The organism is Nereida sp. (genome assembly GCF_965655635.1).
Lineage (GTDB): Bacteria > Pseudomonadota > Alphaproteobacteria > Rhodobacterales > Rhodobacteraceae > Nereida.
Genome location: NZ_CBFHHE010000003.1, coordinates 1 through 56270, shown reverse-complemented (window position 1 = coordinate 56270; position 56270 = coordinate 1). Strand labels below are relative to the sequence as shown.

Genomic DNA, 56270 nt, shown 5'->3' with positions numbered 1-56270 from the left:
CAATAAGCTGAACATCGGCCACATCGCGCCCAAACTGCTCACACGTTTTCGCGATCCGCTCGTTAATCCCATTCAGTGACATCTATACCTCGTTTTTCCAAAGCCTTTAGCAAGGGCATAACCCCATCGCCATAACGCTGCCATGCCTTTTGCGACGACTTGTAGATGGCTGACGGACCTGCGTCAGAGATAGCGTTTTGACCGCGCCTGTCGATCTATGAAACTCTAGACACTGATCCTGCCACTCCAGACCACACGCCGCAATAAGCGCACGGGCCTTGTCTTCGGGGTCACGAACCAACCCATCATAATCGGCGATGTAAATATCATCCGGCATCTGCTGTTTCCAAAACGACACCATATCCCGAAAAGCCAAATAATGATCCGCAAGGTTTTCAAAATCATAGGCGTATCTGTGAGTGCCCGCTTGGAACAGATTGCGATAGATCGACAACAAATTATCACGTGGGTCCCGTTGAACAATCACAAACTTTGCGTTGGGTATGATCGATATGATCGCCCCAAGATAGAGATACGTTTGAATGGATTTATCAACGGTCTGCTTTGCAGCGGGATAACGGGCAGCCACATCCGCAAGGTACTTATCCGCCACGTCACTGCGCAACCTATCCGCTACATCACTAACGGGTTTATAAGTATTGCCATCGCGCAAAAGCCGCTCAACCGCGCCAAAGGCAAAACCCGTTTCGCCCATGCTTGTCACATTAGAATGCGCCGCGATAATCTGTTCAATCAACGTGGTTCCCGACCGCGGCATGCCGGTCACAAAAATTGGCGCGTCTTTGATATGATCCGGATGAGGTGCCGCAGGATCAAGGCCAGACTGCGCGCTTTGCAGCTGCGCCACTTGATCACGCCATGTTTGGGGGTACCCATTGTTGACCCTATTCGTATCGCGCCGCAGGCCCCAAAAGAAAAGAGCGCACCCGAAGATGCGCTCTCTCTATAGTCGATACTAATCGTTAGATTAGAATGCGAGTGCTGTACCTACGAACCAAGCGCCTGACTCGTTTGTCGCGCCTTTGATGCTCATGCCGCCACCGAGGTCATAAGACGCTGTTACGTCCATCTCTGTGTCGCCTGCACCATCGTTTTCAGCTGCAACTACGCTAAATGACATTGCGCCAGCTGTGTAGCCGAGGCCAACTTCCCATGCATCATCATCGTCGTCAGCCCATGCTAGGTGAGCAGATACGCCGTCATTAGCATATGCTACTTTGACGATTGTTTCAGCGTCTGTTTGGCCATCTGTGTCATAGTTTACGGACGCAGTGATCATGTCGTTAACAGCGTAGGCGATTGTCGTGTCTGACTCGCTGCCATCATCCGTTGCGAAAGTGAATGTGAGTGCATCCATAGTGTAGCCGACTTTCGCCGCCCACTGTTCGCCGTCTGCATAATCAGCATCGTTGTTGTCGATGTCAGCAGTTACTGTGAGTGACAAACCGCCACCTGAGTATGCGTATGAAACGTCGTGATCGCCGAAGTCATCGTTGTGCACGTTGTCGATGCCGTCGCGGTCAAATGTGAGTTTGCCCCACTCGCCTGACACATAGATGCTGCCGAAGCTGATGTCTGACAGTGCATCCATTGTACCATCGTTAGCAGTGTCATCAAGAGCATCACCAGTCGAGTCACCATCATCGTTGTTGCCAAGATCACCTACGTCGAGGTCAACATCGTCGCCTGAGCGCATTGTCAAAGTAGCACCGAAAGTCAGACCACCGTCTGTTTCGCCAGCGCCAGTCGCTGTGATGCTGATGTTTTGGTACATCATGTCTTGTGCGCCATCTGTGCCGTTGTTGATGATACCAACGTTAGCTGAACCAGAAAGGCTCACGTCTGCGGATGCGATGCCAGCGGTTGCTACAAGCGCTGTCGTTGCGAAGAGAATGTTTTTCATCTCGTATTTCCTTCGTTTAAAGAATGGCCCCAACACGAACGCCGTGGAGGGTATGGATGGTGTGTCGCTTGAGGGCGCTCGCAATGCAAGAAACGCGAAACCGCTGTGCGCAACTATGCAAAACGTGATGCAACTTTGTCACAACCGGTCAGCGGCGGAAATTTGTGGTGCAGGATTGCTGGTTAGCGACCCGCGCTCACAGCACGGCAATTTACCTTGTGACCGCATACTGCGTTATATAGACAAGTATTAATGATGTGGAATTAACGGCAGGTAGAGCAGAACATGCGTGGATTTTCAGTTAGAAACATATACCTCAGCCTAGTGGTATGCGGATTGTTGGCGGCCTGCGCGGATCGTGACGCCACACCACAAGATGCTGCCGCCGTTGAGGAAACCCGCACCAGCACAATCTGGGATCTGTTCGCCAATACCGATGATCCCAACACCAAGCTTGAGGTGAACAAATACATCTGGAATGCCTCGCTTGATATGCTGAACTTTCTGCCGGTTGAAACTGCTGATCCGTTTTCGGGCGTTATTGCCACGGGATTCGGCACACCCCCCGGCGGCCGCGCCGCCTACCGCGCCACGATCTATGTGCGCGACCCCGCTCTTGATGCGCGCAGCCTGACTGTGGCCTTGCAAACCCGCAGTGGCCCCGCCGATGTGGATACTGTCCGCGCCATTGAGGACGCCATCCTAACCCGCGCGCGACAATTGCGGATTGCGGACAGCAAACTCTGAAGCTGCACAGGCTGGCCTTTTGCGCCCAAGCATTTTACTTACCACGCCAAGCCATAAACCGGCTTGGCGTTTGCATTTAGAAGGACCCCGACATGGACCGCTATACCCCCGCACAGATCGAGGCCAAATGGCAGGCTGAATGGAACACCGCAGACGTGTTCAAGGCCAAAACAGATACGTCAAAGCCAAAGTATTATGTGCTTGAGATGTTTCCCTACCCGTCTGGCAATCTACACATGGGGCACGTGCGCAACTACACCATGGGGGATGTGATTGCGCGTTATAAGATGTCGACAGGTCACAACGTGCTGCACCCGATGGGCTGGGACGCCTTTGGCATGCCCGCCGAGAATGCCGCGATGGCCAGCGGCGGTCATCCAAAAGACTGGACCTATGCAAATATTGCGCACATGCGCGATCAGATGAAGCCGCTTGGCCTGTCTATTGATTGGTCCCGTGAATTCGCTACGTGCGACCCAGAGTATTACGGCCAGCAGCAAGCGCTGTTCCTTGATATGCTCGCCTCCGACTTGGTCTACCGCAAAAACGCCGTGGTAAACTGGGACCCCGAAGACATGACGGTTCTGGCCAACGAACAAGTCATCGACGGAAAAGGCTGGCGCAGCGGCGCCGAGGTTGAACGCCGCGAGTTGACGCAATGGTTCTTTAAGATTTCCGATATGGCCGGTGAATTACGCGGCGCGCTTGAAAATCTGGATAACTGGCCCGCCAAAGTGCGCCTGATGCAGGAAAACTGGATCGGCCAATCACGCGGTCTGCAATTTAGCTTCTCATTGATCAACGGCCCTGATGGACGTGACAGCATTGAGGTGTACACAACCCGCCCCGACACTCTTTTGGGTGCTTCGTTTGTGGGCATTTCGCCGGACCACCCCCTTGCCAAGCAGCTGGAAAAAGACAACGCCGATCTGGCTGCTTTCAACGCTGAATGCCGCAAGGGTTCTACAACCGAAGAAGCTTTGGAAAAAGCAGACAAGATGGGCTTTGATACGGGCCTGCGCGTGCGTCACCCATTTGATACCTCTTGGGAGTTGCCCGTGTATGTGGCCAACTTCATCTTGATGGACTATGGCACCGGTGCGATTTTTGGCTGTCCTGCGCATGACCAGCGCGACTTTGACTTTGCGACCAAATATGACCTGCCGATCACGCCTGTTTATCTGCCCGATGTAAATAGCACGACTGATCTGACCGAAGCGTATGTGCCCGCGAAAACCGATGTGGTGACCTACGTTAAAGGTTTCGCTGGCGAGGCCCAACAAACAGGCGCAGCCGCAGTTGATGCAGCAATTGCGTTTTGTGAGGGCAAAGGCGTTGGGCAAGGCAAAACACAATATCGCCTGCGCGACTGGGGTCTATCACGGCAACGCTATTGGGGTTGCCCAATTCCGGTTGCCCACTGTGATGCTTGTGGCGTTGTGCCCGAGCGCAAAGAAAACCTGCCGATCCGCCTGCCTGACGATGTTTCATTCGATATTCCAGGTAACCCGCTGGACCGTCACCCGACGTGGCGCGATTGCGATTGCCCATCGTGCGGTAAGCCAGCGCAGCGTGAAACAGACACTATGGATACATTCGTAGACAGTTCGTGGTATTACAGCCGCTTCACAAGCCCTAATGCGACCACTCCGATTGACAGTGACGAGGCTGCTTATTGGATGAATGTCGATCAATACATTGGCGGTATTGAACACGCGATTTTGCATCTTCTCTATTCACGATTTTTCGCACGCGCGATGCACATCACGGGTCATCTACCTGCAAGTGCGGTTGAGCCGTTTGACGCACTGTTCACACAGGGAATGGTCACGCATGAGATTTACCAAACCCGCGACGCCAAAGGCCGCCCAGTTTATCACCTGCCCGAGGATGTGACGGACGGCAAATTGGCGGATGGAACAGAAGTAGAGATCATTCCATCGGCCAAAATGTCAAAATCAAAGCGGAACGTAGTTGATCCACAAATCATCGTGGACACATACGGCGCAGATACCGCCCGCTGGTTTGTGCTATCAGACAGCCCGCCCGAGCGCGACGTTGAATGGACCGCATCTGGCGCAGAAGCAGCGCATAAATTCTTGGGACGTGTTTGGCGTTTGGCTCAGGACATCGCCCAATCCGACGCCCCCGCCAATGGCCAAGACGATGCACTGCTGCGCGATATGCACAAAGCCATTCATGATGTGACAGGAGGCGTGGAATCCTTCGGCTTTAACGCAGCGATTGCAAAAATTTACGGCTTTGTCGCGACGCTTTCAAAATCCAAAGCAGGTGCAGCTGCCAAGCAAGAAGCAATGCGCACTTTGGCCCAGCTGATCGCTCCGATGACGCCACATTTGGCCGAAGATATCTGGTCAGCCCTTGGGCAGACTGGCCTTGTTGTGACAGCACCTTGGCCTGTCGCTGACGAAAAGATGCTGGTAGATGACACCGTCACGCTGCCCATTCAGATCAATGGAAAGCGCCGCTCAGAAATTGCAGTCCCAGCAGACATGTCCAAAGACGAGATTGAAAAACTGGTGCTGGTGGACAATGCTGTGGTCAAAGCACTGGATGGCGGGGAGCCCAAAAAGCTTATCGTCGTTCCCGGACGGATTGTGAATGTTGTTATCTAGACGATCATTTTGTATCGGCGCGCCGCTCGCTCTTGGGGGGTGTGGATTTGCGCCGTTGCACAATGGCGCGGCAAAACGTGGTCAAATCGCATTTGATCCACCAAAGGACCGAGTGTCCTTTGACCTTCGAAACGCGCTTGAAGACCGGTTAGGCACAGCGCAATCCCCGTTATTCCGGCTTAGTTATAAAACTGAAATCCGTGAAGACGGCGTAGGTATCACAACGGATCAAATCACGACGCGTTTCAATGTAATTGGCCAAACTCAATATACTTTGCGACGGTTATCCGATGATAGCGTTGTGACAAGTGGCGTCGTAGACAGCTTTACCAGCTATGCCGCTACGGGCACCACAGTTGCGACGCAGACCGCACAGCTGGATGCGCAGCGCAGGTTGGTGGTGATCCTAGCGGATCAGATGACAACGCGTCTTCTTGTGTCTTTGTCATGAAGCTTTCCCCACGCGATACGGCCAGTTACTTTCGCAAACCCGACCCGCGCAAAGCGGGTGTTTTGATTTTTGGAACCGATGCTCTGCGTGTCGCGGATAAGCGGCAGCAGATCATCCCCGCTTTGGTTGGTCCAAACGCGGAAGAAGAAATGCGTATTTCGCGCATGAGTGGCGCAGACATCCGCAAAGATCCGGCGATGCTTTTAGACGCGCTCAAGGCCATCAGCTTTTTCCCCGGCCCACGTGTTGCGTTCGTCGAAGAAGCAAATGATCTCAGCGAGCGCGCTATTTTAGCTGCCTTGCAGGACTGGTCCGAAGGCGATGCGCAACTGATCGTGACCGCAGGCAATCTCAAGCCGACGTCGAAAATTCGCAAAGCTTTTGAAGCACACCCAAACGCCTATTCCGCTGCGATCTATGACAACCCGCCCACCCGCGAAGAGATTGAGCGTGATCTGGCAGATGCCGGTTTGCGCAATATTGACCGCGACAGCCTTGAGCATTTGACCGGCCTCGCAAACGAGCTTGAACCCGGTGATTTCCGTCAAACACTGACCAAACTTGTTATTTACAAATTGAACGACGACACCCCGCTTAGCCACGATGACATCGCCGCCTGTGCACCCACGTCCACCGAGGCCGCGCTTGACGATGCGCTCAATATCGTCGCGGAAGGCCGTAGCGAACAACTTGGTCCTGTTTTGCGAAAACTGCAAAGCCAAGGGGTGCAACCGGTTGGCTTGTGCATTGGCGCCACCCGACATTTCCGAACGCTGCACGCTACTGCCGTCAATCCGTCAAGCCTCTACATCAAAGGCCCTAAGGGCGATCAACTGCGCAGACAGGCCTCAAAATGGGGACGGAACAAACTTGAAGACGCGCTGCAATTGCTGATCAATACTGACCTACAGCTCAGGTCAGCTGATCAAGCGCCCCAAATGGCGTTGATGGAACGCGCCTTAATTAGACTAGCGATGATGGGAAGAAGATAAATGAAAGTTGTTGGTGCAATGGCAACCCGTGCATTTCGCGTGCTTTGGGTTTGTGAAGAACTCGGGATTGAATATGAGCACGTGCCTGCCCCCGTCCGATCTACTCAGGCGTTAGAGCTCAGCCCAACAGGCAAAATTCCTACCCTTGTTGTGGACGGCACCGCAATTACCGACAGCGTTGCGATCATGACCTACCTCACGGATAAGCACCAAGGCCTTACGTTTCCCACAGGAACAATTGAGCGCGCACAACAAGACGCGTATATGCATTTTATCATTGATGAGATCGACGGTGTTTTGTGGACGCATGCAAAACACACACACGCCCTGCCCCAGGATATGCGCATCCCAAATGTGACTGAGGCGCTGAAAGCCGAATTTGCGCAATCTCTTGACCGACTGGACGCACGGCTAACCGGCGCATTCTTGATGGGCGACACATTGACCTTACCAGATTTTCTGGCTGTTCATTGCCTGAACTGGGCCCGTGGTGTGGGCTTTCCAACGGGAAGCGACAAAGTCCAAGCATACGCCAAACGCTTGCGCGATCGGCCTTCGTTCAAAGCGGTACGTGCGCTGCCCTAAACCGCGGCAAGCGCCTCAACTGCGGCACGGCCCGCCCACCGACCTGTGGCAAGGCAGCCCGTCAATAGATACCCACCCGTTGGGGCATCCCAATCAATCATTTCGCCCGCGCAAAATGTGTTGGCCCGCGCGCGCAACATAAGATTGCTATCCAGTGCAGCCCAAGACACACCGCCGCTTGTGGAAATCGCCTCGTCAAGATCACGCGGCCCGTCGTGCCGAATTGGGACAGCCTTCAAAAGTGGCGCAAGATCATTAGGCAGAGGACGACCAAATTCTTGAAGCAACGCAAGGCGCGCGCCAGTGAGCTTGAGGCGCTTGCGAAGGTGGGAGGTCACACTGACCTTACCACGCCCACCAAGCTTTTGACGCAGCACATTAACAGACAAGTCAGGGAACAAATCAACCGTAAGCGGCGCACCATCGCGCATCGCTTTTGAGACAAGGTAAATACCGCCGCCCTCAATGCCCGCTTTTGAAATGGTAAATTCTGCCCGTTCGACCTGTCCACCCGCGTGCAAAGCAACCGCTTTAATGGGCGCACCAAAATGCGCCTCAACGTGCGAGGACCAATTAACCCGAAAGCCCATATTCATCGGCTGAAACGGGACGATATCTTCATCAGACAGTACCTCTGCCCAAGAACCGTCAGAACCAAGTTTGCGCCAACTCGCGCCACCCATCGCCAAAATAGTGACTTTCGCATTCACGTTCTGCGGGCCATCGGGAGTTTCAAAAACCGAAAACGCGCCGTCAAACCCTTTCCAACGCCAGCGGGTTTCGACGCGCGCATTTATTTCTGCCAACCACGCCCGAAGCAAGGGTGATGCTTTCATGGTTTTGGGAAACACCCGCTTGCTAGAGCCTGTAAAAAGCGGCTGACCCAATGATTGGGCCCACGCCTGAACTGCACGCGCATCAAAGTCACGCAATATTGGCGCAAGCCGATCTGCAGAGGGTCCAAAAGCCGCAAGCATCTCATCTAACGGCTCATCCTTAGTCAGGTTCAGACCAGATTTTCCCGCCATAAGAAATTTGCGTGCAACACTGGGTTTATGCTCGGCCAAGAGCACTGAGTACCCAGCCTTGCCCAACACATCCGCGGCCATCAACCCCGCGGGTCCTGCCCCTACCAAAAGTGCGTCAACGGCAGTTTCAGTCGTGCAATGGCTCACTTAACCGACCTGACACATACGCTTGATAGCATGGGCGTGCTCTTCACTGGCTTCAAGCGCATGGGCAACAAGCGCTTTGGCCTCGGCAATGGGATCTGTCGAAATGCGGTCAATCAATCCGAATTGCAGCGCGCTTTCCGCATCAATCTTCTGCCCTCCCATCAAAATCAACTTGGCGCGCGCAGGTCCCATCAATGCCACCATACGTGCGGGGTCCGCGTGTTGCGGCAAATAACCAAGCCGCATCACTGGATAGAAAAAATTCGCAGCAGGCACCGAGACACGTAAATCACAGGCCAGCGCGATGCCGAAAGCACCCCCCGCCAATGTGCCGTTCAACGCAGCAATCGTCATGCATGGCAACTTTGCAATTGCACTAGAGGCGCGGTCCCAAACATCAGATGTGGCAAGACCTTCTTTTGCGGCATCAAGATCGGCACCCGCGCTGAACACTTTACCTTCACCTGACAAAACCAGCGCGCGCGCGTCTTGGGCGCTTTCAGCGATATCCGCAATTTCGGCAAGCATATCATAAGTCAGCGCGTTGGCCTTATCAGGGCGGGCCAATGTAATGGTCCAAAGGCCGTTATCTTTGTCTAAACGTATCATATCGTGCCCTTCACGCTGTTATCACTTGCAGTCTGCGCACCGCGGACCAACATGACACTTAGCACTCCCTATTGCCAAAGAGGTACCCCGTTAATGCAACGTTTTCTTCTTAGTTCAGCTCTCCTCATTGGCACCACTGCGCCTGCTTTCGCAGATATCACGCCAGAACAACTTTGGGCGCGTTGGACTGAGGACATGAAAAGTGCCGCTGACACAGTCGTAATTAGTCAGTTCAATTTACTGGAAGACGGCATTTTGGTCGAAGGCCTAACGCTTGGCTTGGGCGCGCCTGAAGATGACGTCATGGCCAGCCTTGCGTATCCGCCACTGAAGCTGACACAGCGTTCGGGCGGCAATGTCGACATTTCCCTTGGTGGGCCAGTAGCCATTAGCGTTGTCGAAACATCTGACGATACCGGTCCAGTGAAGATCTTAGGCGAAATCGTCACGAGTGGCTTTAGCATGGTTGCCTCAGGCGACATCAACGATCTCAGCTATGTATATGATGCAGAGACTGTTGATTTTTCGGTCAATGCAATCACCGCAGAAAGTACGGACGTAGACGGTACCATTCGCGCCCAAGCGACCAATGTACGAGGCAACAGCACAGATAAAACCGGCGATCTGCGTACCGTTTTTCAAAGTATTTCTGCTGATGGGGTGGCGATTTCTGCCCGTTTTTCTGACCCAACCTCAGGCGGCGCATTTGACGTAAACGGACGCATACAAGAACCACAATTCACCGGATCAGCCACCAGCGCCGCTGGTACCTACCCACTGGCAAACCAAACGCCCTTCGCGCCGCAATCCTCGTTTGAAACCACATACAACACGGGACTGACGGATCTGGCGTTCTCGGCCCAAGATGGCACCGGATCATGGACCGGCACCGTACGACAAGCACAAAGCAGCATACGCGCTGCAAGTAGCGCAACACGCGTTGAATATAGCCAAGATGCCTCTGATATGACGTTCACGTTGGCAGGTGCGCTTCCGTTACCCATCAGCGCTACGCTTGATGAAGTCCGCGTCAAAGGCTCTGCACCGATTGCTTTTGCCCCCACTGAGCCGGAGCCAGACTATGCCATTGAAGCGGTCTTGGCAGGGCTAAAGATCAACGAAAGCGTCTGGAGCATTTTTGATCCACAGGGCGGTCTGGACAGGTCCCCCGCAACGATTTCAGTGTCTGTCTCTGGCACAGGTGAATTCACGAACGATGGGCGCGGGCCTTTTGCACCCAAAACTGCACGTCTAAACGACCTGACCCTGACAGCGCTTGGCGCCACAGCAACCGGTCAGGGCGACATGCGGTTTGTTGGCCCCGCAAACCCAATTGACCTGACGATGCCGGCGATGGCAGGCAAGACCGAGTTTACATTCAGTGGCGTCACAGAAGTCATGAGCACGATGGCCCAACTCGGCATCCTTGCACCCGAACAACTGTTTGGCGCGCAAATGATGATGGGGTTCTTCACGCGGCCTGCAGAAAACGGAACTGATTTGCAAACCACCATCGAGATGCGCGAAAATGGCGAGCAATATATCAACGGTCAGCGGGTTCGCTAAACTCGCCATTGCCTCGCACCACGCAACAACATCCGACTTGCTATTCTGGCAGGCACCACGTTACGCAACGCTGAACTTCAGACCAAGGAACACCTCATGCACGATTTGTCGCGACTAAGCCAAGCCCTGCTCGACGCTGCGAAACAGGCAGGCGCCGATGCAGCAGATGTGTTGACCGTTCAGGGCACTGCCGTTGAGATTGATGTGCGTGAAGGCAAGCTGGAACAAGCAGAACGATCCGAAGGGATTGATCTGGGCCTACGGGTTTTCATTGGTCAAAAGCAAGCATGCATCTCAAGTTCTGACAGCAGTGACCGCGCCATTTCTGAAATGGCAGAACGCGCGGTTGCGATGGCAAAAGTTGCGCCCGCCGATCCCTATGCAGGGCTTGCGGACCGCGCTCAGCTGGCGACAAACACAGATGTCGCCCACTTGGAATTGCATGACCCAAGTCCGGAGCCATCAGCCAAAACTCTGCAAGATGACGCGCAGGCCGCAGAAGAAGCGGCCCGTGCAATCAACGGCGTCGCACAAGTCCAATCCGCCTCAGCCAGCTACTCTGCACGTGACATCCATGTTGCAAACAGCCTTGGGTTCAATGCGGGTTACGCGCGCACAGACCGCTCAATCTCATGCGTGGCGATCAGCGGCACAGATCTTGAAATGGAGCGGGATTATGACTTTGACGCGCGTATTTTCCAAAACGAGCTACGCAGTGCCGCAGACATTGGCCGCGTTGCCGGTGAGCGCTGCGTTGAACGCACAGGCGCACGACAGCCTGCGACCGGAACATATCCAGTTCTGTTTGATGAGCGCATTTCATCAAGCCTGATTTCGCATCTTTTGTCCGCTGTGAACGGCGCTGGTATCGCACGCGGCTCGTCATGGCTGCGCGATGCATTGGGCCAACAGGTCTTGCCACAGCATCTATCAATCACAGAGAACCCGCACCGCGCCCGTGTGTCCGGAAGCCGTGTGTTTGATGCCGAAGGACTGCCCACAAAGCAGCGCGCTATTGTCGAGGCAGGCACCCTGACAGGCTGGACACTTGATCTGGCTACTGGGCGGCAGTTGGGGTTGGAAAGCACAGCCAACGCGATGCGCGGCACGTCATCGCCGCCGCGTCCAGGCACGACCAACATCAGCCTTACACAAGGCACACAAAGCCGCAGTGACCTAATCCGCGATATGGGCACCGGCCTTTTGGTAACATCGATGATTGGCTCAACCATCAACCCAAATACCGGCGACTATTCACGCGGGGCATCCGGCTTTTGGGTGGAGAACGGTGAGATCGCGTATCCCGTGAACGAGTGCACCATCGCGGGCAATCTCAAGGCAATGCTTGGCACGATTATCCCTGCAAATGACGCGCACGCGCATCTAAACTACGTAGTGCCATCGCTGCTTGTTGACGGGATGACATTAGCAGGTGCCTAGCGATTTAGAATTATTGGCCACCGCCGCCCGAGAGGCTGGAAAAATCGCGCGTGGTTTTTTCAAATCTGACGCACAAGTCTGGGAAAAATCTGACAACGCGGGCCCCGTCACTGAGGCGGACTTGGCCGTAAACCAAATGCTGGAAAAGACATTGCCCGCAGCGCGTCCCGATTACGGGTGGCTGTCCGAGGAAACCGAGGATGACACCTCACGACGCAATAAATCACGCGTTTTCGTAATTGACCCAATTGACGGCACACGCGCGTTTATCGCGGGCTCTGATACGTGGGCACATTCGCTAGCTGTTGTCGAAGACGGCAGGCCCGTTGCGGCGGTGGTCTATTTGCCGATGCTCGACAAAATGTACACCGCGTCCCGTGACGTGCCTACCAAATTGAACGGTCAGGAAATCAAGGTAAGCGGGCGCACCGAAATCAGCGGCGCCACTGTGCTGGCGGCCAAGCCAAACTTTGACCAACACCACTGGCGCGGTGAAGTGCCTGATGTTGAGCCTGCATTTAGATCATCACTTGCCTACCGATTGGCGCTAGTGGCGGAGGGTCGTTTTGATGCGATGCTTACTTTGCGCCCGACTTGGGAATGGGACGTAGCCGCAGGCAGCCTGTTGGTTACACAAGCAGGCGGCATTGTCACAGGCAGGCACAATGAAGAACCTGTGTTCAACAATGCGACACCACAGCTTTCTGGCATGGTTGCGGCAGGGCCAACGGTTCACAAAGAGCTTATTAAGGCACTCGCCTGATCCATCATTTACGCGCTTTGCCTGCGGCATTATGGTACGTACAACATTATCTACCCCCAAGCGGAGAAACCAATGACACAACGCCTACACCTCGTTTTCGGCGGAGAGCTTATCGACCCCACGAAGAATGCCTTCAAAGATGTAAACGATATTCACATCGTCGGAATTTTTCCAAACTATGAAGCCGCGTATAACGCATGGAAATCCGAGGCCCAGCGCACCGTAGACAATGCGCACATGCGTTACTTCATCGCGCATTTGCACCGTCTGCGTGATGAGGCAACACCCACCTCATCGACAGAAGAACTCGGGCTTTAAGGCCGACGTGATCCGCACAGCCCTCCCTTCTGGCCAACCGGGCGTAACCCGTGGCCCCAAGGATTGGCCTGCGCGACCTAGCGGAGCTCTGATACTGGCGCTGGACCCAAGCGGGCACTACAGTCAGGCAATTCACGCGCTTGAACCGTTGCTCCGTAAGGAACGAGGCGATGGCACGTTTGTGATTTTTAATCCGCACACACCGACCCATCTTGACGAAGTGCTGGATGCACGGATCGGCAAAACACTAAAACACTGGACGCCAGATTTAGTCGTGTGGGCGGGCGACGCAAGCTGCGCAACCAGTGTGCAAAAAATCAGTGCGGCGGGTATTCCACAAACGCTGTTGAACCTAAGCGAGGCCGCTGCGGAAAGACGTGGCTCACGATGGCCATTCGGGCTTCGCAAATCCGTATTTGCGCATTTTGACAAAATTTGCACCCTCAATCGTGAGGCCGCCAACGCTGTGATCAAGAACGGCGCAAATGCAGACGCAGTGCGTAAGACGGGTCAGCTCCGTCCACTATCAACGCCTCTGCCTGCCGCACCTCAAGACATTGAACGTTATGCAGCCCACCTGCACAACCGTCCAGTTTGGCTGGCTATTGATGCAGGACCACGCGATATGCAGCGCATTTCCAAAGCCCACCGCACGGCAATGGCAAACAACCATCGGTTACTTCTGATCTTAATGCCCCAGAATGATGCTGCTGAAACCGCAGCGAAATTCGCAGAAAACGGATGGAACGTGGCGCTTAGTAGCCAGATCGAGACAATATCAGAAGCCAGCCAGGTCCTAGTTGTGGATACTGACCAAGACCCGGGCATTTGGTTGAGACTGTCGCCAGTTGTCTTTATGGGTGGCAGCTTTGATGGGATGTGCTGTTCCCCCATGGACGCAGCCTCGCTCGGGGCGGCGATCATACACGGTGAAAGCACCGCGCCACATGGGGATGCCTTTCGGTCACTGGCCAAAATGCAAGCCACACATCCCGTGCGCAGTGACGCAGATTTAGAACGCGCTGTGATCGAGCTGCAGGCCCCAGACAGACAGGCGACGCTTGCACACCGTGCATGGGATGTCGCAACCCAAGCTGCACCTGTTGTTGACGGGGTACTTGCGATACTGAACGACCAACTTGATGCAATCGGGGTCTGACAGATGCGCGCGCCTTCATTTTGGTACCGGCCAACAGATATTCGTGGTGCGTTATTGTCACCTTTGGGGTCGCTGTACGCTTTGGCGACCAAGCGCCGTGTTGCACAGCCCGCCAAAACCAAACCGCAGGCCAAGACCATTTGTGTCGGCAACATTAACGCAGGTGGCACAGGCAAAACACCGACTACCATTGCACTCATTCGACAAATAACCGAGCGCGGCAACAGCGTCGCTTGCTTGTCCCGCGGCTATGGGGGCAGCCTTGAAAGGCCTATCCTAGTCACCCCCCAACATACTGCTGATCAAGTAGGCGATGAGCCTTTGTTGCTTTCTGCTTTTGCCCCAACGATTGTAGCCAAAGATCGATCAGCAGGGGCCGCTTTGGCAGATACACTTGGGGTTGATGTCATCTTGATGGATGACGGCTTTCAGAACCCTGATGTTTCCAAGGACGCAAGTATTGTTGTCGTTGACGCCGTAAAGGGCTTTGGCAATGGTCGGACAATACCTGCTGGACCGCTACGCGAACCGGTTCAAGCGGGACTGAAACGGGCGGATTTACTACTTTCTATCGGGCCACAGCCGGCACAGAAAACCTTTGAGGAGCAATGGGGGAAAACCATCCACTGCCCGCATGTCACAGGACATCTTGTCCCACTACAAACCGGTATGGTCTGGACCGATCTGCCAGTGCTGGCCTTTGCAGGTATCGGTCACCCAGAGAAGTTTTTTGCCACACTGAAAGCTACTGGCGCGGATATAAAGCGCGCCGAAGCTTTGGCCGATCACCAACCACTAACACCTACCCTGATGGCCCGTCTTGAGGCAGAGGCCCGCGCCCTGCCTGCACAATTGGTCACAACGGAAAAAGACGCCGTGCGATTGCCCGACGCCTTTAGGAGTAAAGTGTTAGCTTTGCCAGTACGACTTGCATTTCACGACAAGGCTGAAATTAACGCGTTGCTGGATCGGCTCGGACTTTAGTTCAACTTTTCATCGATGATTGACTGAAACTCAGCGAAGTTCATGTTTGAGTAGGTCCGCCCATCAATAACAAAAGACGGCGTCGATGAGATGCCGTCACGGGCGGCATTTGCCTCGTACCAAGCCACAAGCGTTTCAGCCTGCTCTGCGTCATTGAGGCAGGCGTCCAATTGATCGTTGTTCATCCCGGCTGTACGGCCAATCTTGCGCAAGGCATCCGCGATGGCGACGGGGTCTTGCAGACGCGCCCACTCAGATTGCTGTGCATAAAGTTCAGTGGTGATGCCGAAGAACTTTTGCTCGCCACCACATCGGGCCACCATTGAACCCCAAAGCCCGAAGCGATCAAAATACACTTCGCGGTAGGTGAATTTCACTTTGCCCGTATCGATGTAGTCCGTCTTCAATTGCTTGAACGGGCCTTCGTGAAAACGCGCGCAATGCGGACATGTGTAGCTGGCGTACTCAATGATCTCGACGGGTGCATCATCCGCACCAAGGGTCATCTCTTGTACCCCGTCCACCATTGCTACTGTCTCAACTGCTGCCTCGGCAGGCTCGCTTGAGCCGCCAAAATACCAACCAGCCCCCCCGGCAACCGCTACGATTACGGCTGCTATTGCCAGAAAACCTTTGTTCATCTTACTCACCTATTCTTGCGCTTTGACTTGTGCATAACATTGGCCCCAAGCGCGGCAAGCGCAAGGCGCAATCCATCATCCGCGACATCAGACACGACATTGTCAGCAGCTTTGGTAACTTCGGCGGGCGGCTGTGCCTTGGCCGTTTGTGAATCCCCGAATTGAACCCTACCCTGATTAAAGCCCGTTGGCGCGGTTTGCGTAATCCGGATTTTTGCAATGGCATTGTAGCCGTAACATGCATTAACCTTATCTTGGATTTGCGGCACTTGCATCTGCAACAGCGAAGCATGCGCGCCTGTTGTCAAAATAGTCAGCGTCCCACCAAAACCACGACCAAACTTTACTTCAATCGGCACAGCACATTGCGCAATATCTGCGCCAACGATCTCTTCCCAATTGGTCAGTAGGCGTGTTTGCGCGAACCCACGGCTTTCCGACGCATTTCTAATGCGCTTTTGCAAAAGAGAGGACGTCGTCTTGAAGCCTTTGGTTGTAGAGTATCGCCGCATGGGATTATTGTTCCGACTGAATTTGGCTCTAATTTATGGTGCAGACGCAAGATACTGCGCTCCGAATCTGTCCGATCTTACCAAAAAGGCGTCCCTTTGTGACACACCCAAACAGCGACGACCTACTGCAATGGTATGACATCAACGCCCGTGAAATGCCATGGCGCACGCCACCCGCTGCAAAGCAAGCTGGCGTAAAGCCCGATCCATACCGTGTGTGGATGTCAGAAATCATGTTGCAACAGACCACTGTTGCGACAGTCCGTGACTACTTCATCAAATTCACAAACCGCTGGCCAACAGTCGATGACCTTGCTGCTGCGCAAGACGCTGATGTCATGGCCTATTGGGCGGGTCTTGGATACTACGCCCGCGCGCGCAACTTGCTCAAATGCGCACGCGCAGTCTCCCAACTCGGTGCGTTCCCCCAAACCTATGATGAGCTGATTAAACTACCCGGCATCGGCCCCTATACTGCCGCCGCAGTATCCTCGATTGCGTTCGATGAGCCGTCACCTGTGATGGACGGCAATGTTGAGCGCGTGGTGGCACGCCTCTTTGATATTCATACGCCTCTGCCTGTCGCAAAACCTGAACTATATGCCAAAACAGCTGAGTTGACGCCACGCGCCCGTGCAGGGGACTACGCCCAAGCCGTCATGGATTTGGGCGCCACCATTTGCACCCCAAAGAACCCCGCTTGCGGCATTTGCCCATGGCGGACACCCTGCTTGGCGCGTCAAAACGGAACTGCCCCAGAACTGCCCAAGAAGACGCCCAAAAAGCCTAAACCAAGCCGCCACGGGATTGCCTATGTGGTTCGTAGCAATACAGGCGCGTTACTGCTCGAAACCCGTCCCGAAAAAGGTCTACTTGGCGGTATGCTCGGCTGGCCTACCAGTGACTGGGGCGACGAGCCATCGCCCGCACCACCGCTTGATATGACATGGACGAAAGTGAACGCACAGGCCCTGCATACCTTTACCCACTTTCATCTGCGATTGGACGTAATGGTCGCAACAGTTGAAGGTTTACCGATGGTTTCAGGCCGCCATTGGGTTGAAAAGCATGCGTTTGAACCATCGGCCCTGCCCACTGTAATGCGCAAGGTTTGGAATATCGCCCGCGAGGCATAACGCCATATTTGAGCCTAAAGCTGTTTTTAATATACTGTAGCTAAGTAAATGTTTCGGAGGGTTCTCAAATGGCATCATCATTCAGCAAAGCGCTGCCTTTTTGGCTATCGCTCGGGCTGATCCCATTGATCTGGATCGGTGCAGTATTTGGTGGCGTTTGGGTTTTCGCCTTACCAATTGCCGCGTGGGATCTCTTTTCGATCGTTGATGCTTTCGCTGGATTGAACGAGCAAAACGAGGATCCACAAACCTCAGACACATATCTGTTTTGGTACCGCTTAATCACACTGATTTGGGCGCCAGTACAGTTTTGCACGCTCTTTGGTGTGCTTTGGTTCACGCTACACTCTGGGCATCTGGCCACTTGGGAAGTGGTCTTTTTGTTTGTCGGGATGGGCGTGATTACCGGTACCGTTGGCATCAACTACAGTCATGAGCTGATGCATCAAAAGCCCAAGATTGAGCGTGTTTTGGCGGACATCTTGTTGGCCATGGCGCTCTATTCACACTTTCGGTCGGAGCACCTTTTGGTTCACCACCGCTACGTTGCTACCCCGCGTGACCCTGTTACCGCACGATATAACGAGGGGTTTCACAGATTCTTCCCACGTGTTTTGCGGGCGTGTTGGCAGTCAGCATTTAGGGCAGAAGCGGCGATGCTTGCTCGCAAATCCAAAACTTGGACGCACCCCAGCAACCCGTTTTTCAAATATTGGGCACTGCAATTGGGCATGCTTACGCTTGCCTTTGTGCTGGGTGGTTTTGTCGGGGTCGGGTTATTTGTGTTGCAAGCCGCCGTGGCCATTTGGCAGCTCGAACTGGTGAATTACATTGAACACTACGGCCTGACGCGGGCGCATATTGGTGACGGCAAATATGAGCATGTAAAGCCACATCACTCGTGGAACGCAGCGCAAAAGGCATCAAACTGGCTTCTGATAAATCTTCAACGGCACTCAGATCATCATTACAAACCTGACCGCCGGTTTCCGCTTTTACAGAATTACAGCACAGAAGAGGCCCCGCAATTGCCGTACGGTTACCCCGTGATGACAATGCTGGCCATGATCCCACCCCTTTGGCGTAGGCGCATGAACCAGCGTGTCCGGCAATGGCGCAAACAGCACTATCCACAGATCACAGATTGGCAGCCCTATAATGACGGTTCAAATCCGCCGCCCCGCTAAACAAAAAAACCCCCGTCGCTTTTGAAAAGCAGACGAGGGTAAGGTGTGCGCTGGCGTGAAAAATCGCAAGCGCTGGCGGTAACTGTTGTAAACTTAGGGGGTTTAGATGTTCTTCATCTCAGCGCGAATTTGCTGACGCAGAACATCAATTGGCATCTTTTGACCTTCGTTTTTGTAGTGCCAATAGGTCCAGCCGTTGCAGCTTGGCGCGCCCTCAATCGCGGCGCCTACTTGGTGGATAGACCCCTTCACATCGTGCGCAACCAGTGTTCCGTCAGCACGTACTTTTGCGACCTGACCACGTGGCGATGTAAGAACTTCGCCCGGACGCAACATGCCGCGCTCAACAAGCTGGCCGAACGGCACACGTGGCTCAGCACGCTTTGATTGCGTAACCTGAAGCGCATCTTTGTCAAACTTACGAACCGCAGCGATACGTTTTTCAGCAACTGCACGGTACTCAGCTTCACGCTCAATGCCGATAAACTCGCGGCCAAGCATCTTGGCAACAGCGCCCGTTGTGCCCGTGCCGAAGAATGGGTCAAGAACCACATCACCTGGATTTGTCGTCGCCACCAAAACACGGTGCAACAGGCTGTGCGGCTTTTGTGTTGGATGCGCTTTGTCGCCGTTTTCGTTCTTAATGCGCTCATGGCCCGTGCAAATTGGTAAGACCCAATCAGAGCGCATCTGAACACCTTCGTTCAACGACTTCAGCGCCTCATAGTTGAACGTATATTTGCTGGCTTCCTGCTTTGACGCCCAGATCAACGTCTCATGCGCGTTGGTCAGGCGTTTACCGCGGAAATTCGGCATTGGGTTAGACTTGCGCCACACTACATCGTTCAAAATCCAGAACCCTTGGTTCTGCAGTTCAGCGCCCATGCGGAACACGTTGTGGTAACTGCCAATCACCCAGATCGCACCATTTGGCTTGAGCAAGCGGCGTGCCGCAGCAAGCCAGTCACGTGTAAAGCGGTCATATGCTTTAAAACTGTCGAACTGATCCCAATCGTTATCAACCGCATCGACCTTAGAGTTGTCCGGCCGGTGCAACTCACCCTTCAATTGCAGGTTATAGGGTGGGTCTGCGAAAATCAGGTCTACACTGTTCTCAGGCAGTGCATTCATCCGCTCAATGCAGTCGCCGTCCAAAATAGTATTGAGGGGCAGCGCCGCCTGGGCTGCCTTTGTTTTTGTCTTTGTCATGTCTGCCTCATAGTGCCACGTTGTGTGGTCATTTGTTTCTACCAACATGAGTCAGAGACGATTCGTGGTCAATTTCTTTTTTGAATCAATATGTTAGAAAAATTTGTTGTCACAACATATTGTGTACTGGTTTGAACGAACGTCTATGGTGTGGGGTTACACCAAGATTTTGGAGCGCCTCTCGATGCGCCTTAGTCGGGTAACCTTGGTTCTTTTCCCACCCATATCCCGGGTACTGTTGCGCTAAAGACAACATGAGATGATCGCGTCGCACTTTTGCAACAATGGACGCCGCCGCAATCGACTGTGAAATGGCATCGCCTTTGACAACTGCACGGGCAGGCACCGCAAGATCGCGCGGGATTAGATTGCCATCAACCAGCGCAAAATCTGCCGGTACATTGAGACCCGCGACAGCACGCTCCATCGCAAGGTGACTGGCGCGCAAAATGTTTAACTCATCAATTTCCTCCACACTCGCCTCGCCAATAAATACATCAGCGATCTGCGGCAAAAGCTCAGCAAGGGCGTTGCGGCGTTTCAGCGGCACTTTTTTACTGTCGTTCAGCCCATCTGGAATATTGCTTGGATCAAGCCACACTGCCGCTGCAACGACCGGTCCTGCAAGAGGCCCTCTGCCCACTTCATCCACGCCGATGATGCGCGCGTGGCCTGATGTGTAAAGTTCACTTTCAAGATCGAATGTGGGGAATGTTTTCATAGTCTTCCTAAACCAAAAACGGCCGCCCGAGACCAGAGCGGATCACAGGCGGCCCAAACAGTTTGGTGGGCTTAACGAATAACGCGGTAGCCATCCGACCGTAGGCAGCGCAAATCATACCCCTTGCGCGTGTTGCCCCGCGCATTTTTGAACCGTGTCGTGCAATAACGGGGCAATGATCCTGCTGCTGCATAGTGACGCTCCAGACAGCCCCGCGCCACAACACGTCGTGTGCCTTGATTATTCTCTAAGCGGCGAACACAGCGTCCTGGAAGAGCAACCGGTTGGCGGACAACACGCGGTTTTGTGGTGTGTTGCTTTTTCTTTTCAGACTTTCTTTCGTGCTCGATCCCGACAGCGATGATCGCAAATAATGCCAAAGCACCAAGCACCTCAGCAACATCGGAGCCGCCTGCTCGTGCAGGGGTCGCGGATGCCGAAATTGATGTGGTGCCAATAGAAATTGCGGTAACAGTAGTAATCAAGAAACGTTTCATTTGGGTGCTCCATACGTTGAATTGTGCTTGGGACGGCCCGCAAGCATGATGAAGCGACCATGCTCAGCAGTCACAATGTTGCTCAATATCGCCGAGCTGTTAGGCGATAACCCGCGCGCTGTTATTGAATATCCGCGACGAGTGACGCTTTATGATAGGTATGAAAATTCTTATCGCATTGTTATTTACCGCTGTTCTTACCGTGCCTGCTCAGGCAGCCTGTTACGCAGACTATAAAGCCAAGCAGGATGATCCATTGAGGCTTCATTACGGCGTGGCACAAGTACCCGACGATAGCTGCAACGTCGCAGCCGCTGCAAAAGTGCTGGCCGCACGTCTTGAACAGAAAAACTGGACACTGCTAACGGTTCTGTCTGTTTTTAGTGAGGCGCAACTCAACACAAAAGAGGAGGCTGCTGGTGCGTTCTTCCTCCGTTACTGATGCCCGCGTTTTGGGAAGCCGCACAGTGGCAATTGGCATCACCAGTGTGATCGTCATTTTGCTGTTGGCTGCGTTCCTTTTGGTTTTTATACTGCCAGATGCCGGAATGTTCAACGCGCGTGTTGAAGCACTTTTTATTGCAAACGACGATCTAACGTCAGGCGCAGAAATCAAGCTTCTGGAAATACTCGCGGGCTCTGGCACTGCGTTCTCTGAAACCCTCGCAAGCTACCGGATGGTTATCTTGGTGCTGCTCATTTTTGCGACCGCTCTGCTTATTGCCGCACTCACTTTTTTGCTAATGCTTGTGGGCTTGAACAAACGCATGGCGACAATTGAGCGTACAGGCATGGAAGTGAACAGCCTGTTGATTAGCCGCGAGGAAAACACGGTTTACCTCAACAATATGGAATTTAAGCTTACCCCTGCGGCGATCGAAACCCTAAGTGTCTTGGCCGAAGCGCGTATGGACGGAGACATCCTGAACGGGGCCGAACTGGAGGCGATGATATCTGGGCGCCTTTCATCAGATTGCGACGAAGCGGCAGGCGCAACACGGATCAAACGCCTTCGAGATGCGCTAGGCAACCAAATGGTAAGCGAGTTACTGGTCAAAAACATCGCGCGCAAAGGCTATATGCTGTCGATCGATAGCACCGTCATCAGAATGGTATAGTTGGCGGCCCCGGCAGGATTCGAACCTGCAACCTGCCCCTTAGGAGGGGCTGCTCTATCCTGCTGAGCCACGGGGCCGTGCGAATGTGACCATCGGATAAATGCCTGCTCCATTCAACCCTTGGACTTTGTTAATGATAGCCGCTAACATTCAACAGATTGACATACTGAGGGACGACCACTGTGACGTCTAAAAGGCCACTTACCCTGCGCGATGTATCTGAAGCATCGGGCGTTTCTGAAATGACTGTTAGCCGCGTGCTACGTAACCGCGGGGATGTATCGACCTCTACCCGCGAGAAGGTTTTAGCCGCCGCCAAAGAGCTTGGTTATGTTCCCAACAAAATCGCAGGCTCACTTGCATCGCAGCGGGTCAATCTAGTTGCAGTCATCATTCCATCGATGTCCAACATGGTCTTCCCAGAAGTGATGATGGGCATTAGTGAAGTGTTGGACCAGACTGACTTACAGCCAGTTGTCGGCATCACACATTACAAGCCCGGCAAAGAAGAACAGGTCCTTTTCGAGATGCTGTCATGGCGTCCTTCGGGCGTTATCATCGCCGGCCTTGAACACTCTGATGCGTCCCGGGCCATGATGAAGGCAAGTGGCATCCCAATCGTCGAAATTATGGACGTAGATGGCACACCCGTCGACAGCTGCGTTGGGATTTCGCACAGGCGCGCTGGCCGAATGATGGCTAAGGCAATTGCGAAAGAAGGATATAAACGGATTGGTTTTCTTGGCACCAAAATGCCCATGGACCACCGCGCCCGCAAAAGGTTTGAAGGGTTCACAGAAACGCTTGCAAAGCACGGTATTGAGATCGCAGATCAGGAATTTTACGACGGCGGCTCAGCCCTTGCTAAGGGCCGCGAGATGACAGAGGCAATTCTGTCGCGTACGCCCGATTTGGATTTCCTTTATTATTCAAATGACATGATTGGTGCGGGTGGCCTCCTGCATTTGCGCGAGAAGGGCGTTGATGTTCCGTCCGATGTGGGGCTGGCGGGTTTTAACGGGGTTGAGTTGCTGCAAGGCCTACCTGCCAAGCTGGCGACGATGGATGCGTGCCGTCTTGAAATTGGTCGCAAAGCGGCAGAAATCATCGCCGCACGCTACAGCGCGGATGCACCCCAAGACCCACAGATCATTGAGCTTGAGCCGGTAATCTCAGCAGGGGACACTCTACACAGGTAATTACCGACCCGGGATGGTGCCGCGCTTTTCGCCCGCGCCGTCCCACGTCTCAATCAACTCAACAGCCTCTGCGGCGGTATCGACAAAGCGGAACAGATCCAGATCATCAGCAGCAATCGTGCCCGCATCCGCCAATGCGTCCCAATTGATAATTTTTTCCCAAAACGCGCGACCAAACAGTAAGAATGGCACGCGCTCCATCCGGCCTGTTTGAATAAGCGTCAGTGCCTCAAACAGCTCATCAAGGGTGCCAAAACCACCCGGAAACACGGTGATCGCTTTGGCGCGCATCAAAAAGTGCATCTTGCGGATCGCAAAATAATGAAAGTTATAACAAAGCTCGGGCGTCACATATTCATTCGGCGCTTGTTCAAACGGCAACACAATATTCAGACCGATTGATCGGCCGCCCGCATCAAGCGCACCGCGATTTCCGGCCTCCATGACGCCGGGGCCACCACCCGTGACGATCATGTTCTCACCATCACTGCCCTTAAGGGTCATCAGCCGGGCAAACTCGCGCGCCTCGTCATAAAACACCGATAGATCAGCGAGCGTTTTGGTACGGGCCTCAGCCTTTTTTGATGGCTCAACAATGCGCGCACCGCCAAACATCACGACCGTTGATTTGACGCCTTCTTCATCCAGACCAAGTTCGGGCTTTAGCAACTCAAGCTGAAGGCGCATGGGGCGCAACTCTTCACGGCACATAAACGCGTCATCAGCAAACGCTAGCGCATAACCAGGGCTGCGCGTTTGTGGCGTATCAGGGATATGGCTGGCGGCTTCACGGTCTTCGGTACTGCCGCGTAAAGTATGCTTGCGGTGCTTCGTCATAGAATGGCCTTCCTGATTGCGCCGATTACCCCTTGTGTCTATATCCACCGATAATCTGTGACCAGTCACCAATTGGAGAGACACATGTCAAACGCCCAACTCGAGACCGCCATTGAAGCTGCATGGGATGCACGTGATACCATCACACCGTCCACCACTGGCGAAACCCGCGATGCCATTGAAAGCACATTGGCTGCTTTGGATAGCGGCAAACTGCGTGTCGCTGAAAAGACCGATGATGGCAGCTGGCATGTGAACCAGTGGGCGAAAAAGGCCGTACTTTTGGGCTTCCGCATCAAAGACATGGAACAGCACGAAGGTGGCCCACAAGGCGCTGGCTGGTGGGATAAAGTTGACAGTAAATTCAAAGGCTGGGGCGACGCTGAGTGGAAAGACGCAGGCTTCCGCGCGGTGCCAAACTGTGTTGTGCGCAAATCAGCGTTTATCGCGCCAGGTGTTGTGTTGATGCCATCATTTGTGAACCTCGGTGCTTATGTCGACGAAGGCACCATGGTTGATACATGGGCAACTGTTGGCTCCTGCGCGCAAATCGGCAAAAACGTTCACCTGTCTGGCGGCGTTGGCATCGGCGGCGTGTTGGAGCCAATGCAGGCCGGCCCGACAATCATTGAAGACAATTGTTTCATCGGCGCGCGCTCTGAAGTTGTTGAGGGCTGCATCGTGCGCGAAGGCTCTGTTTTGGGTATGGGTGTGTTCATTGGCCAATCGACAAAGATCCTTGACCGCGAAACAGGCGATGTCTTTTACGGCGAAGTGCCCGCAGGTTCCGTTGTTGTCGCAGGCTCAATGCCGTCCAAAAACGGCGTGCACCTTTACTGTGCCGTGATCGTGAAAAAGGTGGACGCAAAAACCCGCTCAAAGACATCTATCAACGAGCTGTTGCGTGACTGATAAACCCAAAAAAGAAAAGCGTCCCCACTTCGCCTATACCTTGCTGGTCCAAGTGGGCCGCAAGGATGGCGACGGCTTGCCAGACGGGGCAACCGGCGGGGCGCTTATGCTTTATTCATCGGGCGTTGATGAGGCCGAAGCAGTACGAGAGGCCGTTGCTATCTTGAAGCAAGCAGACCTCGCCCCATTGGATGTTTCCGGCTATGGCACGCTTGAAGAACGTCTTGCTGAAGGGCACAATATTTCGGATGATGAGCGCGCCTTGATGCAGCGCGCCTTGGACGAAAACTCGGTCGTTGTGGCACAACTAACCCCATTCTTTGACGAACAGAAATAACTGGGGCCAACGTGCCTTACTGCGGGTTCGTTCCAAACCATTTTCGATAAAGGCGCGCGTAGGTTCCATCTTCGCACAAGCGCAGCAGCAGCCTGTTCACGGGCTCTGCAAGACTGCTACCCGAGGCCAGAGCAAAGCCATAGTTTTCGCGCATAAACACAGGCCCCGCCATCTGTCCGACACCCTCACCTATCATTGAGGTGTAGTAGGTCAAAACTGGACTATCGAAAACCGCAGCGTCTGCTTTGCCGCTTTCAAATGCCTCAAGCAGACCGCCCAACCCTTCATACCCAACATGGCGGATATCGCGCCCATCCAAAAACGCCGCCGCGGTCGAACCTTCAACTGTTGCAACCCGCTGCCCATAAAGATCATCCGGTCCGTTAATCGATGATGTAATCGCATTCACCGTCAAAACCGATGTAATTTTCGCCACAAAAACAGACACAAGAAACAACGATGCAACCACCAGAAATGTGCCCAAAATGCGCCCCAAAGCGGTCCGTGGTACCCGCTCCTCAAAGCCACCATTCACCACCAGATTAAGCGCCCACCAAAACGCCGGAAACGCCATCTGTTTGGCGGTGCCTTCAAAATACGGCTGCGCATTACGTTCAAGGCGCCACATGATCATGCCGCCGCCAAACAACAACGCAAACGCCCCGATGACCGCCAGCAACACATCCGTCGAAAACAGAATGGACCAGATGCTAAGGCTATTGCCACCCGCCGGCACCATGATCTGTAAACCGCTGGCAAAAATAGGGCGCGAGAAATCAAATGCTTCTTCTCGCGCAGACGTAACCGAGATGTTCGCAACTGCTAAATCCGCTCGCCCTGTCTCAACTGCGTCCAGCATATCCGCAAACTGCTCAAACCGGATAATTTTGGTTTCACGGCCAATACCCTGAGCCACTTCACTCCACAGATCGACACTAAATCCGGTCTCTTTGCCCCCTTCCACAAGTGAAAAGGGTGCACGCGTGACTGTCGCGACGACAATGGGGTCAAATGACTGGGGGGTGCCAACGGTTGGCAAAACAATCAAAGCAAGGGTAACAAAAAACTGATAAAACATGCCAAATACCTAACTCAGCAAAGCGCCATTGCAAAGGCTCAAGCGTGACACCTGTGCTTAGGTTTGCATCCGCCTACGCCCGGCGGTAGGTAAAGCTGTCTACAACAGTCAGGTGCGCTAATGTCCCCAGTCGATCCCGTTCAGCTTACCGCCGATCTTGTGCGTTGCCCCAGTGTAACGCCCACGGAAGGCGGCGCGCTTGTGTTGCTTGAAAAGCTACTTTCTGAGGCGGGGTTTGAATGTAGCCGCGTTGACCGTGGTGAGACCGCAAACCTATTCGCCCGTTGGGGAACCAAAGGCCATAGCAAAACGTTTGGCTTTAATGGTCACACGGATGTGGTTCCAATCGGCGACGCAGTCGCCTGGAAATTTGACCCTTTTGGCGCCGAGGTTGTGGACGGTACGATGTATGGCCGTGGCACAACTGACATGAAATCAGGCGTAGCAGCATTTGCAGCAGCCGCCATTGACCACGTTCGCGACACACCGCCCGACGGCTCGTTGATTTTGGCAATTACAGGCGACGAAGAAGGCCCCGCATTGGACGGAACCATCGCTTTGCTAGAGTGGATGGACGCACAGAACGAACAGATGTCCGTCTGCCTTGTTGGTGAGCCGACCTGCCCTGATGAGATGGGTGACATGATGAAAATTGGGCGTCGCGGTTCGCTCACTGCGTGGTTCACGGTGACTGGCAAACAGGGGCACGCGGCGTACCCGCATCGCGCCAACAACCCGCTTCCTGCCATTGCGCGCCTCGTTGACCGCATCGCAAGCCATGAGCTGGACCAAGGTAGCGATCACTTTGACCCATCGACCATCGCCGTCGTCACAATCGATACGGGCAACCCCGCAACAAACGTCATACCTGCCGCGGCAACAGCCGCTGTGAACATCCGGTTCAATGACCTGCACAGCGGTGAAACTGTTTCTGAATGGCTGCATGCCGAGGCCGCCGAAATAAGCAAGGCCTTCGAAATTGACGTTTCAGTAGACATCAAGATCAGCGGTGAGAGCTTCATCACGCCTCCGGGTGCACTATCCGATATGGTGGCCGCCGCTGTTCAGGCTGAGACAAACCGCGTACCGACGCTGTCCACGTCTGGCGGCACGTCCGATGCGCGCTTTGTCAAAGATCATTGCCAAGTTGTTGAATTTGGGCTGGTTGGCAAATCAATGCACCAAGTCGATGAACACGTTGAGATTGCCCATATCCACCAACTCAAAACAATCTATGCACGCATCCTTCGGGATTACTTCGCATAGCAGGACGTGATAAGCCTCGGCCTATGAGCACACTTCCTACACGCGCCGATCTGCTACAATGGATCGAAGATAACCCGACCCGATCCAACAAGCGCGATATCGCGCGTGCGTTTGGCATCAAAGGGGCTGCCCGCATCGACCTAAAGCGAATGCTCAAAGAGCTTGAAACAGAGGGTCATCTGGCCAAGCGCAAGCGCAGTTATTCTGATCCTGAAAAGTTACCGCCCGTCTCTGGGTTGCAGGTGCTTGCACCAAACGCTGATGGTGACCTTTTTGCACGTCCGCTGGAATGGCACGGCGAAGGTGTTGAGCCCATAGTTCTCATGATTTTGCGCGCAACTGATCCTGCACTTGGTGCCGGTGATCGCATTTTGGGCAAGCTGACCGAAGTAAAAGGCGGCGATCATACCTATGAGGCCCGCGTTATTCGGCGCATTGGGCAAGCGGCTGCAAAAGTTGTCGGCATCTTCAAAAAGTCCGCCGAAGATGGACGCATCAAACCAATAGACAAAAAGCAAGATCGCGAATGGACAGTGGCCTCAGATGCCACGGGTGGCGCAAAAGACGGTGAGTTGGTCGAAGGCGAAGCCGCCGGTCCCAAGGGCCGCATGGGTCTGCCACGGGCACGAATTACAGCGCGACTTGGCGACCCGACCGCACCCAAAGCGGTGTCTTTGATCGCCATCCACCAACACGCCATCCCTGACGATTTTCCCAGTGATGTGCTGGCGGAGGCAGACGCCCACAAACCCGCCCCCTTAGGCACACGTACCGATCTGCGGGATCTGCTATTGATCACTATTGATCCATCAGACGCACGCGATCACGACGACGCCTGTTTTGCCATGGCTGACCCCGATCCCGCAAACGCAGGCGGTCATATCCTTTGGGTCGCCATTGCCGATGTGGCCCACTACGTCACCTCGGGTTCGGAACTTGACCGCGAAGCACGCAAGCGGGGCAATTCAACTTACTTTCCTGACCGCGTGGTGCCGATGCTGCCTGACCGGTTGTCTGGTGACCTGTGCAGTCTGCATGAAGGCGTACCGCGCGCGTGTATCGCCGTTGAAATGGTGCTTGATGCCTCTGGCGAAAAACTGCGGCACCGGTTTGTGCGCGGGCTGATGAAATCTCACGCGTCCCTTCATTATGAAGAGGTCCAAGAGGCGATGGATGGCCGCATCAATGACCGTGTCGCGCCGTTTATGGATGACGTCATCCGCCCACTTTATGCAGCTTATGAAGCACTCGTTGAGGCACGTAAACGCCGCGGTCCGCTTGATCTTGACCTGCCCGAACGCCGCATTGAGCTGGCGGAAAACGGCGAGGTCCAGTCTGTGAATTTCAAAGATCGGCTGGACGCGCACCGCCTGATTGAAGAATGCATGGTACTGGCAAATGTCGCCGCCGCAGAAGAACTGATCGCGCGCAAACAGCCGCTTTTGTTCCGCGTTCACGAAGAGCCAAAGCCAGAAAAGCTGGAAAGCCTGCGGGAAACCGCACAATCAAGCGGGTTTAATTTGGCCAAGGGTCAGGTGCTGCAAACCCGACATCTCAACAAATTGCTGAACGATGCAGCGGGCGGCGAGCACGCGGAGCTTATCAACATTAGCACCCTGCGATCCATGCAACAGGCCTACTACTTCCCAGAGAACTTTGGGCACTTCGGCTTGGCGCTTCGCAACTACGCACACTTCACATCACCTATTCGCCGCTATGCAGATTTGATTGTGCACCGCGCGCTTGTGACAGCACACGGCTGGGACAAAGACGGCTTATCGCCGTTTGATATCGAAAACCTACAAGAAACTGCGCAACAAATCAGCGATACAGAGCGCCGCTCTATGGTTGCTGAGCGCGACACAACTGATCGCTATCTTGCCACCTATTTGACTGAACGCGTTGGTAACGAATTTTCTGGTCGGGTTAGTGGCGTAGCGCGCTTTGGCCTGTTTGTGAAGCTTGATGAAACGGGCGCAGATGGTTTGGTGCCTGTGCGCACAATTGGCTCTGAATACTTCCACCACGATGCGGATGAACAAACCCTGATGGGCAGCGACACGGGTCGTGTGATCGGCCTCGGTCAACGTGTTACCGTGCGGCTGGCCGAAGCGGTCGCTATGACTGGCGGGATTGAGCTTGAACTGCTCACAATCGATGGTGAGACAATAGCCAAAGGGCCATCAGGCAAAAAACGCTATGGCCGAGGTAAGACTGGTCCTAAAGGAAAATCTTCGGGACCAAAGGGCAGTAAATTCAAGAAGAAAGCCGCCAAAACCAAGCGCAAAGTAACGCGCACGCGCAGCTGATTAGGCCTGAACACGCAACAATTCGCCGCATCACTTGCGTTTGCCCCAAAAACGGCGACTAATCTGCTAAGAACAAGGGTACTTTATCAGGCGGGCTGAATGCTATGCGGTGCTTAAAAGTTTCGATCTTGGCGTCATTTGCACTTTCATGTGTGCTCGTTTTGCCTGCGCAAGCCAATGCGCCAACCTCGTCTTTGCGCCCGACGTTGCGCGAAATACCCCAAGCGGTGCAACTGACTGCGGCGCAAGCAACCCAACCCATCACGTTACTGCAAGGCCGATCCCTTCGGCCCAAATTGCGCAGCGCTAGCACGCAGGTTGCCCCCAAGAAGGAAGCCGTTTTGGTCCAAGCCAGCACCACACAAGACAACGCACGCTTTACCCGTTGGGTACGATCGTTCAAATCGCGCGCGCGCGCCAAAGGTATTTCACAGCTCACAATCGACAACGCGTTTGAAGGCGTCCGCTACGACGCAAAAATTATTGAACGAGATCGCAACCAATCTGAATTCACCAAAACAATTTGGGACTACCTCGATAGTGCTGCTTCTGCATCGAGGGTCACAAACGGCAAAGCCGCATTGCGCAAGTACCGAAGATCCTTTGACGCAATTGAGACGAAATACGGCGTTGAGCGAGAAATCGTTGCAGCCGTGTGGGGCCTTGAAAGCGCCTACGGCGAGTTTCGCGGAAACGAAGACATTATCGAAGCACTGGCTACTTTGGCCTTTGATGGTCGACGCGGCCGCTTCTTTGAACAGCAACTGATCGCAGCGCTTGAGATCCTTGATAACGGTGACGTCAGTCCGCGGAACATGACCGGCTCTTGGGCGGGCGCAATGGGCCACACACAGTTCATCCCAACCTCTTATCTGGCCTATGCGGTAGATTTCACAGGCGACGGCAGGCGCGATATTTGGTCTGATGATCCAACAGATGCGCTTGCATCAACAGCAGCATATTTGAAGCGCTTTGGCTGGGTCAAAGGCATGCCTTGGGGTGTTGAAGTACAGCTGCCACGTGGATTCAACTATGGACTGGCAAGCCGGAAGATCAAAAAGATGCCCTCAGACTGGGCGGCCCTTGGTGTGCGCGATATGAGCGGGGAAAGAGTGCGGGATTATGGCGCCGCCTCGCTTCTTTTGCCCGCCGGCGCGCAAGGTGCAGCCTTTATGATCTTCAAAAACTTCAACGTGATTGAGCGTTATAATACAGCGGACGCCTATGTGATCGGTGTCGGTCATCTTGGAGACCGCCTTAAAGGTGGCGGCCCGATCCGCGCTTCATGGCCACGTGGTGACCGCGCCCTGAAATTTGCAGAGCGTAAAGAATTGCAAGAACGGCTAAGCGCTGCGGGTTTTAGCACCCAAGGCGTGGACGGTAAAATAGGACCAAACACGATTAGTGCCGTCCGCGCATATCAACGAAGCGTGGGCGCAATACCGGATGGCTACCCGTCATTAAGCATACTCAAAGCCCTGCGCTAAAGGACTTAAGCCCGCTCTAAGATCAGCATCAGATACCGGTTGTTGTAACAAAACGCATCTGCATTGCGGGTTTTATGGTTCAGCCGTTGGTCAAGCCGAACACGCCGCCGCTTGCTTGAAAAAACGCCAAATGCCCGCGCGATAAGCCACCGTGTTTTTGGCTTTTTGGCCTGCAACTCTGCATCGATGCGCGTCGTAGCGAAACCGATTACGTTGAAGAGCTGCTGTTCAAGATCAACAGATGGGGCGACCGCCGCTGTGATATCTTCCTCAGACGTCACAGCAAAACCATGTCGCGGCACCGCATCTTGGAAGAGTTGAAGCGCATGCCACCCGCCAACTTTATGGTTTAAATCCTCACGGACAAAATTTTCCGAGCGGAAGCAATCGGCGATGACAATCACGCCGCCTTGCCGCAACAAGGTATTCGCTTTCGGCAAGCTTTGATCGACAGAAATATATTGAAAGCTTTCAGAAAATAGACAGACATCAAAACGATCAGCCGTTTCGAAATCTTCGAACCTCATCAAGTGTACACGGGCGGCAGGCGCGTTCTCGCGGCACCGCGTCGCCAAGAATTCTGAGGGCACGACAATATCAACATCATAGCCAAGATCGATCAACTTACGCGCCGTCTCACGTGCCCCGCCACCGATATCTAAAATACGCGCCGGTGCGGGCGGTAAAAGCTTGAAAAGTTTATCGGTATAGGCAGCCTGCGCCGCACCAAGGTTGGCGGCATTCACCTCGAGACCGGTCCATAGTCCGTAGTGAAGGTTTTCAGCGCCCGTCAGCCACGACATAAATTTCAGGCCGACATCAAGTCCGATCGCACGGGTATCAATACGTTGGTTAATCATACGTAAATTCGTGGTAGGACTTGGCGGCTTTTGCCAGCGCATTTAGCGTGTCGTGCTCGATCCACACTGGCGGCCCTTGTGACACGCAACGACAGTGCCAATATCACCTGCATTCGGATTGACGAATGTTGTGTCACCACACGGCGAAAGATGCAGGGTGTGATCCACCCCATTAGTTTGCACAAATGCAAGAGTTTGCGCACCACTTTGTAGGCTTCCACACCATGAAGCAGCGCAATCCGCCTGCAGGCCAATCGTACTGCTCCAAGGAAAGACAAAGCCAGCCTTCGTCAGATAATGGCCACTAAACCGCGCTGGCGTTTGTCGCGCGTGACGTGACTGCTGCATATCTTCTGCAGCAGTTTTCAGCGCACGCTCATCAAAAAGAAAACGCCCCAAAACCACCATGTATTGCGCATCTGAGTTTGCAGCTTTCAAATAAGTACTAGCAGCATCTGCGCGCAGGCAACTCAGCGCCTGCGCTTGTCCCGCTGTGCAAAGCATCACCGCCACTAGCGCACAGCGAAAAACGCTCATAGCTTATGCTGAAACTCTGCCAAAACGGCCTTGTAGACACCGCGCTTGAACGGCACAATCGCATCGACAATCTGCGATGCAGGCATCCATTTCCACGTTGAGAACTCAGGCTCTTCAGTGGCTATATTGATCAATGCATCATCCCCATGAAACCTCAAAAGAAACCACTTCTGCTCTTGGCCGCGATAGCGCCCTTTCCATAATTGCGGCACCAAATCATGGGGTAGATCATACTGAATCCACCCATCCGTTTCGGCCTCAACTGTCACAGCAGACGCAGGCACACCGGTCTCTTCTTCAAGCTCGCGCAGTGCGGCGACTTGAGCATCTTCACCCTCGTCGATGCCACCCTGCGGCATTTGCCATGCATCTGAGAACCGATCCAAACGTTGTGCCATAAACACAAGGCCGTCTTTATTTGCCAGCATAATGCCAACGTTAGGACGATACGGCAGCGCCGCAATTTCTTCAGGTGTCACGGTTGCTTACTCCTGCGGGCTTAGGGCACTAAGCCCTTTGAGGATATCAATCGCATAGGCCAGTTGATAATCTTCCGTGCGAAGTTCTGCGGCTGCACGCGCACGCTCGCGGTCTGCTTCAATCTGTTCAATCTCATCCTCAGTCAGGCTGTCGTTGTTCAGCGATCCGCGCAAGTCTGCCTCGGAACGTGACGCACGCGCCGGAGCATCCACATCTTCGGCGCCGGTCGGATCCAAGCGGGGCTGTTCAACAATGATGTCTGGTGACACCCCAAGAGACTGAATAGAGCGGCCTGAAGGCGTGTAGTACCGCGCTGTCGTTAGGCGGATCGCACCATCACCGCGCATCCGCATGACAGTTTGGACCGAGCCCTTACCAAAGCTTTTGGTACCAATCACAATCGCACGGCGATGATCCTGAAGGGCACCCGCAACAATTTCAGAGGCTGACGCAGAACCACCATTGATCAAAACCACCAGCGGCTTTCCGTCAATCAAGTCACCCGGTGTGGCATTGAAACGCTCGCCCTGATTGGCCTCACGGCCACGAGTAGACACGATCTCGCCCTTCTCCAGAAATGCATCTGAGACGCGGATCGATTGCGTCAAAAGCCCGCCCGGGTTGTTGCGCAAATCAAGCACAACGCCGTTGATATCATCAAGACCGCCAGCTTTTTCGATCTCCTCTTCCAAGCCGTCTTTCAAGTTTGGATAGGTCTGATCGTTGAACGTGCTGACCCGCAATACAACAGTGTCACCTTCAGTACGCGCACGCACAGCCGTTAGTTTAATCACATCGCGGGTGATTGTGACATCAAATGGCTCGTCAATATCTTCGCGCACAACTGTCAAAACAATATCCGTGCCAACCAAGCCGCGCATCATTTCAACAGCTTCATCTAGGCCCAGTCCAAGAAGGCCTTCACCGTCCACGTGAGTAATGAAGTCACCCGCAAGAATGCCCGCTTCATCCGCAGGCGTTCCGTCCATGGGCGCCACAACTTTCACGAAACCCTCTTCTTGGGTCACTTCAATGCCCAAGCCACCAAACTCGCCACGTGTTTGAACCTGCATCGCTTCTGCGTCCGCAGGCGGTAAATAACTTGAGTGTGGATCAAGCGACGTAAGCATGCCGTTAATCGCCGCTTCGATCAGTTCACCCTCATCTACTTCCTCGACGTACTGGCTACGGATGCGCTCAAAAATATCGCCGAACAGATCAAGTTGTTGATATACATTGCCGGAGGATTGGGTGTCCTGCGCCAACAGCGGAGCGGCAACTTGAGTTGTCAAAATAACGCTCGAAAGAGTGCCAACGGCGGCAGCCATCACAAGTTTTTTCATCACATTCCTCTCTGGGGCCAATATGGTTCTACGGCTCGGCCCAGCTTATTTTTACTGTGCAAACCACTCGGCGGGATCCACCGGCGTATCGTTTTCTCTTAATTCTATATAGAGCGTTTCTGAGCGTGATGCGCCACCCACCTGCGTCGTTTCGCTCAAAATTACGTCAGATCCGCCCATCAGCCCGACAACATCGCCTGCTTCAACAACCTGCCCGGCAGAGCCAAAAACCCGTTTCATACCAGCCAAAACGACCAAGACATCCGTTGCTGGCTCAAGAATGATAACGTTGCCGTAGTCCAAAAACGGGCCAAGATACCGCACAGTCGCTGCCATTGGCGTTGTAACCCGTGCCTGCGGTGCAGTCGCCATGATCCAGCCGGGCCGTACGATACCTGCTGCATCAGGCTGGCCGAAACGGCGCAATACAGCACCATCCACCGGCAACGAAAGCTGACCTTTTAGGGGGGTGATTACGTCAATGTCTGCAGCACCACGGTTCGCAAGCCCCGAGGCAAAAGCCGCCAACGTTTCACTGGCATCCAGCAACAACGCCATACGAACTGGGTCTTCAGAAAACCTTCTGGGCCGATCTGTGCGGCGTGAAATTGCCTCGCTTAGTTCTGTACGCGCGGTCTGCACACCGTCTAGCCCCGCCAGCAAATCTTCACGCGCCGCATCCTGTAAGGACCGGACAATCTGTAATTCGATCAATTGCGCTGAAAGCGATCCAGCTTGTGATTGAAGTGCAGGCACCACAGCACCCACCATCATGCCGGCCCGCGCTGTGCCTAATGCTCCTTTGGGATGAAGTGTGACTTGTGGGCCACGCGCTTGGCCAACTGTCTGCATCACCGCCAACAGCCCCGAAATTTCCGCAGATTTTTCTGATAGCTCACGGGACAGCACCCGTTCGCGAAGGGCCGCGCGCCGCACCTCTGAACGCAGCGCGCTCAAGCCGGCTTCATAGGCATCAACAACTTCGGTCAACGCGGTAATCCGGTCTGGCGCGCTTTCGGCATCCTTAAGCGCGATCGATGCACGAATCAATTCATCAGCGGCCGCGTCTGCCGCCTCTTGCGCAGTCATGCGAGCGTTTTGCGCCAGCGAAACCTGAGGCGCAAAAAATGTGCTAACCAACAAAAGACATATGAAGGCCGTTCGGATCAAAAGAGCGCGTCTCCGGTCATCTCGTCGGGCTTGGGTAGGCCCATCAATTTGAGAAGGCTTGGCGCCAAATCAGCCAAGCGACCGTTGCGCAGTTTTGCGTCATGCCCAACCAACGCCACAGGCACTGGATTCAACGTATGCGCAGTGTGTGGTCCGTTCGTTTCAGCGTCCCACATGACCTCACAGTTGCCATGATCTGCGGTCACAATCATCACCCCACCGGCGGCTTCGAGCGCTGACAGAACCTGCCCCAACCCTGCATCGACAGCTTCGCATGCAGAAGTGGCAGCGTCCAAATCACCCGTGTGTCCAACCATATCGGGGTTGGCATAGTTGGTGACGATCAAATCGTACCCCGCGCCAATCGCGTCAACGAACTTTTCTGTCACTTCGTTGCACGACATTTCAGGTTGCAAATCATAAGTCGCGACTTTGGGCGACGGCGCCATATAGCGGTCCTCACCAACTTCTGGCTGTTCTTGGCCGCCATTCAAAAAGAACGTCACATGGGGGTATTTTTCTGTCTCGGCCAAACGGAATTGGCGCTTGCCTTGCTTGGCCACCCAAGCGCCCAGAGTGTTGACAATTTTCTGCTTCGGATAAGCCACCGACATATAGCGTGAATGTGCATCAGAATAGCTGACCATACCCAAAATCGCAGCCCACTTAACAGGTGTCCCACGATCAAAGTCATCGAACGTGGGTGCAGCGATGGCGGCCATAATCTCGCGCGCACGATCAGCACGGAAATTCAGACAGAAAAAGCCGTCACCATCTTTGGCACCCTCGTAACCGTCAATAACGCTGGCGGGCAAAAACTCATCAGTAATGTCTTGTGCATAGCCCGCCTGCACGACATCGTCGCTGGCATGGGCCGCATTACCTTCAGCGCGGATCATAGCGTTATATGCAGTGCTGACGCGTTCCCAGCGGTTGTCGCGGTCCATCGCAAAGTAACGACCTGTAACACTCACGATACGGGCCTGCTCTGGTAGAGCTGCTGCCAATTCGGCCATAAAGTGATCTGCGGATTTTGGCGCAACATCGCGCCCATCGGTGATGGCGTGCACCACGCACGGCACCCCCGCGTCGCAAACGGCTTTTGCCGCTGCCGCGATGTGCAATAAGTGTCCATGCACACCACCATCGCTGACAACGCCCATCAAATGCGCCGTGCCACCACTTTGTTGAAGTGTCGAAATAAACGCCTGCAACTGGGCATTTTCAAAGAACGAACCGTCCTCAATCGCAAGATCAATTTGCCCCAAATCCATCGCGACGACGCGGCCTGCACCAATGTTTGTGTGACCAACCTCGGAGTTGCCCATCTGACCTGTTGGCAAACCGGCATCATTGCCGTGTGTCAAAAGCTGCGCAGAAGGGCCCTGCATGATGCGATCAAAGTTTGGCGTATGGGCGAGTTTTGGCGCGTTAAAATCCGCTTCCTCGCGCAATCCCCAACCGTCCAAAATACACAAAACTACAGGCTTCATCTCAGCACTCCTCAGATCCATTCCCACATTAACCGCAGCGCCAACGCCACGGAAGTCACAACCACCAACCCCTTGATCACACGCGCTCCGGCGCGCATTGCAAACCGCGCGCCCACGCTTGCACCACCAATTTGTGCGACACCCATGGCAAGGCCCGTGGCCCACCAGATGTCAGCTACCAACGCAAACATCACCAGTCCACCGATGTTACTGGCAAAATTGAGCAGTTTCGTGTGCGCCGTCGCCTTCAGCACCCCGAACCCTGCAAACATGACGAACGCCAGCATATAAAAAGACCCCGCACCCGGCCCCAAAACACCGTCATAGAACCCAACGATTGGCACACAGATCAGCCCGAACATCACCGGCGCCAGCCGCGCTTTGCGGTCTACGTTTCCAAGGTCAGGCTTAAAGGCAAAAAACAGCGCGACCCCAATCAAAACCACTGGCAAGATACCGCGGATCAATCCAATAGGCAGCGCACTTGCAACGAAAGCGCCTATCAGTGAGGCACCAAAAGCGAGCACCGCCCACCGAAACTGGCTACGCCAATTGACCAAGCCCGCGCGCGCATAACTTATCGCAGCGGTGGCCGAGCCAAAACACCCCTGAACTTTGTTGGTGCTTAGCGCCTGAAGCGGTGTTGCACCCGCCAGCAACAATACTGGCAGCGTAATCAGGCCGCCGCCGCCCGCGATGCTATCTACAAAGCCCGCAACAAAAGCGACCGCCAGCAAAAGCGCAAGAAGCTCTGGGCCGACCTCAAACAAACTGGTCTTTCGAATACCCCTGAAGATACAGCAACGCAGTCAAATCACCGTGGTTAATGCGCACACTGCACTGCTCAGCCACTGATGGTTTGGCATGAAGTGCGACGCCGGTTCCTGCGCGTGACAACATGCCCAGATCATTGGCTCCATCACCAACGGCAATCACCTCGTCAGCCTCAATCCCAAGGCGTGCCGTGATTTGTTCAAGCGCATCTACTTTGGCTTGTTGTCCCAGAATTGGGCGGCCAACCTCACCCGTCAGAACGCCAACTTCGGCGCACAGTGTGTTGGCACGATTTTCATCAAACCCAAGCTCAGCGGCAACGGCCTCTGTGAACGCCGTGAAGCCACCAGAAACAAGTGCAGCATAACCGCCGTTTGCCCGCATCGTTGCAAGCAAAGTGGCCCCACCGGGCATCATCTCAATACGCGTATCCAGCACTTTTTGAATGACTGCTTCGGGCAATCCCTTAAGCAAGCCGACCCGCTCGATAATAGCTTCCTCAAAGTCCAACTCACCTTTCATGGCGCGCGCCGTGATGGCGGCAACGCGTTCCCCAAAACCTGCCTCATCAGCCAGTTCATCGATGCACTCTTGGCGGATCATAGTGCTGTCCATGTCAGCCAAAAGCATCGCTTTTTTGCGGCCGATGGCAGGCTGTACAACCAGATCAACATGCTCACGCTGAAGATCGGCCCACACGTCCCACAAATTGGAAGGGGTATCTGCGATGGCGAACTCCGCAGCCTCACCTGGGCAAAGGTGAACCGGTTCCTGCCCGCCCCAGGCCATGCGCAACGCATCAACCAAAGCTGCATCCAAACGGGGGCCAATGAGCGAGGCAATATACATGGCGGGTCTCCTTTGGTCCTATTCACACCAGCACCCGCAAAGCCACAACCCCTCTGGCCTGTTTGCACCCCCGCAAAGCGGCGATTTTTCAGCAAAAGTTTCCAATCCGCTCAAAATACGTCGCAAAAAGTGTGCGGGCTGCCGCCACAGGCCCATTTTCAGAGTTGTTTCGCAGGTGCAGTACCCGTATGTCCGGCGGTGGGACACCCTTCCCCAACGAAGGGCACTTATCTGTAAGGATAGATATTATGACGACGACGAAACCGGCGACCAAGCCGCTTAATCCGCGATTCTCATCCGGACCATGTGCAAAACCCCCCACTTGGACACTTGATGCACTTCGTGATGCGCCCTTAGGCCGCTCGCACCGCGCAGCTGTTGGCAAAGACAAGCTGAAGGCAGCGATCGAGACCACACGTGAAATCCTCGATATTCCTGCTGATTACAAAATCGGCATTGTTCCCGCATCCGACACGGGTGCATATGAAATGGCCATGTGGTCACTGCTTGGTGAGCGTCCTGCCGAGATGGTTGCATGGGAAAGCTTTGGCGCGGGCTGGGTGACTGACGCTGTCAAACAGCTAAAAATCGAACACACTGTTCACACTGCCGAGTACGGCGAAATCGTGGACATGGCCTCTCTGAATTATGATAATGATGTCTGCTTTACGTGGAACGGCACTACGTCTGGTGTGTGTATGGCGAATGGCCATGCGATCCCGTCTGACCGCGCCGGTCTTACCCTGTGCGACGCCACATCGGCTGCTTTTGCGATGTCTTTGCCTTGGGATAAACTAGATGTAACGACGTTCTCTTGGCAAAAAGTTCTGGGCGGCGAAGCGGCCCACGGCATTTTGATCCTTAGCCCACGCGCAGTTGAGCGCCTTGAAAGCTACACGCCACCATGGCCGTTGCCAAAGATTTTCCGCCTATCGAAAGGTGGCAAATTAATCGATGGTATTTTCTCTGGTGCGACGATCAACACACCCTCAATGCTGTGCGTCGAAGACTATTTGTTTGCCCTTGAGTGGGCCAAATCGGTCGGCGGCCTCACTGGCCTCAAAGCACGCGCGCAAGCAAACGCCCAAGCGATTTGGGATTTTTGCGACAACAACGATTGGATCGACAATCTGGCCGTTGATCCCGCAACGCGCTCGTTCACGTCTGTGTGTCTAAAGTTCACAGATTCGCGCATCATAAATGGGGCCGCTTTTGCGAAAGCCGTGGCAAAACGGTTGGAAGCAGAAGGTGTTGCTCTTGATGTGGGTGCCTACCGCGATGCACCCGCCGGGCTGCGCATTTGGTGTGGCGGTACTGTGGAAACCTCGGACATTGAAGCAATGTTGCCGTGGCTACACTGGGCGTTCCACGCCGAGCTTGACGCTTAATTGATACCGCGAGGCCAACGCCTCGCGCCCACTCTCTTTCAAAATTCAGCCCCATCAGATCGCGCAAACGCATCGGGGGCACTTATTCAAAAGGACATGCACCATGGCCCCTAAAGTACTCATTTCCGACAAACTTTCAGAAGCAGCAGTTCAAATTTTCCGTGATCGCGGCATTGATGTGGACTTCATGCCAGACCTCGGCAAAGACAAAGAAGCCCTGCTGGCCGCTATCCCAAAATATGACGGTTTGGCCATTCGCTCTGCCACCAAAGCGACTGAGAAAATCATCAACGCGGCTGACAACCTGAAGGTTATTGGCCGTGCAGGCATTGGTACAGACAACATCGACAAAGACGCCGCCTCAAAAAAGGGTATCATCGTGATGAACACCCCTTTCGGCAATATGACCACAACCGCCGAACATGCGATTGCGATGATGTTTGCTGTGGCACGCCAAATCCCCGAAGCAAGCGCCTCCACGCATGCGGGCAAATGGGAAAAGTCCAAATTCATGGGTGTTGAGCTCACGGGTAAAACACTTGGCGTAATCGGTGCAGGTAACATCGGTGGAATCGTTTGTGACCGCGCCAAAGGCCTTAAAATGAAAGTGTTGGCCTTTGATCCGTTCTTGTCTGAAGAAAAAGCCGACAAAATGGGCGTCACCAAAGTTGAGCTGGATGAGCTGTTCGAAAAGGCTGATTTCATTACGCTGCACGTTCCAAAGACCGAACAAACCGCAAATATGATCACCGCAGAACGTCTGGCCCAGATGAAAAAGGGCGTCCGCATTATCAACTGTGCGCGTGGTGGATTGGTTGATGAGGATGCGCTGGCTGCAGCCTTGAAATCTGGTCATGTGGCTGGTGCGGCGTTCGATGTTTTCGCCGTGGAGCCCGCAACCGAAAGCCCTCTGTTCAACTTGCCAAACGTTGTCGTCACCCCGCACTTGGGCGCCGCCACAACTGAAGCACAAGAAAACGTAGCGCTGCAAGTTGCCGATCAAATGGCCAACTACCTGCTGACCGGCGCGGTTGAGAACGCGCTTAACACGCCATCCATTACGGCCGAAGAAGCCAAGGTCATGGGCCCTTGGGTTGAGCTGGCGTCACACTTGGGCAACTTCACGGGTCAGATGACCGACGAGCCGATCAAAGCGATCAACATTCTGTATGATGGCACCGTGGCACAAATGAACCTCGAAGCGCTGAACTGTGCTGTTGTGGCTGGCATCATGAAAAAGGCCAACCCAGATGTGAACGTCGTATCTGCACCAGTTATTGCCAAAGACAAAGGCATCCAAATCAGCACCACAAACCAAGACAAAACCGGTGCGTTTGACGGCTATATCAAAGTGACCGTTGTTACCGAAAAGCGTGAGCGCTCTGTGGCCGGTACGGTCTTTAGCGATGGCAAGCCACGCTTCATCCAGATCAAAGGCATCAACATTGATGCGGAGATCGGTCAAAATATGCTCTACACCACAAACGAAGACGTGCCGGGCATTATCGGGTTGTTGGGTAACGCAATGGGCAAAAACGGCGTGAACATCGCCAACTTTACGTTGGGCCGAGCGGCAGTTGGTGGTGAGGCAATCGCGCTTCTATACATCGATCACCCGATTCCAGATGACGTGATCACTGCCTTGAATACTACCGGTATGTTCAAACAAGTACGGCCACTTGCGTTCGACGTAAAATAGTAGCCACCTCACAATTTCACGACGAAGGCCCGCGCTTAATCTCGCGGGCCTTTTTGTGTCCATAGTTTCCAACCAGCCCAAACCGCCGTACCGCCAAAGAAAATGGATGACAGACCAACAACTTCTACCCACGCCATGCCGGACACGCCGCGAATACTCACCGCGATGACCATGAACGCCAGCCCAGCAATTGACGCGAGCAGCCGAAACCAAAGTTCTGAACGTGAGGGACCAAACATTGCGTACTCCTATTTGCAAAAAGAACTAGGGGGCACGCCGCAACTGGCCAGCCGCTAACGCTTTTTTCATCACTTTGACCGTACCGTTAGCCAACACGAAGCACCAAACGAGGACGGGGATGGATATCAACCAACGGCTTTCCGAAGAACGACGCCTGCGCCTTAAGGCGGAGCATCTGCTTGAACACAAGCAGGGCGAGCTGATGGCTGCCAATCGCAAACTTGGCCTTTATGCACGCCGACTTTCAGATGAGATTGTTGAAACGCGCAAAGCGGTTGTGTCCGCAGTCGGCGAAACCACACGGGTCAAATCGGACCTGACGATCGCTGAAGAAAAAGTTGACCGCACCGAACGCCGGCTTTGGGACAGCATTGAAACAGTTCGCGACGGTTTCGCGATTTTTGACACAGACAACCGCATGATCCTGTCAAACCCCGCCTATGTACGGCTGTTTGACGGGCTGGAAGAAGTCCAACCTGGGATCATGCTGCAACTCCCTTGCGAAGAAGGGTTGATCGACACGGGCGAGATGACGCCTTCTGACTGGCGCACAATGATGCTGCAACGCTGGATGCACGATGAAATGGAGCCAGTAACCGTGCGGTTGTGGAACGGTCAGTATGTGCGCGTGATGGACCGTCGCGGCGCTGACGGGGACATCGTATCACTTGTCATAAACATTACCGAGACCATCACACATCAGCGCGAGATTGAGGTGGCCCAACGCAAAGCCGAAACAGCCAGCCGCACCAAGTCGGCCTTTCTCGCCAATATGTCTCACGAGATCAGAGCCCCCATGAACGGCATCGTCGGCATGTCCGATTTGCTGCGCGACACACAGCTTGATGACGAACAAAAACTGTTCGTCGACACGATATATAACTCAGCAGAGGCGCTGCTGGTCATCATCAATGACGTGCTTGATTTTTCCAAAATGGAAGCCACGCGTCTTTCGCTTTTCCCTGAGCCTTTCGACCTGCAACAGTTGCTATCCGAAGTCATTATGCTGCTGCGGCCTGCTGCGGAAAATAAAGGTATCGAGCTTGATCTTGATCTAAACCCCTGCGTGCCAAATACTCTCATCGCGGATCCTGGACGGCTGCGCCAGATCATCACGAACCTGGTAGGCAACGCGATCAAGTTTACCTCCGAAGGGGCCGTTTCAATTCGTGTGAATGGGAGTTTTGCCATATCACCCCCAACGCTAAGCATAGAGATTGAAGACACTGGGATCGGTATTCCCACCACTAAATTATCTGAAATCTTTGGCGAATTTACCCAAGTAGAGGCAGCTCAGAACCGCCGGTTTGACGGCACTGGACTTGGCCTCGCCATTAGCAAACAATTGGTCGAACTAATGAATGGTACCATTTGGGTCGATTCTATTGAAGGCGATGGATCGGTTTTCGGCGTAACTTTGCAAGTTGAAACAGCAAACTATCAGCCAGTTTCCGAGCTCCGAAAAATGCGGATTTTGGCTGCCGAAGACAACGCCACAAACCGTCTTGTCTTCTCTAAAATGGTAGAGCCGCTGAACGTGGATGTGACATTTGCCAGTGATGAAAAAGAGGCCATCGAAGCCGCCGCCAATATTGATCCCGACTTAATTTTTATGGATATCTCAATGCAGGAAATTGACGGAAAAGACGCGACACGCGCAATCAGGGCAACTGATTGGGGCGCTAAGACGCCCATCTGCGCCCTCACTGCACACATCATGAACGAGGACTCACAAGAGCTTTTGGAATGCGGCCTTGATCACTACCTCGCCAAGCCGCTCAAGAAAAAACAAACCGTTGAGATGATCAGCCGCTATCGACCAGACGACGCACTCCCCCTAAGCGGAGATACCGCACAGGGTCAGCTAGGGTAAGGACGTACAAACGTGAGCGTCTTGTTATCGCTTTCACTTGGCTCAAAAACATAACCGCCACTGTCGAATTGTTTAAGGCCGTCCAAATCTGTCACACGGTTTTCGATCACAAAGCGCGCCATCGCCCCACGCGCACGTTTGGCGTAAAAACTAACCATTTTTGAACGACCGCCTTTGTTTTCCAAAAACTTGGGCGTGATAATATCGATGTTTAGCGTCTTTTTGTCGACAGCCTTAAAGTACTCTTGGCTGGCACAATTGACCAAAGCAGTCGCGCCAACTTCTTCTGCTTGCGCGTTCAAAGCTTTAGCGATCCGCGCACCCCAATAGGCATAAAGCGTAGCGCCATGATCCGTTTTTAAACGGCTGCCCATTTCAAGACGGTAGGGCTGCATCCCGTCAAGCGGACGTAAAACGCCGTAAAGCCCAGACAAAATACGCAGGTGGTTTTGCGCATATTGCACAGCATCTTCGTCAAGCGTTTTGAACTCAAGACCCTGATAAGTATCGCCGTTGAACGCCAGCGCCGCAGGCCGAACCGCCTCCGTAGCAGGGTTTTCGGAGTAGGCCGCAAACCTGTCTGCATTCAACTGTGCCAAGTCTTCACTGATGTGCATTAGCTTGCGCAACTCATCAATCGACAAGTCACGCGAGACTTTCGCAAGCTCAAACGCCTCTTTGGGAAACTGTAGATCGGTCATGGCAACGCCATCTTGCGCGTCCCAGTTCAGGGCCTTGGCAGGCGAAATTGTAACCAGCATTGCTGCACTCCTCGTCGTTAATAAATGATTTAGAGGAAACTCCGCCAATCTCAAGCCTCGCGCAGCACCTCAAGAAACGCATCGCCAAACCTGTCCGCACGCTTATCGCCAAGCAACCGCTCCACACCACTCAAATCACGCGGACGCTGCTTTACCAAACGCGCAAGAAGGGATGCAGAACAACTTAGCGGTTTGGCCGTACCATCTTCGCCGCGCATCAAATCACTTTGCACCTCAAGCAATCGATCATAGGTCGAGCCTTCGGTTTTACCTGCCATTTTTCGCCGCTGCGGATGCATTGCGGCGACTTCACCCGCGATCACTTGCAAAAATTCAGCGCCGTACCGCTCAAGCTTTTTGGCACCCACGCCGCCGATCCGCGCCATATCATCCAAAGTTTGTGGCCGTGTTTGCGCCATCTCTATCAAGGTTTTGTCATTGAAAATAACGTAAGCTGGCGCATTGGCGCGCTCAGCCAAGCCACGTCGCTTGGCTTTTAGGGCGGATAGAAGCGGCGCGTCCTCTTCGCCGACCAATGTTTTTACCGCCGGACCCGTACGTGTTGCTTGGATCGTGTCGCGGCGCAGGGTGATCCCCTCCTCATCGCGCAAAATCGGGCGTGCACGCTCGGTCATCGTCAGCGCGCCGTGGCGTTCAGGGTTTGGACGCACCAAATCGTGTCCCATCATTTGGCGAAAAATGGCCTGCCACTCGCGCTTACTCCACTCGGTCCCGACCCCAAAAGTTGGCAGGGTATCGTGGCTACGCGCTAACACTTTTTCGGTTTTGTCCCCGCGCAAAATATCGATGAGGTGACCCGCGCCAAACCATTCACCTGTGCGCAAAATTGCCGACAGGGCCATGCGCACGGGCGTTGTGGCGTCAAATGTATCCGCAGGGATGTCGCAAAGATCACAATTGCCACACGGCTCGGACGTTTCCCCAAAATAAGCCAGCAGCTGAACACGGCGGCAACCGAGCGCCTCTGCCAAACCCATCAGTGCATTCAGCCGACCATGATCCGCGATGCGCCGTTCAGCCGGAGCAAGCCCTTCATCAATTTGTGTCCGGCGAAAACGAACATCATCGGGACCAAAAAGTGTCAACGTGTCAGCCGGTGCACCATCCCGACCGGCCCGCCCAATTTCTTGGTAATAGCCTTCGATCGACTTTGGTAAATCAGCGTGCGCGACCCATCTGATGTCAGGCTTGTCGATACCCATCCCAAACGCGACTGTCGCACAAACGATCAGCCCGTCTTCTTGTTGAAATCGGCGCTCCACCTCGCGGCGGGCCTCAGGCTCCATACCGCCGTGATAATTGCACGCACTATGCCCCGCCTCGCGCAACGCATGCGCAAGCGTTTCGGTCTTGGCGCGGGTCCCCGTGTAGACAATTCCGCTCAACCCTTTACGCGCAGCAACGAAGTTCAGAATTTGCTGTCGTGGGCTGTTTTTCACATCAAAAGCCAAGGCGATATTGGGCCGGTCAAAGCCGTGCAAAAACGTCTCTGGCGCTTCTTGCGCGAACAGCTTTTCAACAATTTCTTCGCGTGTTTCTTGATCGGCAGTTGCCGTGAAAGCAGCCAGCGGTACATTCAAACCCTGCCTCAGCGCCCCAATCCGCAGGTAATCAGGCCTGAAATCGTGCCCCCACTGGCTGACGCAATGGGCCTCGTCTACCGCAATGAAAGAGACATTGGATCGCTGCAACATGTTAAAAGTTGCAGTGCCCGAAAGCCGTTCTGGCGCCATATAAAGCAGCTTGAGGCGGCCCTCAGACAAAGCATCAAATACAGCCTGCGTTTCTTCTTCGGTGTTGCCTGACGTCAATGCACCGGCTGCAACACCCGCCTCCTGAAGGGCGCGGACTTGGTCCCGCATCAACGCAATCAATGGTGATATAACGACAGTTAGCCCATCGCGAACCAAAGCAGGAAGCTGAAAGCACAGCGATTTCCCCCCACCTGTTGGCATAATCGCCAAGGTGTTTTTGCCCGCTATCACGGCGTCCACAATCTCGCGCTGTCCCACGCGGAAATCATCGAATCCAAACGTGTCACGCAAAATGCTCTGCGGGTTTTTCATTGAAGGCCTGTCTATATCTGCTGCTGCCTACAATGTGCCATGCCACTGCCAGTACCACAAGATATAGAGGTGCTCTGCCGCCACCCAATAAGTGCATATCCAACAAAAAAACCAAGTACCGTTGCGGCCGCGTCCAAAGGATCAAAAACCCCGTGGGCACTATACGCGCGGAGAGTATTTGGAAGCCAATCGGGCAAAATCACATGTTGCGCCAATTCAAAACCAATACCGATCGTCGCCAGAAAAACACACCAAGCAAGCACCGCGATACGGCGCTCAAACAGCAGCCAACCCGCCAAAGCAAACGCCAAACTGTGCAAAAACGCGGGCGCTATGCCAACAAGCAAACCACCAACGCCAAGGTCCCGCAGCACATAAACGCCACAGCCCAACGCAAATACAAAACACACGCCCAAACTAACGATTAAGTAATTCATCTCTCTTATTTCACAAAAAGAACCTAATTTGCTCCTAAGAAAGAGATGCGCTGATGAAAGTTTTATTGAGTATTTGAGTATCGAGATGAAAACACAGCCAATCTCCATAAAGGAGAGGGCAGATGCGCTGCACTTGTCAGGTAAATGGCAAGAGGCGATGCCCCTCTATACGCGCTACCTGGCACGGCATCCTATGGACGCGGGCGCGTGGACCAACTTTGGTATATTGCTGCGGAAAACGAAGAATTTCGAACAGGCTTTACTGGCTCAAAAGCGGGCCTTCGCGCTCGATCCTCATTCGGGCGATATGTATAATAATCTGGCGAATATTCTGGGGGACATGGGTGAGCTTGAGCAGTCATGCGCGCTGCGGCTTGAACTGATTTCAAAGTCGCCAGACAGCCCCGATCAGATCGCCCTCGCCGGACGAAGCATGCGGATCGCGGGTGATCTAGACAGGGCAATCACATACCTAAGCAAGGCCGTTGAAACCTGCCCCAATGATGCTGAACTGCGGATGCAGTTGGCTTTTTCACACCTAACAGCGGGAAATTACGCGGAAGGCTTTGCCTATTATCAAGCGCGATGGGAGCAGGCAGAAATAACACCACCAAAAGTCGCAAAACCCAAGTGGGCAGGTGACGATATCACCGGCAAAACGATCATGGTTTTCCCTGAACAGGGCTTTGGTGATTGCGTTTTATTCGCTCGTTTTATCCCTTGGTTAGCCTCACTAGGTGCGCGCGTCATATTACTCGCAAAACCCCAAATCGCGCCGATGCTCGCTCAAGTTAAAGGCGTAGATCTGCTCATCTCGGACCCGGCTGATGCACCAGAATTCGACGTTTGGACCAGTATGCTCGACATACCCATGCATGCTTTCGCAAGTGGTATTAGCATTCCAGAATGTACAAAACTGTCTTTACCAGATGACAGCATTAGTCATGCCAAGCGCGCTGTTTCCCCACACAAAAACCTGTTCAAAATTGGTGTCGTTTGGTCCGGCTCTGCCACATACAAGGGCAATGACTTTCGCAAGTTTGATCATAAATACTTGCTCCGTCTGGCCGCCATTGATGACGTGCAATGCTACTCGCTTTACAAAGGCCCCTACCTTGATGCGTTTCATAGCGATGGCACCTCAGGTCTGGTTGTCGATCTCGCCTCGTCTGATCGCAGCTTTGCTGACAGTGCCGCCGTCATTGCCGAGATGGATCTAATCGTAACCATGGATACCGCCATCGCGCATATTGCAGGCGCCTTTGGGAAACCCGTTTGGAACCTTCTGCATTGGGACAGTTTCTGGCTTTATGGCAAGGGCAGCACGACAACGCCGTGGTGCCCCAGCATGCGCCTGTATCGCCAACCAAAACCCCGTGATTGGGATGCGGTATTCGATGAAGTTGTAAGTGATTTAAAGAGCTTGATGAGTAGCGGGATAGCGCCACATGGATAACATACTCACCCCTGTTTCGCCCGGCGAAGTACTAGATAAAATTACGATTTTGCGCCTTAAGCTTGAAAAAATCGCTTATGCAGAAAAGCTTAAAAACGTGGCGTATGAACTGCGTATTTTAGAGGATACTGCGGCGCAACACATAGCCCCATCAACGCAACTCACAAAGCTGACGGACGAGTTGCAAAAAGTGAATGCCAAGCTTTGGGACATTGAGGATGACATCCGTATTTGCGAGCGCAGCGGGTCGTTCGACGATGCATTCGTTGACCTTGCCAGAGCCGTCTACGTCACGAACGATGAACGCGCGCGCCCAAAGCGCGAGATCAACGTCCACCTCGACTCAGAAATTATTGAAGAAAAATCTTACGCCACACTGAGCAAAAGCGCATGAAGCCTTCAAAACACCTCCGTGAAGGGAAACGCCATTTTGCAGCAGCAGAGGCGGCCATCAACGCCGCCTTGAAGGATCGCAATGACCGCTCGCGTGCAGCACTTAATCGTCAACTGCACGAAATCCGCTGACTACAGCTACACGTCACAAGCGGGCCAAGACGCGGTCATCGATAGGTTGTTTGGTGGCAAGCCTGGAACATTCATTGATGTGGGTGGTTTTGATGGCGTCACCGGATCAAATACGCTTTTTCTAGAGGTTTTTAGGGGCTGGACCGGCGCATTGGTAGAGCCTGTTCCACGCAATTTGCAAAAGGCCAAAACAGTGCGCCGCTGCCCATGCCTTGGGTTTGCAGTCAGCAACAATGATGGCGCGGCCAGCTTTATAGAAGTGCAGCAGGGCTATACCCAAATGAGTGGTCTCGCCGAGAGTTACGATACCAATATGCTGGCTAAAGTTCGCGCTGACCAGCGGCACAAAGAAGAAGTGATTGAGGTCGAAACGCGGCGGCTTTCCACACTTCTTCTGGATCTAGATATCCCACACCCCGACTTCATCAGCCTTGATATTGAAGGAGGCGAGGTCCAGTGCTTGCAAGATTTTCCGTTTGCGGAGCACCGCGTCAAAAGCTGGAGTATTGAGAACAACACCAGCGGCCCCGAAATTCCTGCGATCATGCGGGCCAACGGCTATGAACTTATTGAATTTTGCGGCCCCGATGATCTGTTCGTGCATCGTAATTTCGGTAAAATCTAGCGCCGCAACGTCGCTCAAAACCCGTAGAAAAAGCCCGCGTTATTTTGCAACACAATCCGTGCCGCGATCAAACCGATGAACGCCACCAACGGAGCAAGATCAAGCGCGCCCATGTCCGGCAGAAAACGGCGTATCGGCGTGTAAATCGGCTCAAGCAAACGGTTCAGCCCGTACCAGATTTGCGCAACAATCGGCTGCCCCATATTCAACACTTGGAAGTTCAAAAGCCACGACATCAAGATGTGCGCAATCATAACAAACCAAATCACATCAAGGATCAGCATCAGAATTTCGTAAAGCGATTGCATGGGTAGCGGCCCCTTTGTTTCTCTTGTTTGTGCATAGGTAAGCGCGCTTCAGCTCAAGAACAACTGCTTTCCGTGACGTTAGACGCTGAAATTACCCTGTGACGCGCAGGTAAAGATACCTATCTAGGGAATGAAAGGTCGTCACCCATGTATCCCATCATTCGTGTTATCAAAGAACTTGTCGGCCATCGAAACGCCGCACCGATTCCGGTGACTGGCACACACACCAGCACACACCGCTGTTGGCCACAGGACATCGATTACTACTTTGAGATGAACAACGGCCGCATCCTGACGCTGCTTGATCTCAACCGCACAGTGCTGGCAAAGCGCACGGGCTTGCTTAAAGTTCTGCGCGCAAACAACTGGGGCTTGACCATGGCCGGAGTGTCCGTGCGCTATCGCCGCCGCATCAGGCCGTTTGAAAAGTTCGAAACCAAAGGCCGCGCGCTGTGCTGGGATGACCGGTTCATCTATCTTGAGCAAGTCATGATTAAAGCGAATGGCGAAACCGCCAATCAGGCGCTCTATCGGTCTGCAGTGACAGGCCCCAACGGGATTGTGCCACCCGCTTTGGTTTTGCAGCAGCTTGGACAGGACACGACTACATCCCCAACGCCACCAGAATGGGTGCAAAACTGGATCGATGCAGACGGAACCCGCCCTTGGCCACCAGAAATTGTGTCTGAGCTCTGAAAACCAAGGGTTGCCAAACGCCCCCCGTCCCGCGTCTTATTCTTTGTGATACATCAGCGGAATGGGCGGGCCTATGGCAAACACCGAATTGAAAAAACGCGTTTGGGGCTGGATGGCTTTCGATTGGGCCGCGCAGCCCTTCTACACCCTTGGGTGGACCTTCATTTTTGCACCGTATTTTGCAGTGGTCGCCACGCAATACTTCATCGGAACGGGACTTGATGAAGCAACCGCTGATGCGCAATCCCAAGCGCTTTGGTCTTGGGGGCAAACTGCCACAGGCCTACTAATTGCCATCACCGCACCGTTCATTGGCGCCTACGCCGACAGCTCTGGCCGCCGCATACCCTATGTGGTCGGGTTTTCAATTTTGTTCGTGCTCTCCGCGTGCTTCATGTGGGTTTTGCAACCTGACGGTACGGGGCTTTATTTGGCTCTGGCAATGTTTTGTGTGGCGTTCGTTGCCGCAGAATTTGCGCTTATTTTCACCAATGCATTGCTGCCAAGTCTTGGGCCAAGCGACGAAGTTGGCAAGATCAGTGGCGCAGGGTTGGCTATTGGCTATGCCGGTGGTGTGGTCTCGCTTGTGATCATACTGCTCTTTTTTGCCGAAGGCGATACAGGCAAAACATTCATTGGCCTTGATCCGATCTTGGGTCTTGATGCTGATGCCCGCGAAGGCACCAGATCCGTTGGGCCGTTCACAGCCCTTTGGTTTGCGCTGTTCATGATACCCTTCTTTTTGTGGGTTCGCGAGGACACGTCCCAGCATCAGAAAACTTCCGTTTCTACCGCCTTGAGTGAACTGCGCTTGTCTTTTGGGGCAATCGTGAAAAGGCGTAGTCTTGCATGCTATCTCGGCTCGTCCATGTTCTACCGCGACGCGCTTAACGGCCTTTACAGCTTTGGTGGCGTCTACGCGGCATTGGTGCTCGACTGGTCCATCACAATGATCGGCGTGTTTGGCATCACAGGCGCATTAGCCGCGACATTGTTCACCTATGTGGGCGGTGTGTGCGACAAACGATTTGGTCCAAAACCCGTCATCATCTTTTGTATTTTCGCGCTCGTTTCAGTCTGCATCAGCTTGGTTGCTATGTCCCGCGAGATGTTCTTCGGAGTGCCCCTGCCCCAAGGCAGCGCAGTTCCCGACATCGTCATGTATATCTGCGGCGCGGTTATTGGTGGCGCGGGCGGTGCGCTGCAAGGGGCAAGTCGATCGCTGATGGTGCGCCACGCCGACCCAGAGCGCCCGACCGAGGCCTTCGGCTTTTTCGCCCTGTCCGGCAAAGCAACAGCATTTCTGGCCCCTGCATTGATCGGCATCACAACGACGATTACCAACTCTCCGCGTCTGGGCATCGCGCCTGTCGTGGGGTTGTTCCTTCTGGGGCTTATCTTGCTAAGGTGGGTCAATCCGAAAGGGGAAGTGTATGAGACGAGTACTTAGCGCAATTGCAGCAACAACATTTTTAGCTACCTGCGGGGCAAGTTCAGACCGTGATATTTCAGGCGCACAAACAAAGCGGCCAACCCTGACACAGGCCGAGCGCACCACACTTGCCAAAGTGCAATTCGGAGCCGCGAAAACGCCAGCAGCCACGACACCACAAGCGATCGGCGGATACGCAAAAGGCTGTTTAGCAGGTGCCGAGGCATTGACCGAGACAGGGCCAACATGGCAAGCAATGCGCCTGTCGCGCGGTCGAAACTGGGCGCATCCCAACACTATTGATTATGTTCAGAAGCTATCACGCTTTGCAGCTACCCAACCTGGTTGGGAGGGTCTTTACATCGGCGATATGGCGCAGCCCCGTGGTGGCCCAATGCTGACGGGGCATCGCAGTCACCAAACGGGACTTGGCATTGATGTCTGGATGCTTCCGCCCCAGCGGTTGAACCTCACAGCCTCCGAGCGGGAAAATATATCGTCAATCTCTACACGGCGCGCGCGAGGCGCCTATACCAACGACAACTGGACGCCTGCGCATATGAACATCCTGCGGGCTGCGGCAAAAGATAGCCGCACTGCGCGGATTTTTGTCTTTCCAGGTGCAAAAGTTGCCATGTGTGATGCTGAAACCGGTGACAAATCGTGGCTCAATAAAATTCGGCCTTGGTCGGGTCACCACTATCATTTTCACGTCCGCTTAAACTGTCCCAAAGGCGATACCGCGTGCGTTAGTCAGCCGGCACCGCCTAAGGGCGACGGTTGCGATGACGCGCGCAAATGGGTCCGCGACATCCTTGATCCGCCACCCCCTGATCCCAACGCACCGCCACCGCAGAAACGACGCGAATTAACGCTGAACGATCTGCCCGCGCAATGCACCGCGGTCCTACGCGCGGACTAGCCAACATTTAGGTTTTTCTTGCAAGGTTTGCACAACGCGCCTAAACGCAGCGTGTCCATCGTGCACGCGCTTGGGCCGAGTCTCCGCAACCTTGTAAAACGGATCTACATTATGCAACGTTCTTACCTGCCAGGCATTCTGGCTATGGCCGCTGTCGTGGTCGCTTCAAACATTCTTGTACAATTTCTTCTCGGCGATTGGCTAACTTGGGGTGCATTCACCTACCCTATCGCCTTCCTTGTCACCGACCTGATGAACCGCCTTTATGGCCCAAGCGCTGCGCGCCGCGTAGTGTTTTCAGGCTTTGTCGTTGGCGTCATTTGCTCACTGGTCGGCACGCAAGTAATGCTTGAATTCGGCCCTGCCGTAACCCTACGCATCGCGCTTGGATCAGGTACAGCTTTCCTGGTCGCACAATTGCTTGATGTCGCAATCTTTGATCGCCTGCGCAACGGCACTTGGTGGCGAGCCCCGCTGGCATCGACTGTGATTGGATCATCCATTGATACGGCGCTGTTCTTCACCATCGCATTTTCGGCAAGCCTGTCGTTCATCGAGCCTGCCAACGATGTATCATGGGCTGGCGATGTTTTGCCCATCTTGGGCGTCGGTGGACCTGCGCCGCTTTGGGTCTCGCTGGCCGTAGCTGACTGGATGGTGAAACTATCACTTGCCTTGATCGCACTTATCCCGTTTCGGCTGCTTGTCGCTAGCTTGGGCAAAGGGCCGCAAAAAACTGTTTGAGATTTTCGATAGCTGTGCAAACATTCAGGTATCGGAAACAAAACGGAAGGAGGTGATCCAGTGATCAGAGAAGCATTGGAGACAGGTAACGGGACAATTCGGGAGGCACGCCTCTAACGGCAGACCTTAGGGCGATAGCCCCGAAGTGGGACCAGCGCGACGCTGGTATCTAACCTACCCACCTCCTTGATCTCGAAAGGGCCGCTCACCAATTGGGCGGCCCTTTTTACTTTTACAACAAGACCCGAACTGGCCGCGTTTATCATGATGATTAGCAACAAAATCACCCTGCAGTATTGGGAGTTGACCGAGAGCTTTACGCGCTCGTCCGGACCGGGCGGGCAGAATGTGAACAAAGTTGCAACGGCGGTTGAGTTGCGTTTTGAGGCGGCCCGTTCGCCCAATCTTGCGCCACCTGTTAAAGCACGGCTAAAGCGGCTCGCGGGTCAAAAGTGGACGACCGAAGGCGCTATCGTTATCCGCGCAGAAGAAACCAGATCACAGGCGCGCAACCGCGAGATTGCCCGTGAACGCCTACGTGATCTGATCCGAAAAGCGCTTGAAACACCAAAAAAGCGCGTTGCAACAAAACCCACTTGGGGCAGTCAAAAACGTAGGCTTGCCGCCAAAAAGAACCGTGGCGAGGTGAAGTCTTTGCGCGGTAAAGTCAGTACTGATGATTAAACTTCGACGCTCTGTGCGACTTGCTCACCTACGTTGAACACACGCTTATAGCGCGCAATTTCATCCACCGGGCCCATCGCCTTGTTGGGATTATCAGACAGCTTCACGGTGGGCTGCCCATTGGCCTCAACCGCTTTGCAAACCATCGAGAATGGCGCAAGCCGGTCACCGTCAGTCAGGCCTCGGAAGTCGTTGGTCAAAAGCGTACCCCACCCGAACGAGACGCGACAGCGCCCGTCAAACTGTTTGGCCAGTTGCACGATTTTATCTTCGTTCAAACCATCACTAAAGATGATCAGCTTCTTGGTTGGGTCCTCGCCACGCTCTTTCCACCACGCAATCGCAGTCTCGGCGGCCGTGGCGGGATCACCGCTGTCGACGCGAATACCCGTCCACCCCGCAAGCCAATCAGGAGCACGGTCAAGGAACCCTTGCGTGCCGTATGTGTCAGGCAGGATCACACGTAAATTACCTTCGTGCTCGTCATGCCAATCCGACAAAACCTGATAAGGCGCTTGGGCCAATTCTTCATCCGTTTGAGCAAGCGCAGAATAAACCATCGGCAATTCATGCGCGTTAGTCCCAATCGCCTCAAGGTCCCGGTTCTTGGCGATCAAGCAGTTGGATGTTCCCAGAAACGAATTGCCCAACCCTTCGGTCATCGCCTGTACACACCAGTCCTGCCACAAAAATGAGTGGCGGCGGCGCGTACCAAAATCAGCAATCATCAGGTTGTCTACTGTGCGCAATTTTTCAATTTTGCCCCACAGCTTAGTCATGGCGCGGGCATAAAGGACCTGTAATTCAAAGCGACCCATCTCGCCCAAAACCGCGCGCCCGCGAAGCTCCATCAAAACAGACAGCGCCGGGATTTCCCACAACATGACCTCTGGCCATGACCCCTCAAAGGTCAATTCATACTGATCGCCGATACGCTCAAGATGGTATTCCGGCAGCGTGAGGGATTCAAACCAGTCCATGAAATCAGGGCGGAACATCTGGCGCTTGCCATAAAAAGTATTGCCGCGCATCCATGTGCTTTCACCGCGCGTCAAAGACAGACTACGAATATGGTCAAGCTGCTCGCGCAAC

The 56270-nt window shown here is 53.9% G+C and carries 58 protein-coding genes and 1 tRNA gene (1 of these 59 running past the window's edge); 32 read left to right on the top strand and 27 right to left on the bottom strand.

Translation table 11 applies throughout. From position 1 onward, the window contains the following. The 3 genes from ACTF5M_RS01710 to ACTF5M_RS01700 form a co-directional block, all read right to left on the bottom strand. Positions 1 to 82, bottom strand: partial view of a YggS family pyridoxal phosphate-dependent enzyme gene (locus tag ACTF5M_RS01710; protein ID WP_438959380.1) — the 5' end (the start) only. It extends 572 nt beyond the left edge of the window; the window shows 82 of its 654 coding nt (coding positions 1-82); its start codon is at positions 80 to 82; its stop codon lies beyond the left edge, outside the window. Positions 83 to 106: 24 nt separating this feature from the next. Then, a complete protein-coding gene (locus tag ACTF5M_RS01705) occupies positions 107 to 868 on the bottom strand; it encodes a sulfotransferase family protein (RefSeq protein WP_438959379.1) in 762 nt (253 codons plus the stop codon). A gap of 120 nt (positions 869 to 988) precedes the next feature. Further along, positions 989 to 1924, bottom strand: a complete 936-nt coding sequence (locus ACTF5M_RS01700; protein WP_438959378.1) for a porin — start codon at positions 1922 to 1924, stop codon at positions 989 to 991. Between the two features lie 285 nt (positions 1925 to 2209). Between ACTF5M_RS01700 and ACTF5M_RS01695 the strand changes: the two genes are divergently transcribed. The 5 genes from ACTF5M_RS01695 (at position 2210) to ACTF5M_RS01675 (ending at position 7335) form a co-directional block, all read left to right on the top strand. Further along, positions 2210 to 2671, top strand: coding sequence for a DUF3576 domain-containing protein (locus ACTF5M_RS01695; protein WP_438959377.1), 462 nt, complete (start codon positions 2210 to 2212; stop codon positions 2669 to 2671). 92 nt (positions 2672 to 2763) lie between these two features. Continuing rightward, positions 2764 to 5307 (top strand): leucine--tRNA ligase, encoded by a 2544-nt coding sequence (gene leuS, locus ACTF5M_RS01690; RefSeq protein ID WP_438959376.1) that lies wholly within the window; start codon positions 2764 to 2766, stop codon positions 5305 to 5307. Further along, positions 5294 to 5758, top strand: coding sequence for an LPS assembly lipoprotein LptE (gene lptE / locus ACTF5M_RS01685; RefSeq protein WP_438959375.1), 465 nt, complete (start codon positions 5294 to 5296; stop codon positions 5756 to 5758). Before leuS ends, lptE begins: the two co-directional genes overlap by 14 nt. Then, a complete protein-coding gene (gene holA, locus ACTF5M_RS01680; protein WP_438959374.1) occupies positions 5755 to 6750 on the top strand; it encodes a DNA polymerase III subunit delta in 996 nt (331 codons plus the stop codon). Before lptE ends, holA begins: the two co-directional genes overlap by 4 nt. Next, a complete protein-coding gene (locus ACTF5M_RS01675) occupies positions 6751 to 7335 on the top strand; it encodes a glutathione S-transferase family protein (RefSeq protein WP_438959373.1) in 585 nt (194 codons plus the stop codon). Here the strand turns inward: ACTF5M_RS01675 and ACTF5M_RS01670 are convergent. Both ACTF5M_RS01670 and ACTF5M_RS01665 read right to left on the bottom strand, forming a co-directional pair. After that, the gene (locus tag ACTF5M_RS01670; RefSeq protein WP_438959372.1) at positions 7332 to 8510 is read right to left on the bottom strand and encodes a TIGR03862 family flavoprotein; all 1179 of its coding nucleotides are present in this window, start codon (positions 8508 to 8510) and stop codon (positions 7332 to 7334) included. The two genes, ACTF5M_RS01675 and ACTF5M_RS01670, sit on opposite strands and share 4 nt — an antisense overlap. Next, the gene (locus tag ACTF5M_RS01665) at positions 8511 to 9119 is read right to left on the bottom strand and encodes an enoyl-CoA hydratase/isomerase family protein (protein WP_438959371.1); all 609 of its coding nucleotides are present in this window, start codon (positions 9117 to 9119) and stop codon (positions 8511 to 8513) included. It lies immediately after the preceding gene. A 93-nt stretch (positions 9120 to 9212) separates the two neighbouring features. On the opposite strand from ACTF5M_RS01665, the gene ACTF5M_RS01660 reads away from it, so the two are divergent. The 6 genes from ACTF5M_RS01660 to lpxK all read left to right on the top strand — a co-directional run bounded on the left by ACTF5M_RS01660 (position 9213) and on the right by lpxK (position 15349). Continuing rightward, entirely contained in the window at positions 9213 to 10685 is a 1473-nt protein-coding gene (locus ACTF5M_RS01660; protein ID WP_438959370.1) for a hypothetical protein, read from the top strand. Between the two features lie 96 nt (positions 10686 to 10781). Further along, complete coding sequence (locus ACTF5M_RS01655; RefSeq protein WP_438959369.1) at positions 10782 to 12125, top strand: TldD/PmbA family protein; 1344 nt, start codon at positions 10782 to 10784, stop codon at positions 12123 to 12125. Beyond that, positions 12118 to 12888, top strand: coding sequence for an inositol monophosphatase family protein (locus ACTF5M_RS01650; RefSeq protein ID WP_438959368.1), 771 nt, complete (start codon positions 12118 to 12120; stop codon positions 12886 to 12888). Before ACTF5M_RS01655 ends, ACTF5M_RS01650 begins: the two co-directional genes overlap by 8 nt. 72 nt (positions 12889 to 12960) lie before the next feature. Next, positions 12961 to 13206, top strand: coding sequence for a DUF4170 domain-containing protein (locus ACTF5M_RS01645; protein WP_438959367.1), 246 nt, complete (start codon positions 12961 to 12963; stop codon positions 13204 to 13206). After that, on the top strand, positions 13163 to 14365 hold the full coding sequence (locus tag ACTF5M_RS01640) for a 3-deoxy-D-manno-octulosonic acid transferase (protein WP_438959366.1): 1203 nt from the start codon (positions 13163 to 13165) through the stop codon (positions 14363 to 14365). The genes ACTF5M_RS01645 and ACTF5M_RS01640 overlap by 44 nt, the downstream gene beginning before the upstream one ends. 3 nt (positions 14366 to 14368) lie before the next feature. Then, positions 14369 to 15349 (top strand): tetraacyldisaccharide 4'-kinase, encoded by a 981-nt coding sequence (lpxK, locus tag ACTF5M_RS01635; RefSeq protein WP_438959365.1) that lies wholly within the window; start codon positions 14369 to 14371, stop codon positions 15347 to 15349. Here lpxK and ACTF5M_RS01630 read toward each other — a convergent pair. Both ACTF5M_RS01630 and ACTF5M_RS01625 read right to left on the bottom strand, forming a co-directional pair. Then, positions 15346 to 15990, bottom strand: a complete 645-nt coding sequence (locus ACTF5M_RS01630) for a DsbA family protein (protein WP_438959364.1) — start codon at positions 15988 to 15990, stop codon at positions 15346 to 15348. The two genes, lpxK and ACTF5M_RS01630, sit on opposite strands and share 4 nt — an antisense overlap. Before the next feature lie 5 nt (positions 15991 to 15995). After that, the gene (locus ACTF5M_RS01625) at positions 15996 to 16502 is read right to left on the bottom strand and encodes a DUF721 domain-containing protein (RefSeq protein WP_438959363.1); all 507 of its coding nucleotides are present in this window, start codon (positions 16500 to 16502) and stop codon (positions 15996 to 15998) included. 155 nt (positions 16503 to 16657) lie between these two features. Between ACTF5M_RS01625 and ACTF5M_RS01620 the strand changes: the two genes are divergently transcribed. Both ACTF5M_RS01620 and ACTF5M_RS01615 read left to right on the top strand, forming a co-directional pair. Next, positions 16658 to 17638 carry an A/G-specific adenine glycosylase gene (locus ACTF5M_RS01620; RefSeq protein WP_438959433.1) on the top strand — a complete coding sequence of 327 codons (981 nt, stop codon included), beginning with the start codon at positions 16658 to 16660 and terminating at the stop codon, positions 17636 to 17638. 68 nt (positions 17639 to 17706) lie between these two features. Beyond that, entirely contained in the window at positions 17707 to 18825 is a 1119-nt protein-coding gene (locus ACTF5M_RS01615; protein ID WP_438959362.1) for an alkane 1-monooxygenase, read from the top strand. 102 nt (positions 18826 to 18927) lie between these two features. On the opposite strand, the gene ACTF5M_RS01610 is transcribed toward ACTF5M_RS01615, so the two are convergent. From ACTF5M_RS01610 to ACTF5M_RS01600, 3 genes are all read right to left on the bottom strand, one after another. After that, a complete protein-coding gene (locus tag ACTF5M_RS01610) occupies positions 18928 to 20034 on the bottom strand; it encodes a site-specific DNA-methyltransferase (protein WP_438959361.1) in 1107 nt (368 codons plus the stop codon). Positions 20035 to 20143: 109 nt separating this feature from the next. Then, on the bottom strand, positions 20144 to 20755 hold the full coding sequence (locus ACTF5M_RS01605; RefSeq protein WP_438959360.1) for a ribonuclease HII: 612 nt from the start codon (positions 20753 to 20755) through the stop codon (positions 20144 to 20146). Between the two features lie 71 nt (positions 20756 to 20826). Further along, positions 20827 to 21252 carry a hypothetical protein gene (locus ACTF5M_RS01600; RefSeq protein ID WP_438959359.1) on the bottom strand — a complete coding sequence of 142 codons (426 nt, stop codon included), beginning with the start codon at positions 21250 to 21252 and terminating at the stop codon, positions 20827 to 20829. Between the two features lie 160 nt (positions 21253 to 21412). On the opposite strand from ACTF5M_RS01600, the gene ACTF5M_RS01595 reads away from it, so the two are divergent. Both ACTF5M_RS01595 and ACTF5M_RS01590 read left to right on the top strand, forming a co-directional pair. Further along, positions 21413 to 21694 carry a hypothetical protein gene (locus tag ACTF5M_RS01595; protein ID WP_438959358.1) on the top strand — a complete coding sequence of 94 codons (282 nt, stop codon included), beginning with the start codon at positions 21413 to 21415 and terminating at the stop codon, positions 21692 to 21694. Further along, the gene (locus ACTF5M_RS01590) at positions 21672 to 22370 is read left to right on the top strand and encodes a winged helix-turn-helix domain-containing protein (RefSeq protein WP_438959357.1); all 699 of its coding nucleotides are present in this window, start codon (positions 21672 to 21674) and stop codon (positions 22368 to 22370) included. The genes ACTF5M_RS01595 and ACTF5M_RS01590 overlap by 23 nt, the downstream gene beginning before the upstream one ends. A 1-nt stretch (position 22371) precedes the next feature. On the opposite strand, the gene ACTF5M_RS01585 is transcribed toward ACTF5M_RS01590, so the two are convergent. Next, positions 22372 to 22447, bottom strand: a tRNA-OTHER gene (locus ACTF5M_RS01585). Between the two features lie 105 nt (positions 22448 to 22552). Here ACTF5M_RS01585 and ACTF5M_RS01580 point away from each other — a divergent pair. Further along, positions 22553 to 23569, top strand: coding sequence for a LacI family DNA-binding transcriptional regulator (locus ACTF5M_RS01580; RefSeq protein ID WP_438959356.1), 1017 nt, complete (start codon positions 22553 to 22555; stop codon positions 23567 to 23569). Here ACTF5M_RS01580 and ACTF5M_RS01575 read toward each other — a convergent pair whose 3' ends face one another. Then, positions 23570 to 24406 (bottom strand): TIGR00730 family Rossman fold protein, encoded by an 837-nt coding sequence (locus ACTF5M_RS01575; RefSeq protein ID WP_438959355.1) that lies wholly within the window; start codon positions 24404 to 24406, stop codon positions 23570 to 23572. It lies immediately after the preceding gene. Between the two features lie 84 nt (positions 24407 to 24490). On the opposite strand from ACTF5M_RS01575, the gene dapD reads away from it, so the two are divergent. Both dapD and ACTF5M_RS01565 read left to right on the top strand, forming a co-directional pair. Next, positions 24491 to 25318, top strand: coding sequence for a 2,3,4,5-tetrahydropyridine-2,6-dicarboxylate N-succinyltransferase (gene dapD / locus ACTF5M_RS01570; RefSeq protein ID WP_438959354.1), 828 nt, complete (start codon positions 24491 to 24493; stop codon positions 25316 to 25318). Beyond that, entirely contained in the window at positions 25311 to 25655 is a 345-nt protein-coding gene (locus tag ACTF5M_RS01565) for a hypothetical protein (RefSeq protein WP_438959353.1), read from the top strand. Before dapD ends, ACTF5M_RS01565 begins: the two co-directional genes overlap by 8 nt. A gap of 16 nt (positions 25656 to 25671) precedes the next feature. Here ACTF5M_RS01565 and ACTF5M_RS01560 read toward each other — a convergent pair whose 3' ends face one another. Beyond that, positions 25672 to 26733 (bottom strand): transporter substrate-binding domain-containing protein, encoded by a 1062-nt coding sequence (locus ACTF5M_RS01560; RefSeq protein ID WP_438959352.1) that lies wholly within the window; start codon positions 26731 to 26733, stop codon positions 25672 to 25674. 120 nt (positions 26734 to 26853) lie between these two features. Between ACTF5M_RS01560 and dapE the strand changes: the two genes are divergently transcribed. From dapE to ACTF5M_RS01545, 3 genes are all read left to right on the top strand, one after another. Next, positions 26854 to 27999 carry a succinyl-diaminopimelate desuccinylase gene (gene dapE / locus ACTF5M_RS01555; protein WP_438959351.1) on the top strand — a complete coding sequence of 382 codons (1146 nt, stop codon included), beginning with the start codon at positions 26854 to 26856 and terminating at the stop codon, positions 27997 to 27999. Between the two features lie 23 nt (positions 28000 to 28022). Next, positions 28023 to 30308, top strand: coding sequence for a ribonuclease R (gene rnr / locus ACTF5M_RS01550; protein WP_438959350.1), 2286 nt, complete (start codon positions 28023 to 28025; stop codon positions 30306 to 30308). 104 nt (positions 30309 to 30412) lie between these two features. After that, a complete protein-coding gene (locus ACTF5M_RS01545) occupies positions 30413 to 31795 on the top strand; it encodes a lytic murein transglycosylase (protein ID WP_438959349.1) in 1383 nt (460 codons plus the stop codon). 5 nt (positions 31796 to 31800) lie between these two features. Here the strand turns inward: ACTF5M_RS01545 and ACTF5M_RS01540 are convergent, their stop codons facing one another. The 8 genes from ACTF5M_RS01540 to serB form a co-directional block, all read right to left on the bottom strand. Beyond that, on the bottom strand, positions 31801 to 32655 hold the full coding sequence (locus tag ACTF5M_RS01540) for a class I SAM-dependent methyltransferase (RefSeq protein ID WP_438959348.1): 855 nt from the start codon (positions 32653 to 32655) through the stop codon (positions 31801 to 31803). 42 nt (positions 32656 to 32697) lie between these two features. Continuing rightward, positions 32698 to 33192, bottom strand: coding sequence for a hypothetical protein (locus ACTF5M_RS01535; RefSeq protein WP_438959347.1), 495 nt, complete (start codon positions 33190 to 33192; stop codon positions 32698 to 32700). Beyond that, positions 33189 to 33671 carry an RNA pyrophosphohydrolase gene (locus ACTF5M_RS01530; RefSeq protein ID WP_438959346.1) on the bottom strand — a complete coding sequence of 161 codons (483 nt, stop codon included), beginning with the start codon at positions 33669 to 33671 and terminating at the stop codon, positions 33189 to 33191. Before ACTF5M_RS01530 ends, ACTF5M_RS01535 begins: the two co-directional genes overlap by 4 nt. A gap of 6 nt (positions 33672 to 33677) precedes the next feature. Next, positions 33678 to 35015 carry a S41 family peptidase gene (locus tag ACTF5M_RS01525; RefSeq protein WP_438959345.1) on the bottom strand — a complete coding sequence of 446 codons (1338 nt, stop codon included), beginning with the start codon at positions 35013 to 35015 and terminating at the stop codon, positions 33678 to 33680. A 51-nt stretch (positions 35016 to 35066) separates the two neighbouring features. Then, the gene (locus tag ACTF5M_RS01520) at positions 35067 to 36104 is read right to left on the bottom strand and encodes a murein hydrolase activator EnvC family protein (RefSeq protein ID WP_438959344.1); all 1038 of its coding nucleotides are present in this window, start codon (positions 36102 to 36104) and stop codon (positions 35067 to 35069) included. Positions 36105 to 36181: 77 nt separating this feature from the next. Then, on the bottom strand, positions 36182 to 37678 hold the full coding sequence (gene gpmI / locus ACTF5M_RS01515) for a 2,3-bisphosphoglycerate-independent phosphoglycerate mutase (protein WP_438959343.1): 1497 nt from the start codon (positions 37676 to 37678) through the stop codon (positions 36182 to 36184). 11 nt (positions 37679 to 37689) lie between these two features. Further along, positions 37690 to 38448 carry a TSUP family transporter gene (locus tag ACTF5M_RS01510; protein WP_438959342.1) on the bottom strand — a complete coding sequence of 253 codons (759 nt, stop codon included), beginning with the start codon at positions 38446 to 38448 and terminating at the stop codon, positions 37690 to 37692. Further along, the gene (gene serB, locus ACTF5M_RS01505; RefSeq protein ID WP_438959341.1) at positions 38441 to 39301 is read right to left on the bottom strand and encodes a phosphoserine phosphatase SerB; all 861 of its coding nucleotides are present in this window, start codon (positions 39299 to 39301) and stop codon (positions 38441 to 38443) included. Before serB ends, ACTF5M_RS01510 begins: the two co-directional genes overlap by 8 nt. 248 nt (positions 39302 to 39549) lie before the next feature. Between serB and ACTF5M_RS01500 the strand changes: the two genes are divergently transcribed. After that, positions 39550 to 40689 (top strand): phosphoserine transaminase, encoded by a 1140-nt coding sequence (locus ACTF5M_RS01500; protein WP_438959340.1) that lies wholly within the window; start codon positions 39550 to 39552, stop codon positions 40687 to 40689. Positions 40690 to 40792: 103 nt separating this feature from the next. Beyond that, positions 40793 to 42388 (top strand): phosphoglycerate dehydrogenase, encoded by a 1596-nt coding sequence (gene serA / locus ACTF5M_RS01495; RefSeq protein WP_438959339.1) that lies wholly within the window; start codon positions 40793 to 40795, stop codon positions 42386 to 42388. A 35-nt stretch (positions 42389 to 42423) separates the two neighbouring features. On the opposite strand, the gene ACTF5M_RS01490 is transcribed toward serA, so the two are convergent. Then, positions 42424 to 42627: a hypothetical protein gene (locus ACTF5M_RS01490; RefSeq protein ID WP_391480893.1), complete on the bottom strand. Its 204-nt coding sequence runs from the start codon at positions 42625 to 42627 to the stop codon at positions 42424 to 42426. 119 nt (positions 42628 to 42746) lie between these two features. Here ACTF5M_RS01490 and ACTF5M_RS01485 point away from each other — a divergent pair, with 119 nt between their 5' ends. Next, positions 42747 to 44501, top strand: a complete 1755-nt coding sequence (locus ACTF5M_RS01485; protein WP_438959338.1) for an ATP-binding protein — start codon at positions 42747 to 42749, stop codon at positions 44499 to 44501. Here ACTF5M_RS01485 and yaaA read toward each other — a convergent pair. From yaaA to ACTF5M_RS01470, 3 genes are read right to left on the bottom strand one after another with little or no spacing between them, the layout of a single operon-like run. Further along, positions 44489 to 45262: a peroxide stress protein YaaA gene (gene yaaA / locus ACTF5M_RS01480; RefSeq protein WP_438959337.1), complete on the bottom strand. Its 774-nt coding sequence runs from the start codon at positions 45260 to 45262 to the stop codon at positions 44489 to 44491. The genes ACTF5M_RS01485 and yaaA overlap by 13 nt on opposite strands. A gap of 50 nt (positions 45263 to 45312) precedes the next feature. After that, positions 45313 to 47349 (bottom strand): DNA helicase RecQ, encoded by a 2037-nt coding sequence (gene recQ, locus ACTF5M_RS01475; RefSeq protein WP_438959336.1) that lies wholly within the window; start codon positions 47347 to 47349, stop codon positions 45313 to 45315. 11 nt (positions 47350 to 47360) lie between these two features. Next, on the bottom strand, positions 47361 to 47786 hold the full coding sequence (locus ACTF5M_RS01470) for a hypothetical protein (protein WP_334067523.1): 426 nt from the start codon (positions 47784 to 47786) through the stop codon (positions 47361 to 47363). A gap of 85 nt (positions 47787 to 47871) precedes the next feature. Here ACTF5M_RS01470 and ACTF5M_RS01465 point away from each other — a divergent pair, with 85 nt between their 5' ends. The 3 genes from ACTF5M_RS01465 to ACTF5M_RS01455 all read left to right on the top strand — a co-directional run bounded on the left by ACTF5M_RS01465 (position 47872) and on the right by ACTF5M_RS01455 (position 50392). Next, complete coding sequence (locus ACTF5M_RS01465) at positions 47872 to 49242, top strand: tetratricopeptide repeat-containing glycosyltransferase family protein (protein WP_334067525.1); 1371 nt, start codon at positions 47872 to 47874, stop codon at positions 49240 to 49242. Further along, positions 49235 to 49636, top strand: coding sequence for a DUF6165 family protein (locus tag ACTF5M_RS01460; RefSeq protein ID WP_334067527.1), 402 nt, complete (start codon positions 49235 to 49237; stop codon positions 49634 to 49636). The genes ACTF5M_RS01465 and ACTF5M_RS01460 overlap by 8 nt, the downstream gene beginning before the upstream one ends. Positions 49637 to 49717: 81 nt before the next feature. Continuing rightward, positions 49718 to 50392 carry an FkbM family methyltransferase gene (locus tag ACTF5M_RS01455; RefSeq protein ID WP_334067529.1) on the top strand — a complete coding sequence of 225 codons (675 nt, stop codon included), beginning with the start codon at positions 49718 to 49720 and terminating at the stop codon, positions 50390 to 50392. Between the two features lie 14 nt (positions 50393 to 50406). Here ACTF5M_RS01455 and ACTF5M_RS01450 read toward each other — a convergent pair whose 3' ends face one another. Beyond that, entirely contained in the window at positions 50407 to 50700 is a 294-nt protein-coding gene (locus ACTF5M_RS01450) for a YggT family protein (protein ID WP_048598627.1), read from the bottom strand. 147 nt (positions 50701 to 50847) lie between these two features. On the opposite strand from ACTF5M_RS01450, the gene ACTF5M_RS01445 reads away from it, so the two are divergent. The 5 genes from ACTF5M_RS01445 (at position 50848) to arfB (ending at position 55178) form a co-directional block, all read left to right on the top strand. Continuing rightward, complete coding sequence (locus ACTF5M_RS01445) at positions 50848 to 51396, top strand: acyl-CoA thioesterase (protein ID WP_438959335.1); 549 nt, start codon at positions 50848 to 50850, stop codon at positions 51394 to 51396. A gap of 73 nt (positions 51397 to 51469) precedes the next feature. Further along, on the top strand, positions 51470 to 52846 hold the full coding sequence (locus ACTF5M_RS01440) for an MFS transporter (protein WP_334067532.1): 1377 nt from the start codon (positions 51470 to 51472) through the stop codon (positions 52844 to 52846). After that, positions 52830 to 53750 carry a penicillin-insensitive murein endopeptidase gene (mepA, locus tag ACTF5M_RS01435; protein WP_048598624.1) on the top strand — a complete coding sequence of 307 codons (921 nt, stop codon included), beginning with the start codon at positions 52830 to 52832 and terminating at the stop codon, positions 53748 to 53750. Before ACTF5M_RS01440 ends, mepA begins: the two co-directional genes overlap by 17 nt. 111 nt (positions 53751 to 53861) lie before the next feature. Then, complete coding sequence (locus ACTF5M_RS01430) at positions 53862 to 54494, top strand: queuosine precursor transporter (protein ID WP_048598803.1); 633 nt, start codon at positions 53862 to 53864, stop codon at positions 54492 to 54494. A gap of 264 nt (positions 54495 to 54758) precedes the next feature. Then, entirely contained in the window at positions 54759 to 55178 is a 420-nt protein-coding gene (gene arfB, locus ACTF5M_RS01425; RefSeq protein ID WP_416367045.1) for an alternative ribosome rescue aminoacyl-tRNA hydrolase ArfB, read from the top strand. On the opposite strand, the gene ACTF5M_RS01420 is transcribed toward arfB, so the two are convergent. Continuing rightward, positions 55175 to 56270: nicotinate phosphoribosyltransferase (locus ACTF5M_RS01420; RefSeq protein ID WP_438959334.1), on the bottom strand; the 1096-nt coding region annotated here is incomplete at its 5' end. The two genes, arfB and ACTF5M_RS01420, sit on opposite strands and share 4 nt — an antisense overlap.

What these genes read in the sequence shown, in the direction of transcription:
- ACTF5M_RS01700 (WP_438959378.1), bottom strand. Translation starts at nt 1,924, where the DNA reads ATGAAAAACATTCTCTTCGCAACGACAGCGCTTGTAGCAACCGCTGGC.
- ACTF5M_RS01695 (WP_438959377.1), top strand. Translation starts at nt 2,210, where the DNA reads ATGCGTGGATTTTCAGTTAGAAACATATACCTCAGCCTAGTGGTATGC.
- leuS (WP_438959376.1), top strand. Translation starts at nt 2,764, where the DNA reads ATGGACCGCTATACCCCCGCACAGATCGAGGCCAAATGGCAGGCTGAA.
- lptE (WP_438959375.1), top strand. Translation starts at nt 5,294, where the DNA reads ATGTTGTTATCTAGACGATCATTTTGTATCGGCGCGCCGCTCGCTCTT.
- holA (WP_438959374.1), top strand. Translation starts at nt 5,755, where the DNA reads ATGAAGCTTTCCCCACGCGATACGGCCAGTTACTTTCGCAAACCCGAC.
- ACTF5M_RS01675 (WP_438959373.1), top strand. Translation starts at nt 6,751, where the DNA reads ATGAAAGTTGTTGGTGCAATGGCAACCCGTGCATTTCGCGTGCTTTGG.
- ACTF5M_RS01665 (WP_438959371.1), bottom strand. Translation starts at nt 9,119, where the DNA reads ATGATACGTTTAGACAAAGATAACGGCCTTTGGACCATTACATTGGCC.
- ACTF5M_RS01660 (WP_438959370.1), top strand. Translation starts at nt 9,213, where the DNA reads ATGCAACGTTTTCTTCTTAGTTCAGCTCTCCTCATTGGCACCACTGCG.
- ACTF5M_RS01655 (WP_438959369.1), top strand. Translation starts at nt 10,782, where the DNA reads ATGCACGATTTGTCGCGACTAAGCCAAGCCCTGCTCGACGCTGCGAAA.
- ACTF5M_RS01645 (WP_438959367.1), top strand. Translation starts at nt 12,961, where the DNA reads ATGACACAACGCCTACACCTCGTTTTCGGCGGAGAGCTTATCGACCCC.
- ACTF5M_RS01640 (WP_438959366.1), top strand. Translation starts at nt 13,163, where the DNA reads ATGAGGCAACACCCACCTCATCGACAGAAGAACTCGGGCTTTAAGGCC.
- lpxK (WP_438959365.1), top strand. Translation starts at nt 14,369, where the DNA reads ATGCGCGCGCCTTCATTTTGGTACCGGCCAACAGATATTCGTGGTGCG.
- ACTF5M_RS01630 (WP_438959364.1), bottom strand. Translation starts at nt 15,990, where the DNA reads ATGAACAAAGGTTTTCTGGCAATAGCAGCCGTAATCGTAGCGGTTGCC.
- ACTF5M_RS01625 (WP_438959363.1), bottom strand. Translation starts at nt 16,502, where the DNA reads ATGCGGCGATACTCTACAACCAAAGGCTTCAAGACGACGTCCTCTCTT.
- ACTF5M_RS01620 (WP_438959433.1), top strand. Translation starts at nt 16,658, where the DNA reads ATGCCATGGCGCACGCCACCCGCTGCAAAGCAAGCTGGCGTAAAGCCC.
- ACTF5M_RS01615 (WP_438959362.1), top strand. Translation starts at nt 17,707, where the DNA reads ATGGCATCATCATTCAGCAAAGCGCTGCCTTTTTGGCTATCGCTCGGG.
- ACTF5M_RS01610 (WP_438959361.1), bottom strand. Translation starts at nt 20,034, where the DNA reads ATGACAAAGACAAAAACAAAGGCAGCCCAGGCGGCGCTGCCCCTCAAT.
- ACTF5M_RS01605 (WP_438959360.1), bottom strand. Translation starts at nt 20,755, where the DNA reads ATGAAAACATTCCCCACATTCGATCTTGAAAGTGAACTTTACACATCA.
- ACTF5M_RS01600 (WP_438959359.1), bottom strand. Translation starts at nt 21,252, where the DNA reads ATGAAACGTTTCTTGATTACTACTGTTACCGCAATTTCTATTGGCACC.
- ACTF5M_RS01595 (WP_438959358.1), top strand. Translation starts at nt 21,413, where the DNA reads ATGAAAATTCTTATCGCATTGTTATTTACCGCTGTTCTTACCGTGCCT.
- ACTF5M_RS01575 (WP_438959355.1), bottom strand. Translation starts at nt 24,406, where the DNA reads ATGACGAAGCACCGCAAGCATACTTTACGCGGCAGTACCGAAGACCGT.
- dapD (WP_438959354.1), top strand. Translation starts at nt 24,491, where the DNA reads ATGTCAAACGCCCAACTCGAGACCGCCATTGAAGCTGCATGGGATGCA.
- ACTF5M_RS01560 (WP_438959352.1), bottom strand. Translation starts at nt 26,733, where the DNA reads ATGTTTTATCAGTTTTTTGTTACCCTTGCTTTGATTGTTTTGCCAACC.
- dapE (WP_438959351.1), top strand. Translation starts at nt 26,854, where the DNA reads ATGTCCCCAGTCGATCCCGTTCAGCTTACCGCCGATCTTGTGCGTTGC.
- rnr (WP_438959350.1), top strand. Translation starts at nt 28,023, where the DNA reads ATGAGCACACTTCCTACACGCGCCGATCTGCTACAATGGATCGAAGAT.
- ACTF5M_RS01545 (WP_438959349.1), top strand. Translation starts at nt 30,413, where the DNA reads ATGCGGTGCTTAAAAGTTTCGATCTTGGCGTCATTTGCACTTTCATGT.
- ACTF5M_RS01540 (WP_438959348.1), bottom strand. Translation starts at nt 32,655, where the DNA reads ATGATTAACCAACGTATTGATACCCGTGCGATCGGACTTGATGTCGGC.
- ACTF5M_RS01535 (WP_438959347.1), bottom strand. Translation starts at nt 33,192, where the DNA reads ATGAGCGTTTTTCGCTGTGCGCTAGTGGCGGTGATGCTTTGCACAGCG.
- ACTF5M_RS01525 (WP_438959345.1), bottom strand. Translation starts at nt 35,015, where the DNA reads ATGAAAAAACTTGTGATGGCTGCCGCCGTTGGCACTCTTTCGAGCGTT.
- ACTF5M_RS01520 (WP_438959344.1), bottom strand. Translation starts at nt 36,104, where the DNA reads ATGACTGCGCAAGAGGCGGCAGACGCGGCCGCTGATGAATTGATTCGT.
- gpmI (WP_438959343.1), bottom strand. Translation starts at nt 37,678, where the DNA reads ATGAAGCCTGTAGTTTTGTGTATTTTGGACGGTTGGGGATTGCGCGAG.
- serB (WP_438959341.1), bottom strand. Translation starts at nt 39,301, where the DNA reads ATGTATATTGCCTCGCTCATTGGCCCCCGTTTGGATGCAGCTTTGGTT.
- ACTF5M_RS01500 (WP_438959340.1), top strand. Translation starts at nt 39,550, where the DNA reads ATGACGACGACGAAACCGGCGACCAAGCCGCTTAATCCGCGATTCTCA.
- serA (WP_438959339.1), top strand. Translation starts at nt 40,793, where the DNA reads ATGGCCCCTAAAGTACTCATTTCCGACAAACTTTCAGAAGCAGCAGTT.
- ACTF5M_RS01490 (WP_391480893.1), bottom strand. Translation starts at nt 42,627, where the DNA reads ATGTTTGGTCCCTCACGTTCAGAACTTTGGTTTCGGCTGCTCGCGTCA.
- ACTF5M_RS01485 (WP_438959338.1), top strand. Translation starts at nt 42,747, where the DNA reads ATGGATATCAACCAACGGCTTTCCGAAGAACGACGCCTGCGCCTTAAG.
- yaaA (WP_438959337.1), bottom strand. Translation starts at nt 45,262, where the DNA reads ATGCTGGTTACAATTTCGCCTGCCAAGGCCCTGAACTGGGACGCGCAA.
- recQ (WP_438959336.1), bottom strand. Translation starts at nt 47,349, where the DNA reads ATGAAAAACCCGCAGAGCATTTTGCGTGACACGTTTGGATTCGATGAT.
- ACTF5M_RS01470 (WP_334067523.1), bottom strand. Translation starts at nt 47,786, where the DNA reads ATGAATTACTTAATCGTTAGTTTGGGCGTGTGTTTTGTATTTGCGTTG.
- ACTF5M_RS01465 (WP_334067525.1), top strand. Translation starts at nt 47,872, where the DNA reads ATGAAAACACAGCCAATCTCCATAAAGGAGAGGGCAGATGCGCTGCAC.
- ACTF5M_RS01460 (WP_334067527.1), top strand. Translation starts at nt 49,235, where the DNA reads ATGGATAACATACTCACCCCTGTTTCGCCCGGCGAAGTACTAGATAAA.
- ACTF5M_RS01455 (WP_334067529.1), top strand. Translation starts at nt 49,718, where the DNA reads ATGACCGCTCGCGTGCAGCACTTAATCGTCAACTGCACGAAATCCGCT.
- ACTF5M_RS01450 (WP_048598627.1), bottom strand. Translation starts at nt 50,700, where the DNA reads ATGCAATCGCTTTACGAAATTCTGATGCTGATCCTTGATGTGATTTGG.
- ACTF5M_RS01445 (WP_438959335.1), top strand. Translation starts at nt 50,848, where the DNA reads ATGTATCCCATCATTCGTGTTATCAAAGAACTTGTCGGCCATCGAAAC.
- ACTF5M_RS01440 (WP_334067532.1), top strand. Translation starts at nt 51,470, where the DNA reads ATGGCAAACACCGAATTGAAAAAACGCGTTTGGGGCTGGATGGCTTTC.
- mepA (WP_048598624.1), top strand. Translation starts at nt 52,830, where the DNA reads ATGAGACGAGTACTTAGCGCAATTGCAGCAACAACATTTTTAGCTACC.
- ACTF5M_RS01430 (WP_048598803.1), top strand. Translation starts at nt 53,862, where the DNA reads ATGCAACGTTCTTACCTGCCAGGCATTCTGGCTATGGCCGCTGTCGTG.
- arfB (WP_416367045.1), top strand. Translation starts at nt 54,759, where the DNA reads ATGATGATTAGCAACAAAATCACCCTGCAGTATTGGGAGTTGACCGAG.